At 70.7% G+C, this 42,746-nt stretch carries 35 protein-coding genes (1 of these 35 cut by a window edge); 15 read left to right on the top strand and 20 right to left on the bottom strand.

Annotated elements, in window-relative coordinates:
* Positions 1-150 precede the first annotated feature (150 nt).
* Entirely contained in the window at positions 151-1,587 is a 1,437-nt protein-coding gene (locus tag BLV01_RS17815) for an NAD(P)(+) transhydrogenase (Re/Si-specific) subunit beta (protein WP_091802850.1), read from the bottom strand.
* Between the two features lie 131 nt (positions 1,588-1,718).
* Complete coding sequence (locus BLV01_RS17810; protein WP_091802786.1) at positions 1,719-2,024, bottom strand: NAD(P) transhydrogenase subunit alpha part 2; 306 nt, start codon at positions 2,022-2,024, stop codon at positions 1,719-1,721.
* A 439-nt stretch (positions 2,025-2,463) separates the two neighbouring features.
* Here BLV01_RS17810 and BLV01_RS17805 point away from each other — a divergent pair, with 439 nt between their 5' ends.
* The 3 genes from BLV01_RS17805 to BLV01_RS17795 are packed head-to-tail and all read left to right on the top strand — an operon-like array spanning position 2,464 to position 3,992.
* Positions 2,464-3,015 (top strand): RNA polymerase sigma factor, encoded by a 552-nt coding sequence (locus tag BLV01_RS17805; protein ID WP_139178827.1) that lies wholly within the window; start codon positions 2,464-2,466, stop codon positions 3,013-3,015.
* Positions 3,012-3,479: a hypothetical protein gene (locus tag BLV01_RS17800; RefSeq protein WP_254782680.1), complete on the top strand. Its 468-nt coding sequence runs from the start codon at positions 3,012-3,014 to the stop codon at positions 3,477-3,479. Before BLV01_RS17805 ends, BLV01_RS17800 begins: the two co-directional genes overlap by 4 nt.
* 6 nt (positions 3,480-3,485) lie before the next feature.
* A complete protein-coding gene (locus BLV01_RS17795; protein ID WP_091802780.1) occupies positions 3,486-3,992 on the top strand; it encodes a DUF3106 domain-containing protein in 507 nt (168 codons plus the stop codon).
* Positions 3,993-4,430: 438 nt separating this feature from the next.
* Here the strand turns inward: BLV01_RS17795 and BLV01_RS17790 are convergent, their stop codons facing one another.
* Together BLV01_RS17790 and BLV01_RS17785 are read right to left on the bottom strand one after the other, a co-directional pair.
* Entirely contained in the window at positions 4,431-5,549 is a 1,119-nt protein-coding gene (locus BLV01_RS17790; RefSeq protein WP_091802778.1) for an NAD(P) transhydrogenase subunit alpha, read from the bottom strand.
* A gap of 269 nt (positions 5,550-5,818) precedes the next feature.
* Positions 5,819-8,179, bottom strand: a complete 2,361-nt coding sequence (locus BLV01_RS17785) for a DUF1631 family protein (protein ID WP_091802774.1) — start codon at positions 8,177-8,179, stop codon at positions 5,819-5,821.
* A gap of 46 nt (positions 8,180-8,225) precedes the next feature.
* On the opposite strand from BLV01_RS17785, the gene BLV01_RS17780 reads away from it, so the two are divergent.
* From BLV01_RS17780 to BLV01_RS17770, 3 genes are all read left to right on the top strand, one after another.
* A complete protein-coding gene (locus BLV01_RS17780) occupies positions 8,226-8,807 on the top strand; it encodes a nitroreductase family protein (protein WP_091802771.1) in 582 nt (193 codons plus the stop codon).
* A gap of 70 nt (positions 8,808-8,877) precedes the next feature.
* Entirely contained in the window at positions 8,878-9,819 is a 942-nt protein-coding gene (locus BLV01_RS17775) for a 5'-3' exonuclease (protein ID WP_091802769.1), read from the top strand.
* Positions 9,820-9,955: 136 nt separating this feature from the next.
* Positions 9,956-10,525, top strand: a complete 570-nt coding sequence (locus BLV01_RS17770) for an NUDIX hydrolase (RefSeq protein WP_091802766.1) — start codon at positions 9,956-9,958, stop codon at positions 10,523-10,525.
* 28 nt (positions 10,526-10,553) lie between these two features.
* Here BLV01_RS17770 and BLV01_RS17765 read toward each other — a convergent pair whose 3' ends face one another.
* The 9 genes from BLV01_RS17765 to prmC form a co-directional block, all read right to left on the bottom strand.
* Positions 10,554-11,507: a class I SAM-dependent methyltransferase gene (locus tag BLV01_RS17765; protein WP_254782684.1), complete on the bottom strand. Its 954-nt coding sequence runs from the start codon at positions 11,505-11,507 to the stop codon at positions 10,554-10,556.
* A gap of 93 nt (positions 11,508-11,600) precedes the next feature.
* Entirely contained in the window at positions 11,601-14,096 is a 2,496-nt protein-coding gene (locus tag BLV01_RS17760; RefSeq protein WP_254782679.1) for an adenylyltransferase/cytidyltransferase family protein, read from the bottom strand.
* The gene (locus BLV01_RS17755; RefSeq protein WP_091802760.1) at positions 14,087-15,772 is read right to left on the bottom strand and encodes a glycosyltransferase family protein; all 1,686 of its coding nucleotides are present in this window, start codon (positions 15,770-15,772) and stop codon (positions 14,087-14,089) included. Before BLV01_RS17755 ends, BLV01_RS17760 begins: the two co-directional genes overlap by 10 nt.
* A gap of 7 nt (positions 15,773-15,779) precedes the next feature.
* Entirely contained in the window at positions 15,780-16,658 is an 879-nt protein-coding gene (locus BLV01_RS17750) for a glycosyltransferase family A protein (RefSeq protein ID WP_091802757.1), read from the bottom strand.
* A gap of 10 nt (positions 16,659-16,668) precedes the next feature.
* A complete protein-coding gene (locus tag BLV01_RS26380) occupies positions 16,669-17,808 on the bottom strand; it encodes an ABC transporter ATP-binding protein (RefSeq protein ID WP_175486070.1) in 1,140 nt (379 codons plus the stop codon).
* Between the two features lie 11 nt (positions 17,809-17,819).
* Complete coding sequence (locus BLV01_RS26375) at positions 17,820-18,611, bottom strand: ABC transporter permease (protein ID WP_175486068.1); 792 nt, start codon at positions 18,609-18,611, stop codon at positions 17,820-17,822.
* Positions 18,608-20,953, bottom strand: a complete 2,346-nt coding sequence (locus tag BLV01_RS17740; RefSeq protein ID WP_091802754.1) for a glycosyltransferase family 2 protein — start codon at positions 20,951-20,953, stop codon at positions 18,608-18,610. Before BLV01_RS17740 ends, BLV01_RS26375 begins: the two co-directional genes overlap by 4 nt.
* Positions 20,954-21,525: 572 nt before the next feature.
* Positions 21,526-22,467, bottom strand: a complete 942-nt coding sequence (gene pip / locus BLV01_RS17735) for a prolyl aminopeptidase (RefSeq protein WP_091802751.1) — start codon at positions 22,465-22,467, stop codon at positions 21,526-21,528.
* A gap of 141 nt (positions 22,468-22,608) precedes the next feature.
* Positions 22,609-23,457, bottom strand: coding sequence for a peptide chain release factor N(5)-glutamine methyltransferase (gene prmC, locus BLV01_RS17730; RefSeq protein ID WP_091802748.1), 849 nt, complete (start codon positions 23,455-23,457; stop codon positions 22,609-22,611).
* Between the two features lie 482 nt (positions 23,458-23,939).
* On the opposite strand from prmC, the gene BLV01_RS17725 reads away from it, so the two are divergent.
* A complete protein-coding gene (locus BLV01_RS17725; protein WP_091802745.1) occupies positions 23,940-25,559 on the top strand; it encodes a PKD domain-containing protein in 1,620 nt (539 codons plus the stop codon).
* Positions 25,560-25,800: 241 nt separating this feature from the next.
* Here the strand turns inward: BLV01_RS17725 and BLV01_RS17720 are convergent, their stop codons facing one another.
* Positions 25,801-26,328, bottom strand: coding sequence for an alkylhydroperoxidase, AhpD family (locus tag BLV01_RS17720; protein WP_091802742.1), 528 nt, complete (start codon positions 26,326-26,328; stop codon positions 25,801-25,803).
* Positions 26,329-26,710: 382 nt separating this feature from the next.
* On the bottom strand, positions 26,711-27,250 hold the full coding sequence (locus BLV01_RS17715) for a peroxiredoxin (RefSeq protein WP_074863051.1): 540 nt from the start codon (positions 27,248-27,250) through the stop codon (positions 26,711-26,713).
* A 165-nt stretch (positions 27,251-27,415) separates the two neighbouring features.
* Between BLV01_RS17715 and oxyR the strand changes: the two genes are divergently transcribed.
* The 3 genes from oxyR to BLV01_RS17700 all read left to right on the top strand — a co-directional run bounded on the left by oxyR (position 27,416) and on the right by BLV01_RS17700 (position 31,021).
* Positions 27,416-28,363, top strand: a complete 948-nt coding sequence (gene oxyR / locus BLV01_RS17710; RefSeq protein WP_091802739.1) for a DNA-binding transcriptional regulator OxyR — start codon at positions 27,416-27,418, stop codon at positions 28,361-28,363.
* Between the two features lie 196 nt (positions 28,364-28,559).
* Positions 28,560-30,302 carry a phosphodiester glycosidase family protein gene (locus BLV01_RS17705; protein ID WP_217633534.1) on the top strand — a complete coding sequence of 581 codons (1,743 nt, stop codon included), beginning with the start codon at positions 28,560-28,562 and terminating at the stop codon, positions 30,300-30,302.
* A gap of 143 nt (positions 30,303-30,445) precedes the next feature.
* Entirely contained in the window at positions 30,446-31,021 is a 576-nt protein-coding gene (locus BLV01_RS17700; RefSeq protein ID WP_091802734.1) for a DJ-1/PfpI family protein, read from the top strand.
* A 103-nt stretch (positions 31,022-31,124) separates the two neighbouring features.
* Here BLV01_RS17700 and msrA read toward each other — a convergent pair whose 3' ends face one another.
* Positions 31,125-31,778, bottom strand: coding sequence for a peptide-methionine (S)-S-oxide reductase MsrA (msrA, locus tag BLV01_RS17695; RefSeq protein WP_091802838.1), 654 nt, complete (start codon positions 31,776-31,778; stop codon positions 31,125-31,127).
* 322 nt (positions 31,779-32,100) lie between these two features.
* On the opposite strand from msrA, the gene BLV01_RS17690 reads away from it, so the two are divergent.
* Positions 32,101-33,777 carry a peptide-N4-asparagine amidase gene (locus BLV01_RS17690; protein WP_091802732.1) on the top strand — a complete coding sequence of 559 codons (1,677 nt, stop codon included), beginning with the start codon at positions 32,101-32,103 and terminating at the stop codon, positions 33,775-33,777.
* Positions 33,778-33,994: 217 nt separating this feature from the next.
* On the opposite strand, the gene BLV01_RS17685 is transcribed toward BLV01_RS17690, so the two are convergent.
* The 3 genes from BLV01_RS17685 to BLV01_RS17675 form a co-directional block, all read right to left on the bottom strand.
* Entirely contained in the window at positions 33,995-34,561 is a 567-nt protein-coding gene (locus tag BLV01_RS17685; protein ID WP_091802729.1) for an adenine phosphoribosyltransferase, read from the bottom strand.
* 58 nt (positions 34,562-34,619) lie between these two features.
* Positions 34,620-35,558 carry a DMT family transporter gene (locus tag BLV01_RS17680; protein WP_091802726.1) on the bottom strand — a complete coding sequence of 313 codons (939 nt, stop codon included), beginning with the start codon at positions 35,556-35,558 and terminating at the stop codon, positions 34,620-34,622.
* Positions 35,559-35,829: 271 nt separating this feature from the next.
* Positions 35,830-36,099 carry a putative signal transducing protein gene (locus tag BLV01_RS17675; RefSeq protein ID WP_091802724.1) on the bottom strand — a complete coding sequence of 90 codons (270 nt, stop codon included), beginning with the start codon at positions 36,097-36,099 and terminating at the stop codon, positions 35,830-35,832.
* A 244-nt stretch (positions 36,100-36,343) separates the two neighbouring features.
* On the opposite strand from BLV01_RS17675, the gene BLV01_RS17670 reads away from it, so the two are divergent.
* The 4 genes from BLV01_RS17670 to BLV01_RS17655 all read left to right on the top strand — a co-directional run bounded on the left by BLV01_RS17670 (position 36,344) and on the right by BLV01_RS17655 (position 40,979).
* Positions 36,344-38,107 carry a glutamine--tRNA ligase/YqeY domain fusion protein gene (locus tag BLV01_RS17670; RefSeq protein ID WP_091802835.1) on the top strand — a complete coding sequence of 588 codons (1,764 nt, stop codon included), beginning with the start codon at positions 36,344-36,346 and terminating at the stop codon, positions 38,105-38,107.
* Positions 38,104-38,679, top strand: coding sequence for a nucleoside deaminase (locus BLV01_RS17665; RefSeq protein WP_091802721.1), 576 nt, complete (start codon positions 38,104-38,106; stop codon positions 38,677-38,679). Before BLV01_RS17670 ends, BLV01_RS17665 begins: the two co-directional genes overlap by 4 nt.
* Positions 38,680-39,004: 325 nt before the next feature.
* Positions 39,005-40,063 carry a 23S rRNA (cytidine(2498)-2'-O)-methyltransferase RlmM gene (rlmM, locus tag BLV01_RS17660; RefSeq protein WP_091802718.1) on the top strand — a complete coding sequence of 353 codons (1,059 nt, stop codon included), beginning with the start codon at positions 39,005-39,007 and terminating at the stop codon, positions 40,061-40,063.
* Positions 40,064-40,289: 226 nt separating this feature from the next.
* On the top strand, positions 40,290-40,979 hold the full coding sequence (locus tag BLV01_RS17655) for an EF-hand domain-containing protein (RefSeq protein ID WP_091802715.1): 690 nt from the start codon (positions 40,290-40,292) through the stop codon (positions 40,977-40,979).
* A gap of 453 nt (positions 40,980-41,432) precedes the next feature.
* Here the strand turns inward: BLV01_RS17655 and BLV01_RS17650 are convergent, their stop codons facing one another.
* Positions 41,433-42,746: the 3' portion of a DUF1302 domain-containing protein gene (locus tag BLV01_RS17650; protein WP_175486064.1), read on the bottom strand. It continues 543 nt past the right edge of the window; the window shows 1,314 of its 1,857 coding nt (coding positions 544-1,857); the start codon falls outside the window, past its right edge; its stop codon occupies positions 41,433-41,435.

Genomic DNA, 42,746 nt, shown 5'->3' with positions numbered 1-42,746 from the left:
ACTACGCGATCTACCTGTAGGAGCGGCGCGAGCCGCGACCGCAGGGCCGCCGCCCGCGCCGTAAGTTTCGTCGCAGCCGCGTTGCCGCGGTCGCGGCCTGCGCAGTTCGTACAACGTTCCCGGCCGCCACGCGGGCGGCCGGTCGCTCGATCAATGCCCGCCGCCGTCCAGCGCCTTGAGCTCCGACACCAGCGCGCTCGCCATCTCCGCGCCGTCGCCGTACAGCATGCGCGTGTTGTCGGCGTAGAACAGGGCGTTCTCGATGCCGGCGAAGCCGGTGCCCTTGCCGCGCTTGATCACGATGGTGTTGCGCGAGTTGATCACGTCCAGGATCGGCATGCCGTAGATCGGCGAGGCCGGGTCGGTCTTGGCCACCGGGTTGACCACGTCGTTGGCGCCGATCACCAGCGACACGTCGGTGTTGGCGAACTCGGGGTTGATGTCGTCCATGTCGGCGATCAGGTCGTACGGCACGCCGGCCTCGGCCAGCAGCACGTTCATGTGGCCCGGCATGCGCCCGGCCACCGGGTGGATCGCGAACTTCACCTTGACCCCGCGCTCGATCAGCTTCTGGGTCAGCTCCCAGATCTTGTGCTGCGCCTGCGCCACCGCCAGGCCGTAGCCGGGCACGATCACCACGCGCTCGGCGAAGGCCATCATCGCGGCGACGTCGCCGGCCTCGATCGGCTTCTGGGTGCCGGCGATCTCCTGCGCCTGGCCGCCGCCGCCGAAGTTGGAGAACAGCACGCCGCTGATCGGCCGGTTCATCGCCTTGGCCATCAGCCGGGTCAGCAGCATGCCGGCCGCGCCGACCATGGTGCCGGCGATGATCAGCGCCTCGTTGCCGAGCACATAACCCTCGAACGCGACCGCCAGGCCGGTGAAGGCGTTGTACAGCGAGATCACCACCGGCATGTCGGCGCCGCCGATCGGCAGGGTCATCAGCACGCCCAGCGCCAGCGCGACCAGGATGAAGGCGATGATGACGCCGCTGTTCAAGGTCATCACCGCGGCCACGCCGAGCGCCACCATCGCCAGCGCGACCAGGGCGTTGAAGACCTGCTGGCCGGGGAACACCACGCGCTTGTCCAGGCGGCCGTCGAGCTTGGCCCAGGCGATCACCGAACCCGACAGCGAGACCGCGCCGATCGCCGCGCCGACCATCGCCAGCACCAGCGCGATGCTCGGCGCCTGCATCGCGATCACGCCGCGCGCGAGCTGCGCCTGCAGCGGATCGGCCGGCAATTGCCACGACAGCCGCAGCAGTTCCACCGCGCCGATCGCCGCGGCCGAACCGCCGCCCATGCCGTTGTACAGCGCGACCATCTGCGGCATGTCGGTGATCGCCACCTTCTTGCCCGAGACCCACGCCGCCGCCGTGCCCAGCAGCACCGCTGTCGCGATCAGGCCCAGGTTGTGCAGGCCCGGCAGGAAGAACGTCGCCACGGTGGCGATGATCATGCCCGCGCCGGCCCAGCGGATGCCGCTGCGCGCGGTCACCGGCGAGGCCATGCGCTGCAGGCCGAGCAGGAACAGGGTCGCCGCGACCAGGTAGCTGGCCTTCACCAAAGTCGAAAGAACGTCCATCAGCGCGCGCGCTCCATAGAACGACAGCTGCCCCACGGGCAGCGCCCAGCCGAGAAAGGAAGGAACGGCGAGCAGGGCCACGCCGAAGACGGCGGCCGCGGCCGCCGCGAGGTACCGCAGCAGCGGCGCATTCAGCCGCCCGCCTTGCCGGCGGGCTTCTTGCTGGACTTGAACATCTCCAGCATGCGCTCGGTCACCACGTAGCCGCCGGCGGCGTTGCCGGCGCCGAGCAGCACCGCGACGAAGCCGATGGCCTTCTCCGCCAGATTATCGGCGTGGCCCAGGACGATGATCGCGCCGATCAGCACGATGCCGTGGATGAAGTTGGAGCCCGACATCAGCGGGGTGTGCAGGATCACCGGCACCCGCGAGATGATCACGTGGCCGGCGATGGCCGCCAGCATGAAGATATACAGCGCCACAAAACCGTCGTTCATCCGGATCTGTCCCCATGCGTTGTCCGCGCCATCATAACCGCCCGTGAATGCAGCGCCAGCGTTGTCAACCGATCCCGGGGGCGGACGTTTCCGGATTGCGTAAGCGCCGCACATTCCGGTGCAGGAACCGTCCGCATGCCCAAGCCCGCCCATGCCCATCGCCGCCCCCGCCGGCCGGTCGCGCGCGGCTGAGGGCGCCTGCGTGCTGCAACCGCCCGCCACCCGTATGCTGGAGACCGTGAGCGTCGAGTCCGAGCCGCTGTCGCCGAACGATCCGCTGGAGCATCGCTACGACGCCCGCCAGCCCGGGCGCGTGCGCCCGGCCGGCGCCGGCGCGACGGCCGCCGCCGGATCGGGTCCGCCGCCGGGCCGGCCCGGGCCGGACGCGCCGGAGCCGGACGCCGGCGAGGACGAGGCTGGGTTCGACGCCGTCGCGGTTCTGCCGCCGACGCCCGAGCCCGACCCGGCCCCGGCGCGGCTGCCGGCCAGCCTGGAGGAATTCCTCGCCGGCCTGGGCACGCGCGCGTTCCGCTTCGCCGAACTCGGCCTGCGCCACCGCGAGGACGCGCTGGACGCGGTGCAGGACGCGATGATGAAGATGCTCGGTTACCGCGAGCGTCCGCCGCAGGAATGGACGCCGCTGTTCTGGAGCATCCTGCGCAGCCGCATCGTCGACGTGCAGCGGCGGCGCGCATTCCGCCTGCGCTGGCTGCTGCCGGCGGCGCGCAACGACGACGACGCGCCGGCCGACTGGGCCGACGACGGCCCCGACCCGCAGCGCACCCACGACGGGCGCGAGGCCTACGGCCGGCTCGCGCAGGCGCTGCAGACACTGCCGCGGCGGCAACGCGAAGCGTTCTCGCTGCGGGTCCTGGAAGAACTCGACGTCGCCACGACCGCGCGGGCGATGGGCTGCAGCGAAGGCGCGGTGAAGACGCACCTGTCGCGAGCGCGCGAAGCGCTGCAACGGCAACTGGAGGAATGGCGATGAACACCGACCCGCGCAGCGCCGACGGCCGCACCCCGGCGCCGCACCGCGCAAGCCCGGCGGCCGAGGCGGACGCGCGTTTCGACGCGGCCCTGCGCGATCTGCACGCGCAGGCGCTCGAACGGGTGAGCCCGCAGGTCCGCCAGCGGCTGCGCACGATCCGCAGCGAGGCCGCCGCCCAGCCCCGACGGGGCCGCGGCGGCCTCCTCGGCTGGACCTTGGCCAGTTCCGGCGTGGCCGCGGTCGCGCTGGCGCTGGGCCTGCAGTTCGTCGGCGGCGGCGCGCCGCTGCCGGCGGCCGCGCCGGCGCAGGTCGCGCAGCAGCCGTCCGCGGCCGCGCCCGCCGCGGTCGCGGCCGACGCCAGCTACGACCCGGACACCGCCGTGGCCGCGCTCGACGAGAATCCCGATCTGTACCTGTGGCTGGCGTCCAATACCGACGCGTTGCCGCAGCCCCACCTGGAGTAACCCGCCATGCGCCGCCCCTTCTTCCGCCGCGCCGAACCGCTGCTGGCCCTGGCTCTGGCCGTGGCCGCGCTGGCCGCGCCCACGCTCGCCGCCGCGCAGGCCGCGCCGGCCGCGCCGGCCGGCGCCGCCCTGCCGAACTGGGACCAGCTCAGCCAGGCCCAGCGCGAGCAGCTGATCGCGCCGATGCGCGACCGCTGGAACAACCAGCCCGAAGAGCGCCAGCGCATGCTCGAGCGCGCCCGCCGCTGGCAGCAGATGACCCCGGACGAACGCCGCGAGGCGCGCAACGGGATGAAGCGCTGGGAAGGCCTGAACCCCGAGGAGCGCGGGCAGATGCGCGCGCTGTACGGCAAGATGCGTAGCCTCGACGAGAACGGCAAGCGCGCGCTGATGGAGAAGTGGCGGACGATGACGCCCGACCAGCGCCGCGCCTGGGCCGAGGCCAACCCGCCGCCGCCGAAACAGCGCGGCGAACATCCGTTCGGGCCGCCGCCTCCGCCGCCGCGCAATTGACGACGAGTCGCCGCGAAAGCCGCGCCGGGCTCCCTGTAGGAGCGACGCGAGTCGCGACCGCGAAACCGCAACAACGACGCAACGAGCCGCAGGCCTGCGCAATCGATCGCAGTGACGACGTGATTGAGGTTGCGCGGTCGCGACTTGCGTCGCTCCTACAGGGCGCGGCCGACTATTCGCTGCAGGATTCAGCCTCCGCGCGAACGCGGAGATCCAATGCTGCGGGGCAGGAACCTGAGCAGCGTTCGGATCTCCGCGTTCGCCGGTTCTATCGCGACGGCGATGCGGGCTGCGCTGCTGGCGCAGGACCTTCAGGCCCGATGCCTGCTGTGGTGGGAGGGCCTTCAGGCCCGACGCTTTTCTCTCAGGTCACCGCGATCTGAAACAAGAGCATCGGGCCTGAAGGCCCTCCCACAGTAAAGCCCTCGAAGAACCCGCCTACGCGGCCGCGCTCTGCGCCTCGGCCTTGCGCTCCGGCCACACCGTCTTGGCCAGCAGTTCGTCGTTCCAGTCGTACTTCAGCTCGCCGCCGTCGACGAACAGGCTGACGAAGTTGAACACGTTGCGCGCGAACATCTCGCTGGCATGCACCGCGCCGGCGCTGGCGAGGTTGAGCGGGCCGGCGATGGTCACGCCGTTGGCGTCGATAGTCTCGCCCGGCCGGGTCAGTTCGCAGTTGCCGCCGGTCTCGGCGGCAAGATCGACCAGCACGCTGCCGGGCTTCATCCCGGCGATCATCGCCGCGGTCACGATCTTCGGCGCCGGACGCCCCGGCACCGCGGCGGTGCAGACGATCACGTCGATGTTCTTGAGGTGCTCGCCGAGCCGGCGCTGCTGTTCGGCGCGCTCCTCGTCGGTCAGCTGGCGGGCGTAGCCGCCCTCGCCCGCGGCGCTGACGCCGAGGTCGAGGAACTTGCCGCCCAGCGATTCGATCTGCTCGCGCGTCTCCGGGCGCACATCGAAGCCTTCGACCTGCGCGCCCAGGCGCTTGGCGGTGGCGACGGCCTGCAGGCCGGCGACGCCGGCGCCGACGATCAACACGCGCGAGGGCCGGATGGTGCCGGCGGCGGTGGTCAGCATCGGGAAGAAGCGCGGCGCCAGCTGGGCGGCGATCAGCACCGCCTTGTAGCCGGCCATGCCGGCCTGCGAGCTGAGCACGTCCATGGCCTGGGCGCGGGTGGTGCGCGGCAGGCGTTCCAGCGGGAACGCCAGCAGTTGGCGCGCGACGATGGCCTCGCCGCGCGCGGCGTCGGCCTGCGGCTGCAACAGGCCGACCAGGGCCGCGCCTTCGCGCAGCAGGTTCAAGCGCTCGCCGTCGGGCGCCTGCACGCACAGCACCACGTCGGCCTGGGCGGTGGCGCCGGCGGCGTCGTCGGCCAGTTCGGCGCCGGCCTGGACATAGGCCTCGTCGGTGAAGCTGGCGCCGCGTCCGGCGCCGCGCTGGATGCGCACGCGCGCACCGCGGGCGATGAGTTTCTTGCAGGTTTCCGGCGTCAGCGCCACGCGCTGTTCGCCGGCCGCGGTCTCGCTGGCCACGCCAATCGTGATGCCCGACATGCTCTGCTCCGTGCCCGGTTCGCCGCATCGTAGCGGATGCGAAGGTGCGCGCGCGATCCTGGCCGGCGAACGGTTGCGGGGAAGCGGCAGGCAGTCACAGCGGCGGGCCGGTCCTGGGCGCGCGGTGTTGCGGCCGGGCGTGCGCTTGCAGGCTGGCGGTTCGGATCGCACCGATCGCAGCGCGGGGCGTCGGGGCGCAAGCCCCTCCCACAAGACCGCCGCGGCCACCCAGCGCGAGCGCCGCTCGCCGGCCGGCGCTTCGACCGGGGTCAGATCACCCGGTCGAGGTGGCGGCGCACCTGCCGCATCGCTTCGTCGAACGCGGTGCGCTCGGCGCCGACCACCAGCCGCCCGGAGGCGGCCAGCACGGCCAGTTCCTCGGCCGAGGCGACCAGGGCGCGCACGCCGCGGCGGTTGACCAGCAGCAGGCGCGAGGTCAGCGGGCTGAACCAGGCCACCTTCACCGCGACGGTCTCGCCCTGCAGGCTGGTCAGGCGCAGCCAGTCGCCGGGTTCGAGCTGGCGCATGCGTTCGGCCAGCAGCGGGTCGTGGCCGCCCTGCGCGGCGTCGTCGGCGAGGTAGCGGCGGCGTTCCTCGGCCACGTCTTCCTCGACTTCGGCGGCGCTGGGCTGCGGATGGTCGGCGCGCTCCTTGTCCGGCGTCGCCAGCGCCCGCACCAGCCCGGCCATGGCGTGCTGGGCGGCGCTCTCGTCCAGGCCCGAGGACGACAGGCACTGGATGATGATCGGCTGCAGCGCCAGCAACTGGTCGGCCAGTTCGCGGCCGCGGTTCTCGGCGGCGAGCTTGTCGGCCATCACCAGCGCGTCGCCCAGCGCCATCGCCTGGGCGCGGCGCTTGGGGTCTTCGTTCTCGCGCAGCAACACCTGCACCAGATGGTGGCGCCAGGGGGTGGAAATGAAATCGGCCACCGCCGAGGTCAGCTTGCCGTCGGCGATGCGCTCGCGCACCGCCTGGTCGGCCTGGTTGCGCGCGGCGCCGAGGCGCTCGCGGCCGTAGGTGGCCTTGGCCGCGCGCTGTTCCTGCAGCTCGATGCGGCGGCGGTGCTGGGCCAGCATCGCGTCGAGCTCGGCGTGGGCCAGCTCGAACACGGCCAGATCTTCGTTGTAGTCCGAGACGATGCGCTGGGAGATGTCGGAGGCGCGTTCGAGCAGGTCGCGGTCCTGCGGCGTCTCGCCGTCGTTGCCTTCGCAGGCTTCGGTGATCGCATCGAGCAGGCGCCGCGCCGGGTGTTCGCGCTTGACGAACACCGCGTTGTCGGTCAGCGCGACCTTGACGTAGGGCATGACCAGCCGCGCGTACACGCGGCGGGCGCGGTCCTGCAGGGCGTGGTTGCGGAACAGCGAGTCGAACAGCAGCGCGACCAGGTCGATCGCGTCGTCTTCCTCGGGGCTGAAGCAGGTCTGGTCCGGGTTGAAGCCGAGCCGGCGCGCGCCGTCGAAGAGCTGGTCGCGGATGGTCTCGCCCAGGCGCCCGGACACCGCCAGCGCGCGCGCGAACGCGTCCGGCGGCTCGGGCTGCAGCAGCGAGGCCATGCCGACCACCTCGTCCACGCGCAGTTCGCGGCGCTGGGCCATGGTGCGCTGCGGCTGTTGCCCGGGCGGCAGGCCGCCGGTCTTGATCAGGCCCTCGCGCCAGGCGTGCAGTTGGGTGCGCAGTTCGGCCAGTTCGGCCGCCATCGCGGCCACTTCCACCTGCGACGCCGCCCCGCCCTGCCCGGCATAGCCGGAACCCTGGCCCGGTCCGGGCGGATACGATCCTTGTTGATAGTCGTGCGGCACGGACGCTGCGGCCTCGCGATGCGGAACGGTGTCGAACACGCCGTCGAGCGTGTTGCGGTCGCGGCGCTCTTCGGCGGCCACGCGCGCCGGGCCGGCCGGCGGCACGCCGGTGGCCATGCCGTAGCCGCCGGTGGCGAGCACCTGGTTGAGGCGCGCGTACATGTCGCCGAGCAGGTGCGCCAGTTCCTGCTCGTACTGGCGGAACAGCCGCACGCGCAGGCTTTCGGTGACCTGGGCCTCGGTATAGACCGAGGTGAAGGCCTTGATCAGGCGGTACGGGCCGACCGGATTGACGCCTTCCGGCGCGCCCATCGCCTGGGCCAGCATCTGCAGGCGCGCGCGCACCATTTCCAGCGGGCGCTGGTAGCGCTGCTCGAGCAGTTCGACCAGGCGCTCGCCGTCGAGATCGAACGCCAGTTGCTGCTCGCCGACCAGCTGCAGCGGCGAGCCGCCGACCCCGCCGACCGCCGCACCGGGCGCGCGGAACGCCTCGAAGCCCTGGCCGATCTGTTGCCGGAAGGCCATGACATGACTGGCCTGTTGCTGGCGCAGGACCCACAATGCGGCCTGGTCTTCGAACTGGTGGTTGCGGCCGTCGCCCTTGAGCGAATCGGCCTTGAGGGCATCCTCGATCGGTCCGTACAGGGAACCGGGCAGCCCCCCGAGTTGCTCGAGCGTCTGTCGTTTGAGTTCTTCGAGCACGCGTGCAGGATCTGCCCGCGTGTTGTGGACGACGCCGTGCAAGTGACCGGACACTCGCGCTTCCCCCTGGTGTTTGCGGCACGTCTTTTTGCGACCGCGAACGTCAGGATAGTGCCTAGATGCGACCATTCATGTGTCGCCGTTCATTTTTGTGACCGACATTCAGATTCCTTAAATGCCTATCCCCGACCCCGCTCTCCTCGACGCCCTCAACCGCCGCCGTTCGGTGCCCGCCAAGCAGTTGTCCGAGCCCGGACCGGACGAATCCGCCCTCCAGCGTATGTTGGCGGCGGCCGTGCGCGTGCCCGACCACGGCAAGCGCGTGCCGTTCCGCTTCCTCACCCTCCAGGGCGACGCCCGCCACGTGCTCGGCGAGCGCGTCGCCGCGCGCGGCATCGAGCGTTTTCCCGACGCCGGCCCGGCCGCGGTGGAGAAAGACCGCAGCCGCTTCTCGCACGCGCCGCTGATCGTCGCGGTGATCGCCCAGCTCGGCCCGGACGAGAAGATCCCCGAACTCGAACGCACCCTCACCGCCGGCTGCGTCTGCTTCGCCCTGCTGCAGGCGGCGCAGGCGCTGGGCTACGGCGCGGTGTGGCTGACCGGCTGGCCGGCCTACGACGAGCAGGTCGAGCGCTGGCTCGGCGTGCAGGCGCACGAATGCATCGTCGGCTTCATCCATATCGGCACCGCCAAGCTCGAAGCGCCCGAGCGCGAACGTCCGGACCCGGTCGCGCTGACCCAGGCTTGGTCGCCGTGAGCGCGACCGGCCGGTCCGCCGCGCGCCGCCGCCGGTATCCGCGCGGCGCCGCGCGTGCTGGAATGCAGGCATGACTTCCCCGCCCGCACCGGCCGCGCAGACGCCGGTCTACCTCGTCGACGCCAGCCTGTACGTGTTCCGCGCCTGGCATTCGATCCCCGACGACTTCCAGGACGCCGAAGGCTGGCCGAGCAACGCCGTGCACGGCTTCGCTCGCTTCCTGCTCGAACTGATCGAGCGCGAGCGGCCGCAGCACATCGCCGTCGCCTTCGACGAAGCGCTGGACTCGTGCTTCCGCAACGAGATCTACCCGGCCTACAAGGCCAACCGCGAGCCGGCGCCGGACGCGCTCAAGCGCCAGTTCGGCCACTGCAAGGCGCTGTGCTCGGCGCTGGGCTTGAGCGTGCTGGCCGACGTGCAGTACGAGGCCGACGACCTGATCGGCAGCGCGCTGATGCGCATGCGCGGGCACGGCTACCGCGGGGTGATCGTCTCGGCCGACAAGGACCTGTCGCAGTTGCTCGACGCCGCCGACGAGCAATGGGATTTCGCCCGCGGCCTGCGCTGGACCGCCGCCGGCGTGCCCGAGCGCCACGGCGTGCAGGCGAGCCAGATCGCCGACTACCTCGCCCTGTGCGGCGACGCGGTCGACAACATTCCCGGCGTGCCCGGCATCGGCGCCAAGACCGCGGCCGCGCTGCTCGGCCACTTCGGCAGCCTCGATGCGTTGCTGGCGCGGGTCGAGGAAGTCCCGTTCCTGCGCCTGCGCGGCGCCGCCAGCGCCGCGGCGCGGCTGCGCGAACACCGCGCGCAGGCGCTGCTGTGCCGGCAGTTGACCACGATCGCGCTGGACGCGCCGTTGCTCGAGGACGGCGGCCACTACCGCCGCGGCAGCGCCGACGCCGATACCCTGCAAGCCTTGTGCGACCGCCTGCGCTTCGGCCCGATGACCCGGCGCCGGCTGTACGCCGCGGTCGGGCTCGACTTCGCTGCGTCACAGGTTCCGTCGTAGCATCGTTGACATCCCACGGGAACGCGCGACGCGCGTCCCGCCGCCGCGCCGCCGCGGACCTCGCGCGGCCCGGCGCCACCGCATCCCATCACACCGCCCGCCGCCGTCGCCGCCGCGGGCACCGGCGAGGAACCCCATGACCGCAGATCGAGATCACTCCGCCCAGCACGAACCCGTGGAAACCATCTACAACGGCCAGTGGCTGCGGATGATGCGGCGCGGCCATTGGGAGTACGCCGAGCGCACCCACGGCAACGGCATGGCGGTGATCATCATCGCGGTCACCCCCGACGACGACGTCCTGTTCGTCGAACAGTTCCGCGTCCCGCTCAACGCCCGCACCATCGAAATGCCGGCCGGCCTGGTCGGCGACGACCACGCCCACGACACCCTGGAATCGGCCGCCGCGCGCGAACTGGTCGAGGAAACCGGCTGGGAACCGCGCCGGGTCGAAGTCCTGCTGACCGGCCCGACCTCGGCCGGCATGAGCAGCGAGCGCATCGCCTTCGTCCGCGCCAGCGACCTGCACCGCGTCGGCCCCGGCGGCGGCGTCGCCGGCGAGGACATCGTCGTCCACCAGGTCCCGCGCGCGAACGCGCCGGCGTGGCTGATGCAGCGGCAGGCGGAGGGGTACGAGCTGGATCTGAAGCTGTGGGCGGGGTTGTGGATGATCGAGCGCAATCCGGATGGGTCGGCGGCCGGCTGAGCCGCGACCGCACCGGCCCAGCGCCGGACTACGTCATGGGCTTGCGCCCGAACAGCGCGTGCGCCGAGGCCAGGGCGGTGCACGCAGCGGCGTCGAGCGTCGCGGCGATCGGATCGAGCTGCAGCGATTGCGGCGGAGCCATCAGTTCGGCGACGGTCATGCCGGCGAAACGCGCCGCCTGCTCCTCGGGCAAACCGGCGTGGTAAGCGCTGAGAAACCACTGCAACGCCCAGATCGGCCGCATCGCACCGTAGATCTCCACCTGCCGCTCGTCCAGCGCCGCGAACAGATTCTCCAACCCCTGCCGGGTCATGTTGTAGTAATGGTGCGGATAGCCGTGCAAGGGCTGCAGGAAGGGCGCCACGCACATCAGCCGGCCGCCCGGCTTGAGCACGCGCAACAGCTCGCGCGCGGCCTGGAACGGGTCCTTGACGTGTTCGAGCACGTTCAGGCTCAGCACCGCATCGAAGCACCCGTCGACGAACGGCAGACGCTCGGCTGCGGCCAGGACGTCGGTGCTGTCGTAGGCGACGATCTCGCAATTGACCACGTTGCGGTAATACACGTTGCGTAGGCCCGCGCCGCAATCCAGCACCAGGCCGTCGCGGTACGCGGCGATCAACGCCAGCGCCCGCTCGTCGTAGTCGTGCGCGCTGACGTTGTCGGTCGCGACCAGATCGAACTGCGTCCGCAGCGAGTCGTCCAGGCAATCAAGGCAGTCCTGGCGTTGTCCGAGCACGGCCTGCGGACGCATCAACAGGCGCAGCCGCGCCAGCTTTTCGCGTCGCCATCCGGTCGGCACCGGCAGCCGCAGCCAACGCTGCTCGTCGCGGCCGAAGGCATCGTAGTGCGCGCGGCCGCTGTCGCAATGTCCGGCGCGAACCGCCACGGCGACGTCGGGATTGGCGCGAAGATAGGCCTGCTCTTCGAAGTTCCCATCGCTCGCGCGCGCCAGCAGCGCCGCCCCTTCGGGCTTGCCCATCGCGGTCACGCGCGCGCTCCAGCGCAGAGCGTTGTCGTCGAATCTTCGCTGCTTGGGTTCACTCGCACTGCCGCTGCCCTCCGATACCGCGCCTCAACGCCGGTACCGCCATCCCAGCGCCGAACCAGTGCGGGTCCAATGCGCCAATGCGGTGTTCGGACCGCTGACGCCGAGATCGCGCAGCGAGGGATTCATGTCGATGTAGCAGGCATAGTCGAAACCCGGCGCCGGCGCGTAGCCGAGCCGACGGCCTTCATCGCGGCCATAGCGCAAATAATGCAGGGTCGCGCCGACCGGATTGGCCAGGCCGGCATCGGCGACGTCGGGATGCAGGAACAGATAGGTCGGCCAATGCAGGCCGGGAGGGCGCTCGGCGAAACCGAAGCGTTCGCTGTAGCCCTCGGCAAACAGGCCGAGGTTGGCGTTGAGCAGACGCTGATACTCGCCGATCGGCGCGTGCTCGACATACACCCGCTTCCAGGTCGCGAACAGGCTGCAAAGGCGCGGATCGTCGGGCCACGGCCGCTCTACCGCGCCGAACGGCAGCACGATGCCGGCGACCGCCTGCGCATCGAGGCGCAGACATGCGTCGATGAACGCCAGGGCCTGGGCGCCGAATGGGTCGTCTCCATGGTCCGGGGCCAATGTCAGCATGGTCCTGGTAAAGCCCTGCTGCAGCGCCCAATCGAACTGCTCCACTCCCGCGCAACGTGGGACGATACGATTGAGCGCGCCCAGTTCCCGCGCAGCGTCGCGCAGGCATCGGCCGATGTACTCGTAGTCCGCGCCCGCGCCCAGATCGCAGATCAGTACCCTGTCGCGGCCCACGCACAGTTCCACGGCGCGCTCCATCCTCAGCGGAGTCAACTCGCGCATGTAGTGCGAGGCTTCGAATTGCGCGCAGGACGTCGCGGCGAATCCCGTTTCCAGGCCGTAGCGGGATTCCTCGCCCGCGCCGGCCACCAGCACGCCGTCGGCGCAACGCACCAGGCTCACCGAGATGAAGTCCATCGCGTCCGCGGCGCACTGCAGCGCTTCCAGCGTCGCCGAGCCGGCATGCGCGCCGAAACGCCCGCCGCGCTCGGCGATCAGGCGATTGCGCGCATAGCGCAGATTGTCCAGCACCGAGGGCGCCGCCGATGCCGGGCCGTTCGCGCCGGGACGGCACCACGGCGAACCGCCGGACGGGGATTCGCAGGCACGGGCGATTTCCTCCGCAATCGCTGCCGGCGCGTCTTCGCTGATCGAGGTGCCGCGCAGAATGCGTTCGCGCATCCGCCCGAGCGCGTCGGCCGTGGCCGCATCGTCGCTCAACGCGCGCTCCACGGCCCGCGCAACCGCACCCGGCCGGGCCGGCAATCCGCCGCAAAACAGTTCCGCGGTGCCCGCCGTGTATGGGAAGTCGTAGACAAGCGCGTTGTTGTCCGGATATTCGTTCAACAGCACTTGCACCGCCGGCTTGCCCAGCGCCGCCGCCTCGAACAAGGTCGAGGACAGATCCGAGACCACGCAGTCGGCATGCTTGAGAAGCTCGCTGACGGTGCCGCTTTCGTTCTTCGCCAGATTGAGACGCGATACGTCGAGGTGTGCGGTCTCCGGATGCAGAACCGCGATGTGGTTGGCGATGCCGGCGATCTCGCCGATCGCCGCCGCTGCATCGCGGTTGTTGGAGATATGCCAGGTCGGCGCGAACAGGACGATCGGCGCATCCGGATCCAGCCCCCAGCAGTGCGCCGCCTCTCGCCGGGTAAGCCGCGGCGGCGACAACAGCTGCGCGGATTTGGCGAATCCAGCCGCGCGCACTTTGCCCGCCGGCGCGTCCGGAAAGAACGCCAGCAGCGAGCGTACGTGATCCGGCCCGGCGGTCACGATCGCATCGAAGTAGGCGAAACGGTCCGGGTCGGCCAGGAACCACTTCAGGTGGCTGGCGCCGTGATCGATCAAGATCCGCGGCCGCGTCGAGTACTCCGCCGGCGGCGCCTGCGCCGGCAAGTTGAAGTACACCAGCCCATCGCAATCGACCTGCGCCGGGAGATGTTGCGAGGCGGTCAGGATCGGCGCCAGGCGGGCGTCCGTCATCGCGTTCAACAGCGCCAGCGCGCAATCGTGGTGCTTGTGCAGGTACGTATCGCCGAACAACAGTTTGCGCGGCTTGAAACGGTCGCCCAATCCGAACTTGACCTCGCTGGAGGACACCCCGGGCGTGCGCGGCAAGTATGCCACCGCACAACTCACCCAATCGAACTGTCCGCTCCAGTCCTCGCCCATGACCAGCAGATCGGCGCCGTACGCGCGGATGTATTCGTCCTTGAGCAGCAGCGAGTCTTCATAGAACGCCTCGTCGACCCAGCGCAACGCCGCCACGCATTCGAGCCGGTGGCGCTGGTCGAAGAACGAACGCTTGCCCTTGCGCTCGTTGAGGCAGTCGGTAGACACCCCGACCACCAACCGTTCGCCGAGCGCGCGTGCGCGCTCGAGAATCCGCAGATGCCCCTGGTGCAGCAGGTCGAAGGTACCGAAAGTGATCACCGTCTTCGCCCGCGCAGGCGACAGGGAGGCTGGCATCCGCATACCGTCGCTCAGTTCCAAAAGCGCGACGGCGCAAACCGCGCCAGCGAGAAATCGGCCACCTTTCGCGCCACAGCCGGATCGATTTCGACCTCGGGCTCGGGCAATGCGTCGAGCCGCTCGCGCCCCACCAGCCCCGCGTACTCCTCGCGCAGCCGTTGCGCCTGCTCGCGATCGCCCCACTTGCGCGCGAGGTAATAGCCGCCGGCCAGCATCGAACAACGGCGCGCGCGCTCTCGTTCCTCGTCGACGGCGGCGTCGAAGCGCGGCGTCACGTCGTGGACGAAGCGCGCGGACGGGCAGATTTTCAGCAGCCCGCCGATCAGGCGTACCCGCCAGGACAGGTCGACATCCTCGCAGTACAGGTGGATGCGTTCGTCGAATCCGCCAACCTCGTTCCATAGCCTGCGCGGCAGGGCGAAACAGGCTCCGGACACCCACGGCGTGTCCAGCGTCACCGGATCGTGCCATTTGGGATGGTCGATCGGCGCAGCCATCGCCTCGACCAGCGCATGGTCGCCGTGGTAATCGCTGAAATCCATCAAGGCGCGCAAGCAGCCCGGAGTGAAGTAACCGTCGGGATTGGCGCCGACATAGAGCCGATCCTCGGCGAAACAAGCCCGCATCAGATGGTTGTGCGCGCGTCCGAAACCGAGGTTGGCCCCGTCGTCGGCAGCTTCGACCCGATCGCCGAGCAGCGCGCGATAGCGCGGAAGGTTCTCCGCATCGTTGGCGAAATAGGCCCACTCCACGCGGTAATCCGGGTTCGACTTCACCTCGTTGCGAATCGATGCTTCCAGCCGACGCAGCTCCTCGTCGCTGTTTCGGTAGAGCACCACCCCAACGAACGCCCTGCGCCGGGCAGGCGCAGCGCTATGCGCCAGCGCCGGAAGGCGGCGCTTGGCATAGGGCGTCGGCCACGCCGGCCCGGCCAGGCGGCCGCTGCCGCGCGTATCGAGCATGAAGCCCTTGAGGCCGCGCAGCGCCTCGTTGCCGCTGAGGTGCGCCGAATTGGCCAAGAACGTCGCGCTGACGCGCGGCGAAGACGAGAAACGCCGCCCCTCCGCCAGACCGTAATGCACCAGATGCGAGAGCGGAACGACATCGGCGGCGGCCAGATCGGCATTGGCCGACATGTAGTACGGCATCGACGCCAGGCTCGCGCACTCCAGGTAAGCGCCGTTGACCTTTCCGCGGCAACGCAGGTAGTGCTCGAGCGGAACATCGCCGGCGTCGATGCCGTGTTCGCGCAAGGAAGCGCGATAGATCGCATTCTCGAAGAACGCGCACGGATCGGCATCGGTGGCCGTCAACAGCTCGCGCAAGCCGCCGTATCGCCTCAGGCACTCGGCCTTGCGCTGCCGGTCCCAAGCCGCAGCGCCGGGTTCGATCTGTTCCAGGACGTGATCCACGTCGATCACCGGCGAGGGCGACCGACCCTCGAAGAATCCATGCGTCACATAATGCAGCAAAGGATTCACGCCTGCCGCGACCAAGTCCGCACCGTGATCGAGATAGTGGCGACCGTCGAACAATGGCGAGGTCGACGCGCCCCAGTACTGGCGGCCGTCGAGATACAGGAATTCCAAAGGCACGCCGGCGCCGCCTTCGATTCCCAGCGAACGCGCCAACCACTGCGCGTCCAACAGACCCGATCCGCGCAGCAGGGCGATTTCGTCGAACCTGACGTTTTGCATGGAAACCTCAAAAATCCGAAGCGAAGAATTGCACCGGATAGCCGCTGCGCAACCGATCCAGGCTGTCGCGATTGCGCTTCCAGACCGATTGCTTTTCCAGGTCGGCGGCGCTGCCGTCATGGCTCGGCGTGCTGTTGCTGTCGTCGCTACGCATCAGATAGACCCCGATGCGCCGTCCGATCCCGGAGAAATCGCAGGGACTGGGGCCGGCGACGCGCAGCAGGAAGTCGTAATCCTCCACCCGCGACAACTCGCTGCGGAAATACAGCTCGCACGCCTTCACCTTGGCGCAATCGACCAGATAGGAGTGCAACGGGCAGAAATTGTCCCGGACCAGGTCGATCTTGTTGCGCCCCAGGAACGGATAGCTCATGTCGTAGACGAAATCGTAATCGTGCAGGCCCACTGCGTGGCCCATCTCCACGCTTGCGAATGCGACCGCGACGTCGCTGTCGAGCAACGGCCGCATCAGGGTTCGATACGCGTGGGAGTACAACAAGTCGTCGTAATCCAAAAACGCCAGGAATCGGTTCCCGAGCGAGCGATGACGCTCTATGCCGAGATTCATCAGCGCCGAACGCGCGTCGCCTTCGCCGCCGTCCTCGAAGTTCTCCACCAGCGGCTCGGGCAGCCAGTCGAAAAACCACTGCCGCAGCACCGCGTCGCGCGTACGCTGAAAGGCGCGCTTGTCGAAGCGCTGGGTCACCACGATAGGCTGGACGACCGCGCCGTTCTGCGCATGCAGGCTCTGGATGGCTCGCTCCAGCTTGGCCAACCCGGCCGGATCGTGGAACCGTACGATCGCGCTCACCACTTCATGCATCTGCTGCGGCCCGGCTCCGCCATGGTTCAGCAAGGACGCACCGCTGGTCGTGCTCTTGAACATGTCTTCTCCTTCAGCCGCCCCGATCCACGGCGGTCTCGATCACAGCCGCCGCCGCCAGCGGCAATGGCGGCCCGAGCCGGTCGGCGCTGCGGCCCGCGCGCACCCGCAGGCCCTGCAGCAATTGCGCGTCGTCGCAGTGGCGCGGCCGCGGCAAGGCCACCCGGAACCCATAGCGGCCCGAGCGCTTGCCCAGATGAAGCCGCACGTCTTCGCGTTCGATCCGCTCGGGCACCAGCGCCTCGTTGGCCCCGCCCATCTCCACACCGACCACGTCCACCTCGCCGCCCCTGGAGTCGAGCGCCCAGCCCTCCAGACGCACGTCGTTCGCGCCGATGAGGATCCGTTCGACCATGCCGACGGATTCGCCGAACAGCAGCGGTGCGGCGCCCGCCGCTTGCGTCATTGCGCCCTGCCCCGCCTTCGCCACGATCTGCGCATAGGCCTCGATACCCGCTTCGATCCCGCCGAAGAACTGCAGCCGCCCGGCGTCCAGCACCAACGCCTTGTTGCACATGCGCCGCTGCAGTTCGGTACCGTGACTGGCCATGACCACGATCCGGCTGTCCTCGAAGCGTCGCGCCAAGCGCGAGCGTGCGCGCTCGGCGAAAGCGGCGTCGCCAGTGGCGATCCATTCGTCCATCAACAGGATATCGGGCTGCACGCACGTGGAGATCGCGAATCCGAGCCGCATGCGCTGCCCCGTGGACAAAGCATGCAGACGGTGCTGCGCGCGCTCGCGCAATCCGGCGAAGTCGAGGATTTCCGCCAAGGCCTGCTGCACCTGCGCGCGGCGAAGTCCCATCGCGGTACCGCGCAGCATCACGTTCTCGGCCACCGACGCCTGCTCGGCGAAACCCAAGGTCGAATTGAGCAGGGACTGCATGGTGCCGTGAGCCTCGACCCGGCCGCGCGTCGGCGCATACGCGCCGTTGAGCACGCGCAACAACGTGCTCTTTCCGGCGCCGTTGAGACCTAGCAGTGCGATCCGGTCGCCCTCGCCCGCCTCGAAGGAAATCCGGCTCAGCACGGTGACATACCGCCGCATCGTCCCTGCGACGGCAGAGCGGAACCCAAGCTTTCGCCCCAAGCCGCCGGATTGACTGTCCAGCGCCAACTCCAGGCTCACATCGTGCGCACGCAAAGCGAGCATTGTTTCTTTCCTTACAACCATTGCGGAACCCGGCGGGCCGCGCCGCCATAAACCCAGGCTGCGGCCACGGTACCGACCACGCTCATCGTCGCCAGATACCACCAAGTGACCGGTTCCACCGGCTCGCCGAGCAGGGGATCGCGCACGACCGCAATCATGTGATGCAGCGGATTGGCCCGCATCAGCTGCCCATGCAAGGTGTCCGCCGGCGCTACGCTGGCGTACCAGACCACCGGAGTGAGCAGGAACAAGGCCATGACCGCGCTGCCCATCGCTTCGTGCATATCCGGAAACCGCGCGCCTGCGATGGCCAGCAACACCGAGAACACGAACAGGTTCCACATCACCGTCGCCAGGCCCAGCAAGGCCAGACCGGTGCCGAGCGCATCGAAGTCCGGCGAGGCGAATGCGGCGGCCAACGCCACCGGCAACGACAATAAAAAGTAGGCGAACGACCGCGCGATCGCGCGCAGCACGAAGTCGGTCAGCCGGGTATGTCCGTCGTAGATATAGGCCTGGCTCTGTGCGAAAGCCGTGGTGGCGTCCATCGCCACGGTCGAGACGAGGCGGAACAGCACGAAGCCCATCCCGACGTGGGCCAGGAAGCCGGCAACGGCGATCCCCGGTTGAAGCGCCGCGAGGAATCCGCCGATGCCCCAGATATAGATGGCCGTGGGCACCAGCATCCACAGCACGCCCAAGCGGGTGCGCCGGTACTTGAGCACGATGTCGAGCCAACTGGCATACAGCCAGTGATCGGGGCGTCTGAGGCTTTGGCGCAGGTGCGAAAGCAAGGAACTCATGCGTTGACCGGAATCGTGAGAGGGGAAGGAACGCGCGCCGATACCCGACTGATCCGCGACCGCGGCGGGAACGCCAGATCGAAATGCAGGCTTTCCAGCGACAAATTGGGGTTGTAGGCCGGATCGTTGCGCAGCAACTCTCCCCAGCGGCGTTGCATCGCCGCTGCCTCGGCCAGGAATCGCGCGCGCTTCTCCGGCGTATCCTCCGGCCCGCGCGACGCCGACTCGTGGTGATACAGCTCGGCATGCGGCGTCCACACGTTGCGATAGCCGCGCGCGTGCAGGCGCAGGCACAGGTCGATGTCGTTGAACGCCACCGCCAGGCTCTCGTCCATGCCGCCGACCTCGGCGTACAACGCGCGGCGCAGCGCCAGGCAGGCGCCGGTGACGGCGCTGAGGTTCTGGACCACGCCGGCGCGGCCCAGATAGCCGTTGCTGCCGCGGCGCAGGTGGCCGTGGGCGTGGCCGGCGACGCCGCCGATGCCGAGGATCACGCCGGCGTGCTGGATGGTGTCGCCCGGGTAGTACAGCATCCCGCCGACCGCGCCGACGTCCTCGCGCAATGCGTGCGAGACCAGCTCGTCGAGCCAGTCGGAGGCGATCACCTCGGTGTCGTTGTTGAGCAGGCACAACACCTCGCCGCGCGCCTGCGCGGCGGCGTGGTTGACGATGGCGGAGAAGTTGAACGGATGCGGCCAGTCGAGCACCCGCACGTGTTCGCGCCGGCGCAGTTCGCCCAGGTAGCGCAGCGCCTCGGGTTCGCTGGAGCCGTTGTCCACCACCAGCAGTTCCAGCGGCCGGTAGGCGGTGCGCTGCAGCACGCTCTCCACGCAGGTGCGCAGCAGCGCGGCGCGGTCGCGGGTGGGCACGATCAGCGATGCCAGCGGCCGCTCGCGCAGGCTGCGCACGCTGCGGTAGTAGCCGTGCTCGGTCACCTCGACCCGCGCGCGCACGCCGCTGCGGGCGTGGTGTTCCTCGACCGCGCGGCGGCCGGCCTCCAGCGCGTAGGGCTTGGCGCCGCCGGACAGCGCGGTGGACTCGGGCAGCACCCGCCAGTGGTACAGCACCTGCGGGATGTGCACGATCTGGCCGTCGTCCAGGCGCTCGGCGCAGCGCAGCAGCAGGTCGTGGTCCTGCGCGCCTTCGAAGCCGGCGCGCAGCCCGCCGAGTTCGCGCACCAGCGCCGCCTCGATCGCGACGAAATGGCAGATGTAGTTCTGGGTGCGCAGCAGGTCCGGGTTCCAGGCCGGCTTGAAGTTCGGCTCGAAGCGACGACCGCTCTCGTCGACCTTGTCCTCGTCGGTGTAGAACAGCCGCGCGCGCGGATGCTCGACGATGGCGCGGGCGACCTCCTCCAGCGCCTGCGGCGCGAGTTCGTCGTCGTGGTCGAGAAAGCCGATGTGGCTGCCCGTCGCCAGTTCGATCGCGCTGTTGCTGGCTTCGCAGATATGGCCGTGGTTCTCGCGCAAGCGCAGCACGATGCGCGGATCGCGCGCGGCGTAGTCGCGCAACAGCCGGCGCACCGCGCCGGAGCGCGAGGCGTCGTCGGCGATGCACAGCTGCCAGTTCGGCCAGGTCTGGGCGATCACGCTGTCCAGGCAGCGCCGCAGCCACGGCAACGGCGGGTCGCGCACCGGCAGGACGATCGAGATCGTGGGCGCGGCCGGTGTCGCGGACGAGGCAGTTTCCGCGCCGTCCGCCGCAAGTGCGTCCGGCGTCGGCGCGCCGCCCGCGCCTGCGTCCGCTGCGCAGCTGCCCGCCGCCACGGCGCGGTCGTACCGCGCCAGCCAATGCTGGTAAGAATGCGCGCCCTGCCGCAACGCCAGACGGTAGTGCTGCAGCAACGCCTTGCCGCCGTCGGCCATGCGGCCGCGCAGGGCCGCGCGCAGGAAGCGCAGGCCGGCGCCGACCGCTTCTTCGCACAGCACCTCGCGGCGCGCGCGCTGGATGCCGCACAGCAGTTCCCACACCGCGCGCGGCCGCGAGATCCGACGCAGGCGGAACTGCTCCATGGCGAACCGCGCCCGGCTTTCGCTGGGATCGAAACGCAGGCGGTGCAGGCGCGATCCGATCAGCACCACGCTGCGCGAGCGCCCGTCGCGCGCCGGCTCGGCCAAGCCGATGCGCAGCGCCTCGGACACGCCCCCACCGTAATCGGGATACAGGCAGGGCGCGAGGATGCGCCCGTCTTCCAGCGCGAAACGCAGATCCAGCAGGTACCAGCCGGGCACGGGCAATTCGCCCTGCGCGGCTTCCACTTCGAATTGCAGGTCCTCGCCCTGGGCCGCGTAGCCCGCCGGCTCGCCCGCGGGCAACGAGCGCAGCTGCTGGATCGCGACCAAGCGCAGCTGCCGTCCCTGTCCATAAGTTCCAGTGATGCTCAACGTTTCCCCTCGCCGCAGGCCACGGCCTTGCCGTGTCGCGCCTGACTTGCCCCGTGGTCTCGCGTTCGTCGGAACCGCATGCGCAGCACCCGACGACCGCAATGGCGGGCGATTTCAGCGCGCGGGCAAAAACGCTGTCAAACCGCGGCTGAGGGCAAAAACGGGGACGTTTTCGAAGGATTTCGCACGCAAACGCTTGATCGCAATCGCCTGCACGAAAATACGTTGCGTATTTTCGATGCCATTAATCGCGGAACAAAAAATTATTTGTGCGCCACAACGCGTTGCGCGTTGCTCACTGTTTCGCCGGATTCCAATGAAGTTGCGCGGAATCGGCGCAGCGGACGGCCCTGGAGGGAGGCGTCGCTGCCGTAGGCGTTGGCGTAAATTCAGTGCCGGATGAAGAAAAAATAGAGTCAAACAGGCATATCGACGATGCCTTCGGATGCGGGATCAGCGCACGCGGCGCTCTTGCTGCGAGACAGCGACGACAGCGCGGGGGAAACCTCCGCCCGCGCTGTCGCCCGCGCTCAGGCGAACCGATCGGTCGCCCGCACCAGCGCGTCCACGTTCTCGGCCTCGAACGCCGAATGCCCCGAAGCCGGGGTGATGGTCAGCTCGGCCTTCGGCCAGGCCTTTTTCAGCTCCCACGCGTTCTGCACCGGGCAGACCACGTCGTAGCGGCCGTGCACGATCGCGCCGGGGATGTCGGCGATCTTGTGCGCGTCGCGCAGCAGTTGGTCTTCGACCTCGAAGAACCCGCCGTTGACGAAGTAATGGTTCTCGATGCGGGCGAAGGCCAGGGCGAACTTGGCGTCCTCGTGGCCGCTGACGAAATCGTCGTCGACGTGCAGGAAGCTGGTCGCGCCTTCCCACACGCTCCAGGCGCGCGCGGCGTCCAGGCGGGTCTTCTCGTCGCTACTGGTCAGGCGGCGGTGGAAGGCGCTGATCAGGTCGTGGCGCTCGACCGCCGGGATCGCGTTGACGTAGTGCTCCCAGGCGTCGGGGAACAGGCGCGAGGCGCCTTCCTGGTAGAACCACTCCAGTTCCCAGCGGCGCAGCATGAAGATGCCGCGCAGCACCAGTTCGGTGACGCGCTGCGGGTGCGACTGCGCATACGCCAGCGCCAGGGTCGAGCCCCAGGAGCCGCCGAACACCTGCCAGCGCTCGATGCCGAGCTGGACGCGCAGCTTCTCGATGTCGGCGACCAGGTCCCAGGTGGTGTTGTCGGTCAGGTCCGCGTGCGGGGTGGAACGGCCGCTGCCGCGCTGGTCGAACAGGACGATGCGGTACTTGGCCGGGTCGTGGAAGCGGCGCATCTTGGCGCTGCAGCCGGCGCCGGGGCCGCCGTGCAGCAGCACCACCGGCTTGCCGTCGGGATTGCCGCACTGCTCGTAATGCAGCGTGTGGCGCTCGTCGACCTTGAGCGTGCCGGTGTCGAAGGGTTCGAGTTCGGGATAGAGCGTGCGCATCGGGGACCTCGCAGTCGGGATGCACGCAGTTTAGCCGCCCGCGGCGATCGCTTTGGGTGCCCGCCGCGGCGGTTCGGGCGCCAAGGCGGCCCGTGCAGCGCGGTTCGGGCGGGGCGAAGGCGGCGGCCGTCGTCGCCGAACCTAGCCGGGCCAGCGCCCCAGGCTGACGCGGTCGCGCTGTTCCCAATCGCGCTCGGTCGCCACCTCGGCGAAGCCGGCCTGCTGCAGCAACGCGCGCACCGCCGCGCCCTGCTCCCAGCCGTGTTCGATCAGCAGCCAGCCGCCAGGCTGCAGGTGCGCGGGCGCGTCGCGCGCGATGGTCCGGATCGCGTCGAGGCCGTCGGCGCCGGAGGCCAGCGCGTCCGCCGGCTCGAAGCGTAGGTCGCCCTGGGCCAGGTGCGGGTCGGCCGCCTCGATGTAGGGCGGGTTGCTGGCGATCAGGTCGAAGCGCTCGCCGGCCAGCGGCGCGAACCAGTCGCCGTGGCGGAAGACCGCGTTGGCCAGGCCCAGTTCGGCGGCGTTGGCGCGCGCCACCGCCAGCGCCGGCTCGCTCAGGTCCACCGCCAGCACCTGCGCCTGCGGACGCTCCAGCGCCAGCGCCAGCGCGATCGCGCCGCTGCCGGTGCCCAGGTCGGCCACGCGCAGCTCGGTCCGCGCCGGCAGGCGTTCCAGCGCCAGTTCGACCAGGCGCTCGGTCTCCGGACGCGGGATCAGCGTGGCCGGGCTCACCTGCAGGTCGAAGCGCCAGAAGCCGCGGCGGCCGAGCAGGTAGGCGACCGGCTCGCCGGCGGCGCGGCGGTCGAGCCATTCGGCGAAACGCGCCCGCGCTTCGGGGGCGGGCGCGTGGTCGTCGTGGGCGAACAGCCAGCTGCGCGAGCGCTGCAGCGCGTGGGCGAGCAGCAGTTCGGCCTCGGCCGGCTCGATGCGCGCGCGCGCGGCGCGCAGCAGCGTGGCGACGGTCGGCGGCTCGGCGGAGTCGTGGGAATTCATCGCCCGCATTGTAAGGCGGGCGCTGCGGGAGGGCCTTCAGGCCCGACGCTCTTGTTTCAGTTTGCCGAGACCTGAAACAAGAGCGTCGGGCCTGAAGGCCCTCCCACAACAGCAGGGCCTGCCACTGAGATCGCGGCGACCTGAAGCAAAAGCGTCGGGCCTGAAGGCCCTCCCACAGCAACGGCCCGCAGCCGCTTCGCGCGAGTCCGTGCTGCGGCGCAACGCAATCGCGCGGCGTTGTGTGCGCGGCGTCGGATTCGCCGTCGGCCGCAGGCGCGGACGCAGCGCGTTGATTGCTCGGGAAAATCTCCGCGGCGCGCCCGGTTTTAGACGTTTTATCCTTGTTTAGATCGATCCAAACGTTGACACCGCGAAAACCCCGCTCGCACTGTCGGCGCGTCGCCGCCGCTGGCGACCGCACCGCGCGCGCCGTCGCTGCCACGCCCGGCCGCGCCGCCGACCATCACTCCAGGGGATCGCCCATGTCCGTGCCGAGCCAGCCTTCGACTCCCGCCCTACGCCGTACCGCCGCGGCGCTCGCCGCTCCCGTCCTGGCCGCGCTCGCCCTGGCCGTCGTCGCGCCGGCGGCCTGGGCCGCCGAGTCGGCGATCTTCGGCGGCGGCCCGTTCTATTCCGGCGGCCAGCCGGTGATCAACGACCTCAAGGCCTCCGGCTTCACCACCGTGTTCCTGTGGAGCATCCATATCGAGGACAACGGCGACCTGGTCTACAACGACATTCCGATCGTCAAGAACGGCGCCTACATCGGAAGCGACGCCGACTGGCCGGCGCGGCTGGCCTCGCTGAAGACCGCGCCGACCTCGGTCAAGCGGGTGGAAGTCTCGATCGGCGCCTGGGGCGTGCCCGACTTCGAGCGCATGGCCAAGCTCGCCAACGGCACCGCCGCCGGTTGCGGCAGCACCCTGGTCTGCGGCACCGGCAGCGGCAGCATCCTCTACCGCAATTTCCAGGCGCTCAAGACCGTCACCGGCGCCGACGCGGTCAACTTCGACGACGAGAGCCACTACAACGTCGCCGACACCACCACCTTCGGCCAGATGCTGGTCGGGCTCGGCTACAAGATCACCTTCGCGCCCTACACCAACCAGAGCTTCTGGAAAGGGGTGAAGGACAACCTCGGCGCCTCGGTCGACCGCATCTACCTGCAGGTCTACGACGGCGGCGCCGGCAACAACCCGGCGACCTGGAACACCGCGATGGGCATGACCGTGATGCCCGGCCTGTGGACCAAGCACGGCAGCGGCTGCAGCGCCGGCGACAGCCCGGCGCAGGTCGGGAGCCGCATGGCCGGCTGGAAGACCAGCGCCGGCATCAACGGCGGTTTCCTGTGGCTGTACGACGACATCCAGAAGTGCTGGGCGCAGGGCACCAGCGCGCAGTACGCGGCCGCGATCAACAACGCGCTCAGCGGCAACGCCGCGCCGGTGGCCAACTTCGGCGTCAGCGTCAGCGGCCTGACCGCGAGCTTCAGCGATTCCTCCAGCGACGCCGACGGCAGCATCGCCTCGCGCAGCTGGAGTTTCGGCGACGGCCAGACGTCGGCCGCGACCAATCCGTCGCATGCCTACGCCAGCGCAGGCAATTACAGCGTAAGCCTGACCGTCACCGACAACGGCGGCGCCAGCAACACCAAGACCGCGACCGTCTCGGTCGGCGCCGGCAACGTCAACCTCGCGCTCAACAAGCCCACCACCAGCTCGGCCGCGTGCAACGGCAACGAGAGCGCGGCCAAGGCGGTCAACGGCAGCGTGTCCGGCGGCACCACCGACAAGTTCTGCTCGCTGGCCTCGCCGGCCTGGCTGCAGGTCGACCTGGGTTCGGCGCAGACGGTCAGCGGCTTCACCGTCAAGCACGCCGGCGCCGGCGGCGAGTCGGCGAACTGGAACAGCAAGGCCTTCACCATCCAGACCTCGACCAACGGCAGCAGCTGGAGCACGCCGGTGTCGGTGACGGCGAACACCGGCAATACCTCGACCCATGCGATCGGCGCGACCTCGGCGCGCTACATCAAGCTCAACGTGACCACGCCGACCCAGAACGGCGACCCGGCCACGCGCATCTACGAGTTCGAGGTGCGCTGAGCGCGAGGCGCCGCCGCCGGTCTTTCCCGCGGCGGCGGCGCTTCACCAGCCCCTGTAGGAGCGGCGCGAGCCGCGACCGCGACAACTCAACTACGGCGAAGGTTGCGCAATCGTTGGATTGTCGCGGTCGCGGCTCGCGCCGCTCCTACAGGCAGTGAACCGATCCAGCGCGCAAAAAAAAGATCGCCGGTGTTGCCACCGGCGATCCCCTGCCACCATCCAACGTTTGAACGCGACGCGCTCAGGCCTGCTCGAGCGCCACCGCCACCGCGTGCACCACCGCGCCGATCTTGAGCGCGCTCTGCACGCCCTGCGCGCTGATCTCGTGCTTGCGCAGCACCTTCTCGTGCGAGTCCATGCAGGCGCCGCAGCCGTTGATGGCCGACACCGCCAGCGAGGCCAGCTCGAAGGTCATCTTGTCGATGCCCGGGTTGGCCATGACGTTCATGCGCAGGCCGGCGCGCAGCTGGCCGTACTCTTCGTTCTGGATCAGGTGGGTGGCGCGGTAATAGATGTTGTTCATGCCCATCACCGCGGCCGCGGCCTTGGCGCCGGCGATTTCCTCGGCCGACAGCTTCTCGGCGGCGAAGGCTTCGATCGCTTCGGTCAGCGGCTTGTAGCGCGAGGCGATCGCGCACGACAAGGCGATGGCGCGGATCTGCTTGGCGTCCAGGCCCTGCGAGCCGGCGTCGCTGAGCACGCTGTCGAGGTTGAGCTTGAGGTCCTTGGCGTAGTCGGGCAGCGAATTGCGAAGATCGGTAAGGCTCATCGGAAAGCTCCTGGAATGCTCGGATCGGGGGACGGCCGCGCAGCGGGCGCGCGCGAGCGCCTGGCGGGCGTGCGCAAGCGCACGGCTGGCTGGGAACTCGTCGAGGGCGTAGCGCAGCGGCGCGATGCAGCGGAGTAAAAAACAGCCGGGGCGAACCCCGGCTGCAGGCACCCGCACGGAGGGGAGGGAGGCCGGTGCGACCGGCCGCATGCGGGGTGGTGCCGAAGCAGACTGCGCTGCCGGCGGACCGGCGACGCAGGTGGAACATGCAACTAAAAACCGGAGGGGCGCCGGGTCACGGAATCCGGCGCCGCGGGACAGGCATCCCGAGGTCGAAACCCTGCGCCGGGCCGCCGTCAGCGGGCGGCCGGCGCCGAGTGTCTTAGGCGACCTTCAGGGTGTTCTCGCCCTGGTTCCAGTTGCACGGGCACAGCTCGTCGGTCTGCAGGGCGTCGAGCACGCGCAGCACTTCCTGCGGGTTGCGGCCGACCGAGCCGTCGGTGACGTAGACGAAGCGGATGATGCCGTCCGGATCGACCAGGAAGGTCGCGCGCTGGGCGACGCCGTCGTCGGTCAGGATGCCCAGGGCCGAGGTCAGGTCCTTCTTGATGTCGGCCAGCATGGGGAACGGCAGGTCGCGCAGGTCCTTGTGGTCCTTGCGCCAGGCCAGATGGACGAACTCGCTGTCGGTGGACGCGGCCAGCACCTGGCAGTCGCGGTCCAGGAACTGCTGGTTCAGGTCGCCGAAGCCCTTGATCTCGGTCGGGCAGACGAAGGTGAAGTCCTTCGGGTAGAAGAACACCAGCAGCCACTTGCCCTTGTAGGTGTCGTTGTCGATGTCCGCGAAGGCGGTGTCGAGGTTGTCGATGCCGACGGTGGCCTTGACCTTGAACTTCGGGAACTTCTCGCCGATCGAAAGCATGCAGGTATCTCCTGGATGGGATGGGATGGGTGGTAAAGGGGGTCGCGACAGGATCAACACGTCGCTGGGCACAACCTATGCTGCGTATGTTGCGCTACAGCAATTGATTACTGAAATGAATTGTTCCTATTATGCCGATAGCCATCCTCAATTGACAGCCCGGGCATGAACCTAAGAGACCTCAAATATCTGGTCGCGCTCGCCGATCACAAGCACTTCGGCCGTGCCGCCGCGGCCAGCTTCGTGAGCCAGCCCACGCTTTCGACCCAGATCAAGAAGCTCGAGGACGAGCTGGGCGTGTCGCTGGTCGAGCGCGCGCCTCGGCGGGTGATGCTGACCCCGGTCGGGCGCGACATCGCCGAGCGCGCGCGCAAGGTCATCGCCGACGTCGAGCAGATGAGCGAGATCGCGCGCCGCAGCCAGGACCCGGAAGCCGGCACGGTGCGGCTGGGCCTGTTCCCGACCCTGGGGCCCTACCTGCTGCCGCACGTGGTGCCGAACCTGCGCAAGCGCTTCCCGCGCCTGGAACTGCTGCTGGTCGAGGAGAAGACCGACCAGATCCTCGCCCGCCTGCGCGACGGCCGCCTCGACGCCGGCCTGCTGGCGCTGCCGATCCACGACGACCAGCTCCACGTCGAGCCGCTGTTCGACGAACCCTTCGTCCTGGCGGTGCCGCAGCAGCACCCGATGGCCGCGCGCGACAGCCTCGACCTGCACGACCTCGACGACCAACACCTGCTGCTGCTCGAAGAGGGCCATTGCCTGCGCGACCAGGCCCTGGACGTGTGCCGCCTGGCCGGCGCCGACGAACGCGACGGCTTCCGTGCGACCAGCCTGGAAACGCTGCGGCAGATGGTCGCCGCCGGCGTCGGCATCACCCTGCTGCCGACGCTCGCGGTGCAGCCGCCGGTGCCGAACTCGCCCGACATCCGCCTGCTGCGCTTCAGCGGCGCGCCGCCGCACCGGCAGATCGGCATGTTGTGGCGGCGCAGCTCGGCGATGTCGGAGTTCCTGCTGCAGCTGGCCGACGAACTGCGCAAGCTGCCGGCCGCGCTGCTGCAGCCGCCGATCGCCCCCGCGGGCAAGCGCAAGCCGGCGCGCGAGGTGCGCTGACGCCGGATCGCATCCGCGGCGGCGGCGAAAGCGCGCGCCGCCGATGCGAAGCGGCGACGCGCGTGGAGCGGCGTGCGCGCATGCGTGCGACACCGCATTGACACGACGATTGCAGGCCGGCCGGCGGCGCCGCGCCCGCCCCCGATCGCGCATCGCGGCCCACAACCCGATCGCATACCCCACCAGGAGCCGCGACGTGCGTGCACCCACTGCATTCCCGGCCCAGGCCCTGCACGTCGCCCTGCTCGCCTCGCTCGCGCTGAGCGGCTGCGCCGGCAGCGTGCGGCCTTCCACGCCCTCGCGCTCTACGACGGCCCCCGCCGCCCAGCAGCGCTGGCAGCCGCCGCACGGCGAGGCGCCGCTCGGTCCGGCCGGCCTGCGCCAGAACGTCGCCACGCGCGCGCTCGCGCCCGGCATCGTCTACGCGCGCATCGAGCGCGGCGCGGCCGCGGCCGCCGATGCGTGGACCGCGAACGTCGGCTTCTATCGCGATCCGCACGCCGCGCGCGCCGACCGCGAGGCCCTGGCCGCGGCGGGTTTCGCGCCGCGCCTGGACGCGTCGGCCGGCACCGACCTCGCCGGCGCCTCGCTCGGCAGCTATCTCTCGGTCGGCCGCTTCGCGACCCGCGACGAGGCCGGCCAGGCCGCGGCGCGGATCGCCGCCGCCACCGCCGACCGCCTGCGCCCGTCGGTGCGCAACACCACCCTGGCGGGCGGGCCGGCCGACGGGCCGTGGATCGTCAACGTGCTCGCGATCGCGCCCAAGCGCGCCGATGCGCGCCTCGCGCTGGCGCTGCCGGGCGGCGACGACCTCGGCGGCGGCGGCGAGACCGTCTCGGCCGCGGCCGCGCGCCTGGGCGCGCTGGCCGGCGTCAACGGCGGCTTCTTCAGCAACGTCAATCCGTTCGCCGCGCCGCACCCGCCGCGCTCGCCGGTCGGCGCCACCGTGGTCGACGGCCGCCTCGTCGCCACCGCGCTGGGCGGGCGCCCGGGCGTGGTGATCGAAAACCGCCGCCGCGGCGGCCCGCGCGCCTGGATCGCCTCGCGCCTGGCCACCCAGGTGCGCGTGCTCGACGCGCGCGGCGGCGCCGCGACGGTCGCGGCGATCAACCGCCCGATCCTCGGCACCGCGGTCAACTGCGGCGAACCGGCGAGCGCGCCGACGCGCCAGCCGGCCCAGGACGCGATGTGCACCAACTTCGACGATCTGGTCCTGTACGACGCGTCGTACCTGCGCGGCGCCGCGTCCAACACCCGGGTCGACGCCGGCTATCGCGGCGCGAGCTACCAACTGCAGGTCGACGCGCGCGGCCGGGTGGTCGGCGGCCAGGCGCAGTTGGGCGCGCCGGCGCCGCCGGGCGGTTACGTGCTGCAAGGGCTAGGCACGCAGGCGCAGTGGCTCAGCCAACGTTCCGCGCCGGGCACCCGGCTGCGGATTCGCTCGCAGGTCCAGGCCGACGGCCGCACGATCGCGCCCGCGGCGGCCTTCAGCGTGGTCGAAGCCGGGCCGCTGCTGTCGGCGCCCGACCTCGCCGCGAATGCCGCGCGCGAGGGCTTCGGCCCGAACGTCGGCGGCGACGACCGCGGCGAGGCGGCCGCGGCGGCGAACCGGGGCGGGCCCGGCGCCGGCCGCGACGTCTCCAACCATGGCTGGTACGAAGGCTGGTATGTCAACCGCAACGGCCGCACCGCGATCGGCACGACCGCCGACGGCACGATCCTGCTGGTCGAGATCGCCGGCCGCCAGCCCGGCCTCAGCCTGGGCGCGTCGATCCCGGAAACCGCCGCGGTGATGCGCTGGCTCGGCGCGGTCCGCTCGCTCAACCTCGACGGCGGCGGCTCCAGCGGCATGGTCGTCGACGGCGTCCAGGTCGGCCATCCGTCCGATGCCGGCGGCGAACGCGCGGTCGGCGGGACGCTGTTGTTGCTGCCGCGCTGAGCGGCCTGCGACCGTCGCCCGAGCGCGCCCGCGACCGGCACCGGCGCGCACGACGGCGCGCGTCGCCGATTGCCTGACGGGCGTCACTGGCGACGCGCGGCGACGGCGGGGACGATGAGCGCCCCGCTCCGGAGCCTTCGCGCATGACCCAGCGCATCGTCCTGCTGATGATCGACCGTCCCGCCGACTGGGAATACGCGCCGCTCGCCGGCGCCGCGCACGCCTGGTTCGGCATCGATGTGGTCAGCGCCAGCATCGACGCCGCGCCGCTGACCACGATGGGCGGGCTGAGCCTGCAACCGCAGCGGCGTCTGGCCGAACTCGAACCGGGCGACGGCGAGCTGTGGGTGGTACCCGGCAGCCCGCTGTGGGACGAAGCGCCCGCGCCGGCGCCGATCGTCCACGCCCTGCGCGAGCGCGCCGCGCGCGGCGGCGCCATCGCCGGCATCTGCGGCGGCACCCGCGCGCTGGCCGCGGCGGGCCTGCTCAACGAGCGCGCGCACACCAGCAACGAACCCGGCTATCTCGACGCGGTGCCCGGCTATCGCGGGCAGGCGCATTACCGCGAACAGGCCTGCGTCAGCGCCGGCGGGGTCGTGACCGCGCCGGGCACCTCGCCGGTGTCCTTCGCCGAGGCCTGCCTGTGGCTGGTCGCGCCGGAGCAGGCCGACGGCATCGCCCGGATGCGGGCGATGTTCGCGCGCGATTTCGCGATGTGAGGACCGCGGAACGGGGAAACAAAACACTCGGCAGAAGGGCCGGCGCGGCATGCCCGGCGGGCAGCCGGCCAGGACGCTACGCCGCTCGTGTCTGGCGCGTTCCTCAGTTCCCCAGGCCGACCGGGCAGCTCACGCCGGTGCCGCCCAGGCCGCAGTAGCCGGCGGGATTCTTCGCCAGGTACTGCTGGTGATCGTCCTCGGCGTAGTAGAACTCCGGCGCCGGCGGCGCGGCGATCTCGGTGGTGATCTCGCCGAAGCCGGCCTCGCGCAAGCGGGCCTGGAACGCGTCGCGGCTGGCCAGGGCGGCGCGGTACTGGCTCTCGTCCTCGCAGTAGATCGCCGAGCGGTACTGGGTGCCGGCGTCGTTGCCCTGGCGCATGCCCTGGGTCGGGTCGTGGCTTTCCCAGAACACCTTGAGCAAGTCGTCGAAGCCGATCTTGGCCGGGTCGTAGACCACCAGCACGGTCTCGGCGTGGCCGGTCTGGCCGCTGCAGACTTCGCGGTAGGTCGGGTTCGGGGTGTAGCCGCCGGAATAGCCGACCGCGGTGACCGCCACGCCCGGCAGCGACCAGAACTTGCGTTCCGCGCCCCAGAAACAGCCCAGGCCGAACTGCACCCGCGCCAGCCCCGGATACGCGTCGCGCAGCTTGGCGCCGCTGAGGTAGTGGGCGTTGTGCAGCGGCATCGGCGTGTCGCGGCCCGGCAGCGCGTCTTCGCGCTGCGGCATGCGCTGCTTGAACGCGCCAATACCGGGGATGAAGGAACCGGCCATCGTCTGCCTCCGTGTGCGGGCCGGCGGCATCGCCGCCCGGCCTGTGGGAACCGGACGGCGGCGCCGTCCGGCGGTGGTGACCCTGCGGCTCGGCCGTCCTGCGCGCAAGCGGCCGGCGGCTTCGCGGCCAGCCCGCCGGGCAGGCGCGGCCGCGCCGCCGTGCAGATGAAATGCGGCGCCGGTCGCAGGATTCAAGGCATCGCGGCAGCCGCGCGGCTTGTTCGCGCGCGCCGCCGGCGGGAAGCTCGGAGACGGCGCCCGCGGCCCCGCCGCGACCGCTTCCCTCGCTGCCGCACAGGATGCCCCGATGCCCGCCCGCCCCGCTCCCGCCCCGGTTTTCGCCGCGACCGCACCGCGCCGCACGCGCCTGTCCGCGCTCGCCCTCGCCCTGCTGTGCCTCCATGCCCTGCCGGCGCTGGCCGCCGACGAGTTCGGCAGCGACTGGGACGACCCGCGCACCGCCGATCCGCCGGTGGCGCGGCCGGACACGCGCAGCTGCACGGTGCCGATCCTCGACACCGCCTTCGCCGACTTCGAATGGCACCTGGGCCAGGTCGCGCCGCCGGCCGCCTGCCCCGGCCCGTGGAGCAAGGTGGTGCTGGAGATGGACGGCCAGGTCAAGGGCGTGCAGTACGACCGCCTCGGCCATATGGAAATCGGCGGCGTCACCGTGTTCTCCACCAGCACCCCCGAGCCGTCGCGCGACGGCATCGCCTGGCACGTGGAGAAGGACCTCAGCGACTACGCCGCCCTGCTCAAGACCCCGCAGCAGGTGCGCATGGCGCTGGGCAACGTGGTCAACGACACCTACACCGGGGTGATCTACGTGCAGGCGCGGGTGGTGTTCTACAACGCCGACCGCCGCCACCGCGCGCTCGACAGCGCCGACGCGGTCGCGCCGCTGGCCAACGCGCGCCGCGACGGCGGCGACCTGGTCGGCGACTACACCCTGCCGGCCAACGCCACGCGCTGGCTGGGCGAGGTCTACGCCACCGGCTCCGGCGGCGGTTGCGAAGAGTTCTGGTACTTCACCGCGCCGCCGGAAGCGAACTACTCCTGCCCGGCCCAGCACGGGCCGTACCGCGAAGTGCAGCTGCTGATCGACGGACGCGTGGCCGGCATCGCCATGCCGTACCCGCACATCTACACCGGCGGCTGGTCGAACCCGTTCCTGTGGTACGTGCTGCCGGCGCCGCGCGCGTTCAACATCGAACCGATCCGCTACGACCTCACCCCCTTCATCGGCCTGGTCAACGACGGCCGCGCGCACGAGGTGCGCTTGCGCGTCGCCAACCTGCCCGACGGCGCCTCCGGCTGGACCTTGCAGCCGAACCTGCAGGCCTGGACCGACCCACGCCGCGGCGCCACCGGCGGGCGCCTGCTGAGCTACGAACTGACCCCGCTGGCGGCGCGCTCCAACTACAGCGCGAAACCCGACGGCACGTTCCAGGTCGATACCCGCGGCGGCCACCGCCTGCGCGCGACCGGCTACGTCGATACCTCCAAGGGCCGCCAATACACCACGGTCGAGCGCATCGTCGGCAACACCGGCCTGCACACCTGGGGCGCGGACGAGAATCCCGACGGGATCCGGGCGCAGTGGAACGACACCCAGACCGTCAGCCGCATCAAACGCGGCCTGCCGACGGTGTCGACCCTGGCCCAGCGCTTCGGCTTCGACGGCGCGATCAGCGTGGTGCCCTCCGGCAGCGCCCAGCGCATCGTCACCACGATGAAGATCTTCGACCACGCCGACCTGCTGCAAACGCCGGGGCTCGGCCAGCCGGCGGCGGCGCAGGTCAAGCGCAACAGCTTCGAAGGCGAGGCCGGCTGGAACTACGGCGTGCCGCGGCCGGAGCGGCACGCGACCGGGCAATCGACCCAGCGCCACCGCAGCTACGGCACCCAGGGCTGCTACGACCGCGAGATCGCGCAGCGCAACGGGTTCATCGAAACGGATCGGTATCGCTGCGGGAAGCCGTAAGCGTCGTGGCTGCGTTTCTCCGCGCTTCGGCGTGGAGAAACGCGGCGGGCCGCGAATGGCGCCGGGCGGCGCGGTCCTGCGGTCGCGGCTTGCGCCGCTCCTACAGGGGCCACGGAGGGTGACGCCGGGCGGCGCGGTTGCGGATCGCGCCTGGGCTACCTGTAGGAGCGGCGCGAGCCGCGACCGCGACGCCTAGGTCTCGCGGCGCGCCCCGGCCTCAGTAGCGCAACAACGAATGCACCGGCGCCTCGCCGCTCCAACGCGCGCGGCCGTTCAACGCCGGCAGCTCGATCAGCACGCTGGCGCCGACCAGCACCGCGTCCAGCCGCTCCACCAGTTCGCGCGCCGCCGCCAAGGTGCCGCCGGTCGCGAGCACGTCGTCGACGATCAGGGTGCGCTCGCCGGGCTTGAGCGCGTCGCTGCGCGCCTGCAGCGCGTCGCGGCCGTATTCCAGCTCGTATTCGACCGTCACCAGCGGCGGCGGCAGCTTGCCCGGCTTGCGCAGCGGCACGAAGCCGGCATGCAGCTTCTGCGCCAGCGCCGCGCCGAAGCCGGCATGCAGCTTCTGCGCCAGCGCCGCGCCGAAGATGAAGCCGCGCGATTCGATCCCGCACACCGCCTGCACGCCGCTGCCCTGCCAGGGCTCGGCCAGCGCGTCGATGCACCGGGCGAAGCCGCCGGCGTCGGCCAGCAGCGGGTTGACGTCGCGGAAGGTGACGCCGGGCTTGGGGAAGTCGGCGACGCTGCGGATCAGGCGCTGGATCGGTACGAGGGAGTCGGTCATCGGGGAAATGGAAGCGGGGAATGGATGGGATTGTGCCCGCCGGCGGCGCCGGCGCGCGTCAACGCGGCTTGCGCGCGAACAGCGGCTGGTCGCCGCGCGCCAGGCCCAGGAAGATGCCGGCCAGCGACAGGCCGATGCCGAGCAGTTCCAGCCCGCCGAGCCGCTTGTGGAAGATCAGCACGTCCCAGACATAGGCCAGCAGCGGCTGCAGCAGCAGGCACAGGCCGACGATGCCGGCCGGCAGCAGCGGCATCGCCCGGCCGATCACCAGCCAGCCCAGCACCTGGGCGATGGCGGCGTAGGCGGTCAGGATCAGCCAGTCGTGCGCGCTTTGCGGCCACATCGTCTCGCCGCCCAGCGGCACGGTCAGGCCGAGCACCAGCACGCAGCCCAGGCACAGCCACCATTGCAGCGCCTCGTTGGGGGTGTCGCCGCGGCGCGCCTGGGCGGCGCGGAAGGCCAGCAGGAAGCCGCCGTAGGCCAGCGCCGCGGCCAGGCCGAAGAACACGCCCAGGCGGAAGCGCGCGTCCATGTGCTCCCAGCCCGGCGCCAGCAGCAGCCCCAGCCCGACCAGGCCCAGGCTCAGGCCGACCCACAGCTTCCAGCCGGCGCGCTCGCCCAGGAACAGCGCGCCCGCGCCGGCCAGCACGAACACCTGGAAATTGGCCAGCAGGGTCGACAGGCCGACGCCGACATAGACGATCGAGCGGTGCCACATCCACAGGTCGAAGGCCATGAACACCGCGCTCAGCATCACCAGGCCGAGCACGCGCGGCTGCGGCCGCCACTGCCGCAGGCGCTCGCGCCGCCACGGCTGGCCCAGCAACAGCAGCAGGATGATCGCGGCCAGGCCCATGCGCCAGAACGCCGAGGCGCCCGGGCCGATCTCGACCCAGCGCACGAACACCGCCGAGCTGCTGATCACGCTGGCGCCGAGCAGCATCTGCAGCAGCGGCGCGCCGGAGCCCGCGGCGGGGGCGGAGGACGAGGCGTTCATGCGTGCCTCCGGGACCCGCGGCGGTCCGCGGCCGCGGGCGCGTGGGGCGACGATGCGATAGCCAGGAACATGGGGAAAACTCCGATGGCCCGTGCGCGGCGCGCCGCGGACGGAGCGTCCGGCGCGGGCCGGCCGGCGCGATGCCGGCCGCCCCGCCGCGGGCGCGAAGGGTTGGAAAGACGGTGCTGGGCGCCGGGACGCTCCCGGCGCGACCGCGGCCGGGGCCGCGGCTGGGCGCTTCAGGCGCCCGTGCGAACGGCGGTGGCGCCGCTCAGGCCGGCAGCCACGCCGGCGGCGGCATCGCCGCCTGCGGCTCCGGCTCGGTCGGCGGGTCGCCCAGGGCCAGCGCCTGGACCACCTCGTCCGCCTGCGGCCAGGCCGCATCCGGCACGCACACCTGCACCGCGCCGAACAACGGCAGCTCGCCCATGCCGCCGATCAGCGCCTCGCCGCGCAGGAACACCGGAATCCCGGCGTCTTCCAGCGCATGGCGGACCAGATGGGCGTCGATCAGGTGGGCGGCTTCGTAGACGACTCGCATCGTCGCGTCCTTCGGCCGGCAGGCCAGGCGGGTCTGCGGGCAGCATACGCCGCAAAACCGCGCCGCACGCACCCACTTTCGTCATGTCCGCGCGGTGAAAGCGCCCCGAGCGCGCCACCGCCGGCCAACCGGCACGACCGGCAAACCCGGCCGCCGGCGCGGCACGCGGGACCGCGCGCCCAGGCAAGCCGGCGCCGCACCGGCTAAACTCCCGGTTCTCCCTTTTCCGAAGATGCCGCGCCGCATGTCCGTCGATCCGTCCCGCCTTGCCCCCGAAACCCCGACCGATGCCGCCCCGGCGCAGAAGCAGGATTTCGTCCGCCAGATCGTCCGCGACGACCTGGCCAGCGGCAAGCACCAAGCGGTGCGCACGCGCTTCCCGCCCGAGCCCAACGGCTACCTGCACATCGGCCACGCCAAGGCGATCTGCCTGGACTTCGGCGTCGCCGGCGAGTTCGGCGGCCGCTGCAACCTGCGCTTCGACGACACCAACCCGGCCAAGGAAGACCCCGAGTACGTCGAGGCGATCCAGGACGACGTGCGCTGGCTCGGCTTCGAGTGGGCCGAACTGCGCCACGCCTCGGACTACTTCGACCTGTTCTACCTGGCCGCGCAGAAGCTGATCCGCCAGGGCGACGCCTTCGTCTGCGACCTCAGCGCCGAGGAAGTGCGCGCCTACCGCGGCAACCTCACCGAGCCCGGCCGCAACTCGCCCTACCGCGAGCGCAGCGTCGAGGAAAACCTCGACCTGTTCGCGCGCATGCGCGCCGGCGAGTTCGCCGACGGCGCGCGCACCCTGCGCGCCAGGATCGACATGGCCTCGGGCAACATCAACCTGCGCGACCCGGCGCTGTACCGGATCAAGAAGGTCGCCCACCAGAACACCGGCGACGCCTGGCCGATCTACCCGATGTACGACTTCGCCCACTCGCTCAGCGATTCCTGCGAAGGCATCACCCACTCGCTGTGCACGCTGGAGTTCGAGGACCACCGCCCGCTGTACGACTGGTGCGTGGCCAAGGTGGACCTGCCGAACTCGCCGGAGCTGCTGGCGCCGCTGCTGGCCAAGGGCCTGCCGAACGAGGCCGCGATCCCGCGCCAGATCGAGTTCTCGCGCGCCAACCTCAACTACACCGTGATGAGCAAGCGCAAGCTCATGGTGCTGGTGCAGGAAAAACTGGTCGACGGCTGGGACGACCCGCGCATGCCGACCCTGCAGGGCATCCGCCGCCGCGGCTACACCCCGGCCGCGATCCGGCTGTGGGCCGAGCGCCTGGGCGTGAGCAAGCAGAACTCGGTGATCGACTACTCGGTGCTGGAAGGCTGCCTGCGCGAAGACCTCGACGCGGCCGCGCCGCGGCGCATGGCGGTGATCGACCCGCTCAAGCTGACCATCACCAACCTGGACGCTGCGCACGAGGAATCGCTGCACTTCTCCAACCATCCCAAAGACGAGCGTTTCGGCGCGCGCCAGGTGCCGTTCTCCAACCAGCTGTGGATCGAGCGCGAGGACTTCGAGGAAGTCCCGCCGAAGGGCTTCAAGCGCCTGATCCCGGGCGGCGAAGTGCGCCTGCGCGGCGCCGGCATCCTGCGCTGCGACGAAGTGATCAAGGACGACAGCGGCAAGATCGTCGAACTGCGCGGCACCCTCGACCCCGAATCGCGCCCCGGCATGGCCGGCGCCGACCGCAAGATCAAGGGCACCATCCACTGGGTCAGCGCGCGCCACGCGGTCGCGGCGGAAGTCCGCCTGTACGACCGCTTGTTCGATGTCGCCGCGCCCGACGACGACAGCGACGGCAAGACCTACAAGGACCACCTGAACCCGAACTCGCGCCGCAGCGTCGTGGGCTATGTCGAGCCGTCGGCCGCGCAGGCCGCGCCTGAGCAGGCGTTCCAGTTCGAACGCGTCGGCTACTTCGTCGCCGACCGCTACGACCATCGCAGCGACGCGCCGGTGTTCAACCGCAGCGTGACCCTGCGCGATACCTGGGCGAGCAAGGAATGAGTCCGAAAATCCCGTCCCCGCTGACCCGGCAGGTGCAGTTGCTGCTGCCGGACTGGATCGACGCCGCGGTCGACCGCACCCGCATCTACGCCAGCGACGAGGAAAAAGTCGCGCTGGCGATCGAGCTGTCGCGGCGCAACGTCGAACTCGCCACCGGCGGCCCGTTCGGCGCGGCGGTGTTCGACGGCCACGGCCGCGTGGTCGGCGTCGGCGTCAACCGGGTGGTGCCGCAGAACTGCTCGGTGGCCCACGCCGAGATGATGGCGTTCATGTGCGCGCAGACCGCGGTCAGCCAGTTCCGCCTCAACGAACTCGGGTCGATGACCCTGGCGACCTCGGCCCAGCCGTGCTGCATGTGCTACGGCGCCAGCTTCTGGGCCGGCATCAACAACCTGCTGATCGGCGCGCGCTCGGAAGACGTGATGCGCCTGACCGAGTTCGACGAAGGCCCGCTGCCGGCGGACTGGATCGGCGAACTGGAACGCCGCGGCATCGCCGTGCGCCGCGACCTGCAGCGCGAGGCCGCGTGCGAGGTGCTGCGCAAGTACGGCGAGAGCGGCGTTTCGTACTGACCGGCGCCGCAGCGGTCGCGCGTCGCTGCCATCGCCTCGCCGCCCTGCCGAAACGGCCAGAACCGGCCGCCCCGCCACACCGCCGTTCCGGCCAAAGCCGGAATCCATTTCGATCCTGCTCTCGCGCGCCGCGCAGGGGCAGAGGCGACAGCAAAATAAATTCCGGCTTTCGCTTGCATGACGGCAACCAGGCGTTCCCCGGAACGACGCTGGCGAAGCGTCCGCCGAAACGCGGGCATCCAGGCATCGGCCCGGCGCCCGCGTCGCCAACCCAACGCCCGCCGCCTGTGCTTCACTTCCCCTACCCGCCCCCGAGCCGCGCCCCATGACCGATTCCGCCCTGTTCTGCCTGTGCCGCGCCGGGTTCGAACCCGAGCTCGCCGCCGAACTGAGCGAACGCGCCGCGCTCGCCGGCCACCACGGCTACGCCCGCACCCAGCGCAACAGCGGCTACGTCGAGTTCATCGTCGAAGACGCGGCCGCCGCATCGCAGGCGCTGCCGTGGTCGAACCTGATCTTCGCCCGGCAGAAACTGGTGCGCCTGGCCGACCTGCGCGGGCTCGATCCCAGCGACCGCATCGCCCCGATCCTCGGCGCGCTGGACGCGCTCGGCGCGCCGGAGGCGTTCGGCGAGCTGTGGGTCGAGCATCCCGACTCCGACGACGGCAAGCCGCTGGCCGGCCTGGCCCGCAGCTTCGGCAACGCGCTGCGCCCGGCGCTGCGCAAGGCCGGCTGGCTCAGCAAGCTCGACGACCCGCGCCGGCCGCGCCTGCACGTGGTCTTCCTCGCCGGCGACCACGCCGTGCTGGCCCAGGCCGATCCCGACGACAGCGCGCCGTGGCCGCTGGGCATCCCGCGGCTGAAGATGCATCCCGACGCGCCCAGCCGCTCCGCGCTCAAGCTCGAAGAAGCGCTGCTGACCCTGCTCGACCCGGACGAGCGCGCGCGGCGCGTGCGCGACAACATGCAGGCCGCCGACCTCGGCGCCGCGCCCGGCGGCTGGACCTGGGTGCTGATGCGCAACGGCATGAAGGTCACCTCGGTCGACAACGGCCCGCTGCGCCAGGCCCTGCTCGACAGCGGCCGGGTCGACCACCTGCGCGCCGACGGTTTCAGCTGGCAGCCCAAGCGCACGCTCGACTGGATGGTCTGCGACATGGTCGAGTCGCCGGCGCGGGTGGCCGAGCGCATGGCCACCTGGTTCCGCGAGAACTGGTGCCGGCAGGCGATCTTCAACCTCAAGCTGCCGATGAAGAAGCGCTGGGACGAAACCCGCGTGTGCCTGGAAGCGTTCGAGTACCAGACCCATCGGCCGATGATCGTGCGCGCGCGCCAGCTCTATCACGACCGCGAAGAGATCACCGTGTTCGCCGCGCCGCGCTGAGCGCCGCGGCGTTCATGCCATCGCGACATTGCTGAGCGGGATCGCAACGCCATCCGGCATCGGCGAGCGGGGCGCGCGAACCGGCGGGACTTCGCGCGAGTACGCGTGTGGCAGGCATGCGCGACACGTTCGCGGCGAGGCGTTCATCGCCGGTTGCGCCGATTAACGCGGGTTTGATCGCACCGGGTTTAGCGTCGCCTCGTCCCCATAGCGCGAGGCTCCTCCCATGCGACAGCACGCGATCAAGCGACAGTCCCTGCTGGTCCTGGCCATGACCGCGACCTTCGCCCTCGGCGCCGCCAACGCGCAGGTGCCGGGCAAGGTGCAGTCCAAGCAAGACGCGGTCGAGAAGGCCGACGTCGCCGCCGGCAACGCGATGCAGGCGCGCGACAGCGCCGCCAGCGCCGAACTCGCCGCCGAAGCCGCGGTGCAGACCCGCGAACAGGGCGCCGCCACCGCGCGCGGCGCGATCGCCGCGCAGGCCACTTCGCAACAGGCCGAGCGCGCCGCCGCCGATGCGCGCAGCGCCGCCCAGCAGGCGATCCGCGCCGCCGACGACGCGCGTTCGGCGCAGGCCGCCGCGGTCTCCGGCAGCAACCCGGCCGGCGCGGCGGTGCAGGCGCGCGCGGCCATGAACGAGGCGCGCACCGCCAACGCGGTCGCCGCCGATGCCGGCAGCGTCGCCCGCGCCGCGGCCGCCGCCACCGCCGAAGCCAACCGCCTGCCGGACCGGGTCGTGGCCCCGCCCAGCGACGGCCGCAACGTCGACTTCGCCGCGCTCGACCGCGACGGCGACGGCGCGATCAGCCGCGAGGAATCGCGCGCCCACGCCGCGTTGAGCGCGAACTTCCTGGCGGTGGACGTCAATGCCGACGGGCGCATCAGCGTCGACGAAGTCAACGGCTGGCGGCGCTGAGTTCCGCGCCGTCCGCTGCCTGCAGGAGTAGCGCAAGCCGCGACTGCGACGACTCGACTGTGCGGCAGCCCCGCATCGCCGGTTTCGCGGAAGCGGGAATCCGGGACTTCGCGCCTCCTCGCGCGAACCGCCCTGGATTCCCGCTTCCGCGGGAATGACGGCAAAGAAGCAAAAGCATCCGCGCAGTCCCGGCCGCTACCTGTAGGAGCGGCGCAAGCCGCGACCGCGCCAACACAACGACCTCGCACCTATCGCATGACCGGCTTTGTAGAAGCGGTACCGCAAGACTTCGACCCTTCTCGCACGAACCGCCCTGGATTCCCGCATTCGCGGGAATGACGGCCAGGCAGCAAAAGCACCGGCGTAGTCGCGGCCTCCATACTCCGGGCCGCTTCGCAACGACGGCGCCACAGCCCTACCACCCAACGCCCGCATCGCCGCAGCGCGCCGCGCTCAAAACGTAGCCCCCACCGCCACGCTCGCGAAATCGTGATCCGCCAACGGATCGTAACGCGCGCTGCCCGCGTAATCGGTGTAGCTCAGACTGGCGAAGTAACGCTGCGCGTACTTCGCCGTCACCCCGAGCGTCAGCTGGCGCCGGTCCTCGACCAGTTGGTTGTCGATCGCGAACCCGCGCACGTCGTGGCCGAAGCTCAGGTTCGGCGATACGGTCCAGTCCGCGCCGAACGCGTAGTCGAGCTGCGCGCGCAGCCGGTAGCCCCAGGCCGTGCGGGTGTAGAACCCCTGATCGACGCAGCCACGCGGGTTCTGGATCGGCGGACACGCGCCGCCGTAGCCCTGCGGCGAGAACCCCCAGTGGAAGCCGCGTCCGTAGCGCGCCCGATCCAACGCAGGCAGGTCGGCGCGGCTGTACATCGCCTCGGCCGCCAGCGTCGCCTGCCTCGCGCCGAGCGCGTCGGCGAACGCGCGCTGGACGTTCACCAGCAGCTGGTCCTTGTCGACCCGGTCGTAGCCGCGCAGCACCGCGCCCGGCGCCAGCGCCGCGTTGCGCGCGCCGATCGGGCCGCCGTTGCTGGTCAGCGCGCGGAACATGTCGGCGGTGTTGAGCTGCACCGGCTGGCCGCGGGTGTGCGACAGCTCGGCGCCGAACTGCCAGCCGCGCCAGCGCGTCTGCGCGCTCAGGCCGAGGATGCGGATGTCGTCGGGGTAGTCCCAGATCTCGCGGATCGTCGACAGCCTCGCCGACAGTTGCGCGTACGCCGCGGGCACGCCCGCCGCGACCAGCCGCGGCGCCAGGGTCGGGTCGGTGCGCGCCGGGTCGATGACGGTCGCGTCCAGGTACGGCGCGCGCGAATTGATCCGCAGGTAGTACGCGCCCCAACCTCGGCCGCCGGCCTCGTCGCGATAACGCAGCGACAACCCGTACTGGCCGCGGTCGCTGCCATGACGGTCGCGGTCGCGCGGCAGGATCGCGCCGATCGATTGCATGAAGCCGTCGCTGAGCCACGGCCCCGCGTCCGCCGACGCGGTATTGAGCGGGTAGTAGGCGTTGGACTGGATGCCGGCGCAGCCGCGCTCGATGCCCAGGTCGCTGCCGGAGAAGAACGTGCCGCACGGGTCGTACTGCGACGGCCGCCAGTTCCATTGCCAGAAGCCTTCCAGGCTCAGCTTGGAATCCAGCGTCCATTTCGCCCACAGCATCTCGACCGGAATCTGCGCCTCGCGGGCGGCGTCGGTGCCGGGCCGGCGCAGGGTGGTGTAGTCGACCGGATTGATCTGGTTGACGCCGTTAAAGAACACGCCGCC

This window comes from Lysobacter sp. yr284 (assembly GCF_900107375.1).
Classification (GTDB): domain Bacteria; phylum Pseudomonadota; class Gammaproteobacteria; order Xanthomonadales; family Xanthomonadaceae; genus Lysobacter.
The sequence above is the reverse complement of the archived record's forward strand: the minus strand, read 5'-3'. Positions and strand labels throughout refer to the sequence as shown.

What these genes read in the sequence shown, in the direction of transcription:
- BLV01_RS17775 (WP_091802769.1), top strand. Translation starts at nt 8,878, where the DNA reads ATGACTTCCCCGCCCGCACCGGCCGCGCAGACGCCGGTCTACCTCGTC.
- pip (WP_091802751.1), bottom strand. Translation starts at nt 22,467, where the DNA reads ATGCGCACGCTCTATCCCGAACTCGAACCCTTCGACACCGGCACGCTC.
- BLV01_RS17750 (WP_091802757.1), bottom strand. Translation starts at nt 16,658, where the DNA reads ATGTTCAAGAGCACGACCAGCGGTGCGTCCTTGCTGAACCATGGCGGA.
- BLV01_RS17715 (WP_074863051.1), bottom strand. Translation starts at nt 27,250, where the DNA reads ATGCTTTCGATCGGCGAGAAGTTCCCGAAGTTCAAGGTCAAGGCCACC.
- rlmM (WP_091802718.1), top strand. Translation starts at nt 39,005, where the DNA reads ATGACCGATTCCGCCCTGTTCTGCCTGTGCCGCGCCGGGTTCGAACCC.
- BLV01_RS17685 (WP_091802729.1), bottom strand. Translation starts at nt 34,561, where the DNA reads ATGACCGACTCCCTCGTACCGATCCAGCGCCTGATCCGCAGCGTCGCC.
- BLV01_RS17675 (WP_091802724.1), bottom strand. Translation starts at nt 36,099, where the DNA reads ATGCGAGTCGTCTACGAAGCCGCCCACCTGATCGACGCCCATCTGGTC.
- BLV01_RS17785 (WP_091802774.1), bottom strand. Translation starts at nt 8,179, where the DNA reads ATGGTCGCATCTAGGCACTATCCTGACGTTCGCGGTCGCAAAAAGACG.
- prmC (WP_091802748.1), bottom strand. Translation starts at nt 23,457, where the DNA reads ATGAATTCCCACGACTCCGCCGAGCCGCCGACCGTCGCCACGCTGCTG.
- BLV01_RS17765 (WP_254782684.1), bottom strand. Translation starts at nt 11,507, where the DNA reads ATGGGCAAGCCCGAAGGGGCGGCGCTGCTGGCGCGCGCGAGCGATGGG.
- BLV01_RS17770 (WP_091802766.1), top strand. Translation starts at nt 9,956, where the DNA reads ATGACCGCAGATCGAGATCACTCCGCCCAGCACGAACCCGTGGAAACC.
- BLV01_RS17690 (WP_091802732.1), top strand. Translation starts at nt 32,101, where the DNA reads ATGCCCGCCCGCCCCGCTCCCGCCCCGGTTTTCGCCGCGACCGCACCG.
- BLV01_RS17795 (WP_091802780.1), top strand. Translation starts at nt 3,486, where the DNA reads ATGCGCCGCCCCTTCTTCCGCCGCGCCGAACCGCTGCTGGCCCTGGCT.
- BLV01_RS17790 (WP_091802778.1), bottom strand. Translation starts at nt 5,549, where the DNA reads ATGTCGGGCATCACGATTGGCGTGGCCAGCGAGACCGCGGCCGGCGAA.
- oxyR (WP_091802739.1), top strand. Translation starts at nt 27,416, where the DNA reads ATGAACCTAAGAGACCTCAAATATCTGGTCGCGCTCGCCGATCACAAG.
- BLV01_RS17780 (WP_091802771.1), top strand. Translation starts at nt 8,226, where the DNA reads ATGCCTATCCCCGACCCCGCTCTCCTCGACGCCCTCAACCGCCGCCGT.
- BLV01_RS26380 (WP_175486070.1), bottom strand. Translation starts at nt 17,808, where the DNA reads ATGCTCGCTTTGCGTGCGCACGATGTGAGCCTGGAGTTGGCGCTGGAC.
- BLV01_RS17700 (WP_091802734.1), top strand. Translation starts at nt 30,446, where the DNA reads ATGACCCAGCGCATCGTCCTGCTGATGATCGACCGTCCCGCCGACTGG.
- BLV01_RS17800 (WP_254782680.1), top strand. Translation starts at nt 3,012, where the DNA reads ATGAACACCGACCCGCGCAGCGCCGACGGCCGCACCCCGGCGCCGCAC.
- BLV01_RS17720 (WP_091802742.1), bottom strand. Translation starts at nt 26,328, where the DNA reads ATGAGCCTTACCGATCTTCGCAATTCGCTGCCCGACTACGCCAAGGAC.
- BLV01_RS17655 (WP_091802715.1), top strand. Translation starts at nt 40,290, where the DNA reads ATGCGACAGCACGCGATCAAGCGACAGTCCCTGCTGGTCCTGGCCATG.
- BLV01_RS17680 (WP_091802726.1), bottom strand. Translation starts at nt 35,558, where the DNA reads ATGAACGCCTCGTCCTCCGCCCCCGCCGCGGGCTCCGGCGCGCCGCTG.
- BLV01_RS17725 (WP_091802745.1), top strand. Translation starts at nt 23,940, where the DNA reads ATGTCCGTGCCGAGCCAGCCTTCGACTCCCGCCCTACGCCGTACCGCC.
- BLV01_RS17670 (WP_091802835.1), top strand. Translation starts at nt 36,344, where the DNA reads ATGTCCGTCGATCCGTCCCGCCTTGCCCCCGAAACCCCGACCGATGCC.
- BLV01_RS17755 (WP_091802760.1), bottom strand. Translation starts at nt 15,772, where the DNA reads ATGCAAAACGTCAGGTTCGACGAAATCGCCCTGCTGCGCGGATCGGGT.
- BLV01_RS17810 (WP_091802786.1), bottom strand. Translation starts at nt 2,024, where the DNA reads ATGAACGACGGTTTTGTGGCGCTGTATATCTTCATGCTGGCGGCCATC.
- BLV01_RS17815 (WP_091802850.1), bottom strand. Translation starts at nt 1,587, where the DNA reads ATGGACGTTCTTTCGACTTTGGTGAAGGCCAGCTACCTGGTCGCGGCG.
- BLV01_RS17665 (WP_091802721.1), top strand. Translation starts at nt 38,104, where the DNA reads ATGAGTCCGAAAATCCCGTCCCCGCTGACCCGGCAGGTGCAGTTGCTG.
- BLV01_RS26375 (WP_175486068.1), bottom strand. Translation starts at nt 18,611, where the DNA reads ATGAGTTCCTTGCTTTCGCACCTGCGCCAAAGCCTCAGACGCCCCGAT.